The sequence below is a fragment of the Allosalinactinospora lopnorensis genome, assembly GCF_000981225.1.
Taxonomy (GTDB): domain Bacteria; phylum Actinomycetota; class Actinomycetes; order Streptosporangiales; family Streptosporangiaceae; genus Allosalinactinospora; species Allosalinactinospora lopnorensis.
Genome location: NZ_LAJC01000027.1, coordinates 1 through 57671 on the forward strand (window position 1 = coordinate 1; position 57671 = coordinate 57671).

Consider the following 57671-nt stretch of genomic DNA (forward strand, 5'->3'; position numbering starts at 1 on the left):
CCCCGGCCCGGGGCGGCCGCCCGCGTCCCGCCCCGCCGTCGGCGCTCCCGCAGCGGAAGACCCGCGAACACTTTGTTCCCCTCTTGGAAAAGAGCCGGGTCTTTTGCGGACCGGGTGTAGTACGACCTAATGTAGTACTACAATCGGTCGCATCGCGCTGAAGCTCTTATGGCACCGTCATCGACAGCCTTCGCGCGAGGTCCCACGGGTCGGTGAGACGCACCGACGGGACAAGGGACACGAGCCAGGGATCGGAGGCGCCTGGTGAACCGCCTGTACCACGAAAGTGAAGACTGGGTCGAACAGGGCGCGTGCCGCCAGTACGACCCGGAGCTGTTCTTTCCGGTGAGCACCACCGGGCCGGGTCGGCACGACGCCGAACTCGCCAAGGCCATCTGCCGCACCTGCACCGTCCGCCGCGAGTGCCTGCAGTGGGCCCTGCGGGCCGGAGAGGCGCACGGAGTCTGGGGCGGAACCACTCCGGAGGAGCGCCGCTCCATGCGCCGGGAACTGGTCCCCGCCGGCTGACACCGCAGAACGGCGAGCACGGCAGGTACCACGAAACGCTGCCAGGGCCCGGCGAGGCCCTGCAGCGTTTCCCGAGACTTTCGAAGTCACGGCCTCTCCGCTAGGTTCAGGAAACGTGCACGCTCCCAGCCAAGGCCCTCTATGGGGGGCACGCACGGCGCTGCTCGCCGCCGCGTGCACCGGGATCGCATGGAGCGGACACATCGCCTGGGGCGGCTCCGCCGTGTCCAGCGGATCGTTCCTTCTGGCCACCGCGGCCCTGGGGCTGCTCCTCGGCCCGTTCACGCGTTCCCAACGAGGGTTCGGCGAGATCTTCGCCGTTCTCGCCGCCGCGCAGTGCGGGCTGCACATCATCTTCCAGTTCACCGCCGCCCCGGCCCCCTTGACGGCCCACGCCGGCCACGGGCTCCTCGGCTACTCTCCCGGCATGCTCGCCGGCCACCTGTGGGCGGCGCTCCTGGCCGCCGCGCTGCTCGCGCACGGCGAGGCCGCGCTGTGGACGCTTCTGGCGCTCCTCGGCCGCGCCCTACCGCGGCCGGTGCGCGCTCCCCGGCTGGTCGCCGCGGGACCGCCGCGGTTCGCGCCGGAACCGCCGGACCTCCGTCCGGGCCTGCGCATACTGCGCCAAGACCGCCCGCGGGGCCCGCCGGACGCCCGTCCTGTCCCCAGGTAGGCGCGAACGCGCCTGACAGCAACGACGGAGACGTCCGACCGAAAGGGCACAACGCATGACGACCAGACCCGTGGCGTGCCGCTGCGCCGTTCTGATCCCCGCACTGGGCGCTGCTCTCCTGCTGGGACTCGGCTCGGCTCCCGCGGCACTGGCGCACAACTACCTCGTCGAGTCCTCCCCAGAGGACGGCGAAGAACTCGACAGCGCCCCCGAGGAGATCACCCTCACGTTCAACGATGACGCCCTGGAGGGCGGCAACACCATCATCGTCACCGGCCCCAGCGGGGAAACCTACGAGGAGGGCGGCGTCCGGCTCGACGGTGAAACGGCGTCGACCGGACTACGGCCGCTCGACACCGCCGGCGAGTACACGGCCGCCTACCGGATCGTCTCCACCGATGGCCACCCGATCGAGGACGAACTGGCCTTCAGCCTCTCCGAGGACGGTGTCGCCGAGGACCAGGCCGCGGACGAGGAAGAGGACGCTGAGACCACCGGCGATCAGGACACCGCGGACCAGGACGGCACCGCGGACGAAGGGCCCTCTGAGAACACCACCGCCTCCGACCCCATGGCGCGGTTCGGTCCGGTCGCCGGTGTGATCGCGGCCATCGCCATCGCCGCACTGATCATCGTCCTGCTCGTCCGGATGCGCAACCGCCCCGGCCAGGGCGGCGGCAGCGATCAGGCCGACGGACCGTAAACCACCACGAGGATCCCGAGTACCACTCGGGATCCTCGTGGTGGGCCGGGCGCGGGTGGTGTGCGTGGCCCTCAGGCCCGGCGCGCGAGCATGATGCTGACGTTGTCGCGACCGCCGCCTTCCATGGCCGCCTGCCAGAGCGCGTGCACCGCCGCCTCATCGCTGCCCGCCTCAGCGAGGATGCGCTCCATCTCCTCGACGGGCACCAGGTCCGAAAGGCCGTCGCTGCACATCAGCCAGGCCGACGGGTCGGGTTCCGGGTCGCGCCCGACGTGCGGGGTCATCGCCGTGTTGCCGCTTCCCCCCAGGGACTGGGTGATGAAGTTCGTCGTGACGGGTTTTCCGTCCTCCGACGGCGGCAGGGGCGGAGAGTCGTCCTCGGAGAGCTGGCGGAGCCGACTGCCCTCGATCCGGTAGGTGCGGGAGTCGCCCACGTTGAACCAGAAGTTGGCGTCGGGGACGAGCAGCACCCCCGCCACTGTCGTCCCCATCCCGGAGAACTCCGCGTGCTGGGTCGCGTGGTCCTTGATCTCCTCGTCGATGTTCTTCAGAAGGATGTCGACATCGTCAGGGCTCGTGAGCCGGGGACTCATTTCGGCCATGCGATGGACGGCGTGCTCAGAGGCGATCTCACCGGCCGCGTGCCCCCCGAGCCCGTCGGCGACCGCGAGGATCACCGGCTCGCTCAGCGCCAGCACGGAACGCACCGGCATCGTCATGTTCGCACTGGCGACCGTGAGCGCCCCCATAACCACGGCGTCCTCGTTGGCCGGGCGTACAGCGCCCCGGTGCGTGAGGGCCGTGACCGTGACTTCCCCACCAGCGACACCCATACGCCCTACCTCCTGTTCCGTCGGCAAGCTTCTGCCGCGCACTCCCCAGCAACGCCTCTTTGGACGGTAGTCGAGGCGCAGTGATCATGTAACCGTATCGGGATACGGCTGAACGCGGTCAAAATCCGTGTACATCATGACGGAAAACGCCCTGATACGCAGTTCCACGCCGGCCCTTCACGGTCGAACGTCCGTTTCCGGCCGCGGCCACGAAACCGGTTCCGGACGGGGCGCTCCCTGCCCCGGTCAATTCCGTATGTGCAGCGGCTCCGGACCGGCCCGTCCGTCCTCCGCGCCGGGCGCGCCGCTGCGAGAGGCGAGCGCTACATAGGCCGCCGCGATGTCGGCGGGGGAGTCGCCCTTCGCAGGGGACACACCACCGACGCGGACACCGCGCTCCCGCAGCGCTTCGACGAGCGGCCCGGGCAGGTTGGGCACACTCTCCCCGGCCGCCGTGCCGTTGCGGCTCCCACCGTCGGTCGCCGGCAGGATAACCGAGGCCTCACCGGTCATGAACACCCGGGCCGCCTGAGCCAACCAGGTCGTGCTACTCAGCCGGGTGACCTCCCCGGGCCGGTCACCGCTGCAGACGGCGAGCACGTCGATGGCACCGAACTCCAGCGCGGTGTGCGCGACCGCCGCCCGGCAGCCGCCCTCGGTGGCCAGATCGCAGTGGATCGGCAGGGTCCGGGTTCCCAGCGCCGAAAGCAGCCGCGCGGTGGCGAGCAGCGCGTCGTCCCGACCCCGGTGGTCGAGCGGCCACGCGCCCGGGAGACCGGAGCGTCCGGTGGAGTCGGCGACCGCGACGACCGCCCCCTCCTTCGCCAGTGCGACCGACACGGCCCGGCCGAGTCCCGCCCCGTCCACGACACCGCCGACGACGAGGGCGCGCCGCCCGCGGAGCGATCCACTGCCCGTGTAGCCGGGTATCGGGTCCCCGAGCCCCGTTGTGCTTGCACCAGGCGACCGCCAGGGTGGACGCCCGCTCATCACCGACCTCCGTCCGAGGATTGCCTACCCCATCTCAGCTGTCCCCGCCGTCCCTGCCCCGGAGAGGGCACGCCAAACCCATCCAGAACTCGAACCGCGTCACACATCTCACGTTTACGCACGTCACAGCGACCATTGTCGGCTCACGCCGCGGTCTGGCAGAATAAACACCTCATTGGGTGTCTAAGACGCAGACACACCGCCTTTCGCGCGCTCGCGCCCGGCGCCAACCGCCCGGTTCTGCGAAGCGAGCGCCTCCCGTGCTCCAACCGAACGGTCGAAGGTGTGGTCTCGTTGCGTCTGCCCATGTCCCGTTTTCCCGCTTTTCCTCCCCTCCCCTCTGTTCCCCCATGCCCGTCCGGGCTCTTTCAGGCCTGCCCGCCCTTGCCTGAGCGGCCCGAGGGCACGCACGACCGGACACGCCGGGTCCGCCGTCCCATCATGAGGAGTCATACGTGAAGATCGCCTTGGTTGCCGAGCACGCGAGCCCGCTCCCAGCGCACAGAGGGGAGCCGACCTGCGGTGACAGCGTCCATGTCGTCCAACTCGCCCGCCACCTGGCCAGACTCGGACACCGCGTCACCGTCTACTCCCGCTGCAGCGCTCCCGGGCTGCCGAGGCACTACCGCCTGGGGCGCGGGGTCGGTGTCGAACACCTCGCCGCCGGCCCGGAGCGGGTACTGAACGAGAACGAGGTCGCCGGACACACGGGGAGCTTCGCGACAGGCCTTGCGGCGTCTCTCGAGGAATCGGGCGCTCCCGACGTCATCCACACATTCGGCTGGACCAGTGGCCTCGCCGCGCTCTCCGCGGTCCGCACCGGCCACGGGTCGGACACCGCGCCGCCGATCGTGCAGACCTTCCATTCGCTGAACGTGACCGAACAGCGCGCCGGGTTGCCGGAGCGCTCCGACCGGGCCCGTATGGAGACCGCGCTCGCCGGACAGGTCGAGCGCATTGTGGTGACCTCCGCCGACCAGCGCTTCGAACTGGCCCGGTTGGGGGTTCCGCGGCAGCGCGTAAGCGTGGTGCCCTACGGCGTCGACACCGACCACTTCAGCGTCGAGGGAAGCGGCGCGACCGAGCCCTGGACAACGGGGCGTCGCGAGGACCGGCCGCGGATCATCACGGTGACCCGACTCGGCCCGGGGGGCGGCGCCGACGCGCTGATCGAGACGGCGACCCGGCTGCCCGAAGTCGAGTTGCTGATCGTGGCCGGACCCGCGCCGGTGGAGCTCCCGCTCGACGACGACGCGCGGCGCCTGGAACTGCTCGCCAAGGAGGCCGGGGTGAACGACCGCGTCACCCTGACGGGCCCCGTCGACCGCAGGGAACTGCCGCGGCTGCTCCGCTCCGCGGACATCTACGCCTCTGCCGCCTGCTACGACCCGTATGGCGGTGCCGTTCTGGAGGCCATGGCGTGCGGGCTGCCGGTGGTCGCCACAGCGGCCGGCGGTGTCACCGAGGCGATGCTGGACGGCACCACCGGCGTGCTGCTGCGTTCCGCCCGCCCCGAGACGCTCGGGCGCGCGCTGCGCGGTCTGACACTTGAGCCCACGATGCGCAGCGCCTACGGCATCGCCGGGGCCGATCGCGCCCGTTCCAGGTTCACCTGGCAGCGTGTGGCCGCCGAAACCGAGCAGGTCTACCAGCGCGCGCTACCGCGGGAAAAAGAGATGCCCATGGCGGCGGGCGATGGTGCACACTGGTCCGGGTAATCGGAATCAACGCCACGAAACCGCAGAAGTCAGCCCTGGCTGGGCGGGATGCCCGGGGTGATGTTGTTATGACGTCATGCGCGGAGTCCGACGGAACCGGGTCCGAAGGATTCGAACACTACGGTGTGTTCGTCGATTCAACCCGCGACCTGCACGAGATCATCGTTTCCCGGATCCGCGCCGCCCTCGCCGAAGGCGACCACGTCACGGTGGCGGTGAGCCCTCGGCACGAGGAGACGCTGCGGTCCGCGCTCGGCGGCAGGCCGGACACGGACCTCGACTTCACCGACCGCGCCGGGCTCTACGACGCCCCCGGCCGCACACTGGCCGCACTGCACCGCCTGACGCTCGCCCGGCCCATGCGACACGTCACGGTCGTCGGGGAGCCGGTGCTGCCCGACGATCCCCTGGAGCTGCGGGAGTGGCACCGCCTGGACTCGGCGCTGGACTCGGCGCTCGCCGGCACCCGGCTGCGCCTGCTGTGCCTGCACGACACCCGTACGCTCCCGGGGGAAATCCAGCGGATCGTGCGCCGCACCCATCCGATACTGGTGGCGCGCACCGGGGTGTGGAGCAGCCCGGACTACCGCGACCCGGTCGCGTTCAGCGCCCCCGACGCCGATCGCTCACTGCCGCCGCCGAGCGGCGACGTACGGACAGTGGAGGTCCGGTCGGACCTTCTCGCGCTGCGTGAGGAGGTCAGCGGGCTGGCCGCCACCACCGGCCTCCCCCCTCCGCGCATCGGGGACCTGGTGATGGCGGTGAACGAGCTGGCCGCCAACGTCCTGGAGCACGGAGCGGGGAAGGGCACCATCTCCGTGTGGCGGTCCTCCGGGCGGATCGTCTGCGACGTCTTCGACGAGGACGGCAGCCTCACCGACCCGCTCGGCGGCTACCACCCCGCCGACCCGCTCAGCCCTCGCGGCTACGGCCTGTGGATCACCCGCCAGGTCTGCGACTTCATGGAGATCAGCGGCGGCAGGCACGGCTCGCTGATCCGGATGTACTTCCGGTCGGATTGACGCCTGCTCCTAGGCGAGCACGGCCTCCATGGCGTGCCGGGTGTCGTGGTCGATGGTGATCACTTGGTCGATCCCGGCGATCACGAACAGCCGGTAGACAGTGCGCTGCGGGGCGGAGACGGCCAGACCGATCCCGAGGTCGCGGGCCTGCCGGTAGGCCGCGACGAGAACCCCGATGCAGCGGGAGTCGCAGAAGGTCACCTCGGAGAAGTCGATCACGATACCCCGGCAGGGCTTCCCCGTTCTGAGGATCCCGGCAAGCGTCTCGGCGAGATCGGGAGAGGTGACGGCGTCCAGCTCACCCGAGGGCGCGACCACCACGACATCGCCTTCGGTCCGGGTCGGGATATCGGACGCCACGCTCACGCTCCTCGTTCACTACGTCTCCGACGACGTCGAGCCCTGCTCTCCCATTCGCTCGCGCTCCACGCCGCTACCTTAGGCCATTGCCGGAGGTGAAGACAGGCTCCGGCGGAAGCCGTCATCGCACCGATACCCCGCGTGTCCACGGGCCCGGACCGCCTCCGGGGCCGCCTCAGCGCTTCGCGGGGCCGGTGTTCGCGGCGTGCTCCTCCACCAGGCTCCGGGCGACCTCCGCCACCCTCATCCGGTTGCGCTGGGCCACCTCGCGCAACTGCTCGAAGGCCTGAGCGGCATCGCAGCCGCGTGCGTGCATGATGATCCCCTTCGCCTGGTCGATGACGGCCCGCGCGTTCATCGCGCGGCGCATGTGCGCGGCCTCCCGCGCGACATCGGTGTAGCGCCCGGCGCTGTGCAGCGCCATCGCGGCGTGCTCGGCCAGCAGGGCGACCAGAGGGGTCAGCACGGTCTCGTCGAAGGCGTCGGCCCGCCCCGCGTGCACGCCGAACGTCAGGACCGCGCCTTCGAGCTCGCACGGGAACGTCACCGAGGACCGGTCGCCGCACTGCACCGCCATGCTGGTATAGCGAGGCCAGCGGTCCTCGCGGAGGACGTCCCCCACGGTCACCGCGGTCATCTCGCGGACCGCTTCGACCGTTGGCCCTTCGTCCGTCGTGTACTGGTGCTCGAAGGCCATGGCCAGGTCGGAATGCGAGGCGCCGTAGTCCACCACGACCTGGCGGCCCGCGACCTCCGCGGTGCGTTCCTCACCGGGGACGACATCCCGCCAGATCACGACCAGCGCCGCGGAGCACCCCGGCACCCCCCGTGCGGCGGCCATACTCATCTGGTCCAGTGCGCGTTCGGGGGTGCTTCCCTCGGCCTGCCCGTGCGCGCCGATTTCGCGCGCAAGGCGTTCAATCCACATCGGCGCGCCCCCCTGGTCTCCTGCGCCGCGCCCGGCCCTGTTCACGTCTGCCTCGTGCGCGGCGACCTCGCCTCCACGGTAGCCTCCGTCCCGATCATCCAAGCCATGCGTTAGCGTCGGCGACAGGGCGTGGCGTCGCCGTACTCCGCCGCCACGGGCCCAGGGTTGGAAACGTCTGGAGTCATAAGCGTGCCGGAGAACGTCCCCGATCTGCAGCGCGAGGTCACCGAGCTGAGCGACCGGGTCTCAGCGCTGCGCAGCACGCACGCGATGTTCCCGAACGACGCCGCCGGGACGGCCGAGGCCGCGCTCGCCGAGCTCGGGTTCGCCGAGCAGCTGCTGCGCGACTGCAAGGATCGGCTCACGGCCCAGGAGGCGAGCACGCCCCGGCGCTCCGGCCACGACGACGATCGGGCGGTCCTGCGCGCCGTCTTCACCGAACTGAGCATCCCCGTGGTGCTCCTGGACCGCGAGGGCTACATCCGCAGGATCAACGCGATGGGAGCCGAGCGGCTGGGCAGCGCGAGCGGGTACCTCACCGGAAAGCCGTTCTCCAACTTCGTCGACCTGCGCCGGCGTGCGGCCATGCGGTCGTGGCTGGCCGCGGTGCTGCGGGGCGGCGAGCCCGCGTCCTTCGAATCGCGGCTGGCGCAGCGCGGCTGGGCCGAGGACGTGCACCTCACACTGACGCGGCTGGACGTGCCCACCGAGGCCGAACCGCTGATAGTCGTCGTGATGTCCCCGCCGCTGAACAGCGTGCACGACGAGGGCCCCGCCCCATTGGAGTCGGAGGTCGAGGACCAGGTCGTCGTTCTCGCCGCGCGCCGCCTCGACGTGCTGACGCGGATGACCCGCCTGCTGCTGCGCGGCGCCGGCCCCAGCCGCTCCCTCGCGCTGGACGACGCGGCGGAGCTGCTCGCCGACTCCTACGCCGACTGGGTCCTCATGGACGTCTGCGACCTGCCCGGTGACGCCGGCCGGGCGCGGCGCGCGGTCGTCGCCGGTCCCCGGGGGGAGGACCACCGCGGGCTCGTGGAGTCGCTGGACCCGCAGCGCTCGGAGGTCCCGCGCGATGTCCTGGCCAGCGGCAAGTCAGTGCTGCACCAGCTCATCGAGGACGAGCGCATACTCGGCCGGGACCGCGACGGAGCGCCGCTGCTCAGCGCACTCGGCGCGGGGTCGCTGATGTGCGTCCCGTTGCGGGGCAGCCGCGGCGTGCGCGGGGCGCTGACCCTGATCCGGCGCAGCAACCGGGGCGCGTTCAGGCTTGCCGATCTCGGGCTGATCGAGGAGATCGGCGAGCACATCGGGCTCGCGCTGCCGCCCAGACCCGCCGACTGACCACGCTCTCACCCGTGCGGGTGCCCGTACGGTCCCGAAGGGCCGTAGGGACGGTGCTGCGGCGGCCCCGGGTGGGGAGGCGGGTAGGAGTACGGCGGGGCCCACGGCGGCGGAGCCGATGCGCCCGCCCCGTAGGACGGCGGCGGGCCGTACCCCGGGACCGGGCCGGCCGGCGGCCGCCGGGAGAGCAGGAACTCGACCAGGTTGTAGCCGGCGATCGCGACGAGCAGGACCAGCGTCACCCAGAAGCCGTAGCGTGTACCGCCCGCGACCTCGTCGCCGGCCCAGCCGGCGTACTCCTCGACCCGGTCCTCCAGACCGACGAGCACGGTCACCTGGTTGGCCGCGATCAGCGCGGCGGCGGCGCCGGAGGCGATGAGACCGGCCAGGGCACGCGCGAACACCGACTGCAGGATGCTCCCGGCCACCGCCCCGGTGAGGACGGCCAGGATCCCGAGGAGCATCAGGGGGTGCGCGCCGACGCCCTCCTCCTGCGACTTGAAGACGCCCGGAAGGTCGGCCCCGCTCCCGTACACCGCGCTCGAACCGCTGACCGAGGGCGTGCCGTTGACGGCCATGTCCCACCCGCTGGCGTGGACCCGCAGTCCCCAGCCCACTTTCGCAGGAGACCCCGACGAAAGGTAGGAACAGGCAGAGCAGAACGAAGACCAGTCCGGAAGGGCTGATCAGCTTGCGCGGCCACGAGGTGTTCCCGGGCGCGCTCACACCGCTCCCCTCGTGCCGGCGGCCGGCCCCGCGGCCCTGCTGCCCGCCCGGATGCTACTCAGGGCCATGGATGGCCTCGACCAGGGTGGTCAGCCGGGCGACGGAGCGGTCGAGGTCGCGTACCGCCTCGATGGTCTTCTGGTCGCTCTCGCGCTCCTCCGTCACGATCCGGTCGCGCAGCAGTCCGAGGTTGGCGTTGATCTCGGCGGTCCGGCGCGAGAGCTGCCCGGCCACCGAACCGGCGGTGGCCCCGGACTCCGGGTTCAGGTCGCGCTGCAGCATCCGCGACTGGTCCCGCAACCGCTGCTTGGTGTGGTGAAGGTCGACGAACACTTCGACCTTGGACCGCAGCACCCACGGATCGAACGGTTTGGTGAGGTAGTCGATCGCCCGGGAGGCGTACCCGCGGAACACCTGGTGGCGGTCGATTCCCGCGCCCGTCAGGAAGATGATCGGGATGTCCTTCGTCTTCTCCCGCTGCTTGATGTGGGCGGCGGTCTCGAACCCGTCCATCCCCGGCATCATGACGTCGAGCAGGATGACCGCGAAATCCCCTTCCAAGAGGGCCTTCAGCGCCGCCTCGCCCGAGTTCGCGCGCACCAGGTTCTGGTCGAGGGAGGTGAGGATCGCCTCCAGGGCTGTGAGATTCTCGTCGCGGTCGTCCACGAGGAGGATGTTGGCCTTATGGGGCACGTTCATTGCTCCTGCTTGTTATCCGTGTCTTCTCCGGCCGAGTTCTGGTCCAGCCACGCGCGTATCACGTCCAGGAGATGGTCCAGGTCCACCGGTTTGGTGACATAGTCCGACGCGCCCGCTTCCAGGCTACGTTCCCGGTCGCCCTGCATCGCCTTAGCCGTGAGGGAGATGATCGGCAGGTCGGCGAACTGCGGCATCTCCCGAATGGCGAGGGTCGTCGCGTCACCGTCCAGCTCGGGCATCATGATGTCCATCAGTACCAGGGCGATGTCCTCGTTGGCCTCCAGTTTCTCAATACCGGAGTGGCCGTTGTCCGCGTACAGGACCTCCAATCCGTGCGCCTCCAACGCGCTGGTCAGCGCGAACACGTTGCGGATGTCGTCGTCGACGATCAGCACGCGCTTCCCCGCCAGCGCGGCGTCGCGGTCGGGGTCGTCGCGCGTCTCGGGGTCGGCCTGCTCGACGCCCTCGATCGATTCGTCCGCGACCTTGAGGACCGGTACCGGCGCCGGCTCCCCCTGTTCGTCGGCGGCGCCGTCCGCGCCCTCGTCCAGTGCCGCGGTACCGGCCGGGCTCTCCGGGAGCTCCGGACGGATCTCGGTGAGCGGCTCGATGTCCGGCTGGGTCTCCGCGGGCAGCCCCGAGACCGCCTCCAGCGGGTCCTCCAGCCGCTCCGCGGTGCCCTCCGGCAGCCGCACCGGCATCAGCAGGGTGAAGGTGCTGCCCTCGCCGAGCACGCTCTGCACCCGGATCTCCCCGCCGAGCAGCCGGGCGAAGTTCCGGCTGATGGACAACCCGAGGCCGGTGCCGCCGAAGCGCCGGCTGGTTCCGCCGTCGCCCTGGTGGAACGCCTCGAAGATGACCTGCACCTTGTCGTCGGGGATTCCGATCCCGGTATCGGTCACCGAGAACGCGATGACCTCTTCGTTCTCGCCGAACATGTCGAGGTCGGCGTCGTCGAGCGCCCAGGCGGGCTCGATGAGCATCCGCACCTCGCCGGAGCTGGTGAACTTCACCGCGTTGGACAGCAGGTTGCGCAGGATCTGCTGCAGCCGCTGCTCGTCGGTCCACAGGTAGTTCGGGATGTCCGGCGACACCTCGACGGCGAACGCGAGCCCGCGTTCGCCGGTCATCGGGCGGAAGGACGCCTCGACGTAGTCGACGAGCCAGCCGATCGACACGTCGCTCGGCTGCACTTCGGCGCGGCCCGCCTCCACCTTGGACAGGTCCAGGATCTCGTCGATCAACTGCAGCAGGTCACTTCCCGCCTTGTGGATCGTCTGGGCGAACTCCACCTGCTTGGACGTGAGGTTCTGCTCGGAGTTGTCGGCCAGCAGCCGCGCGAGGATGAGCAGGCTGTTGAGCGGAGTCCGCAGCTCGTGCGACATGTTCGCGAGGAACTCCGACTTGTACTTCGAGGAGACCTGCAGCTGGTGCGCCCGGTCCTCCAGCGAGCGCCGGGCCCGTTCGATCTGCCGGTTCTGCAGTTCGATCGCCCGGTTCTGGCTGGCCAACTGGCCGGCCTTGCTGTGCAGTTCGGCGTTCTTGCGCCGCAGTTCCTCCTGCTGGCGCTGCAGCTCGTTGGAGCGCTCCTGCAGTGCGGTCGTGAGCTGCTGGGACTGCACCAGCAGGTACTCGGTCTTGGTGTTCGCCAGGATGGTGTTGATCGTGGTGCCGATCCGCGTCACCAACTGGCGCAGGAAGTTCAGGTGAACCTCGCGGAACTCGCTGTAGGAGGCCAGCTCGATGACACCGAGCACGCGGTCCTCGGAGACGATCGGCAGGATCGCGAGGGTCAGCGGCGGCGCCCCGCCCAGGCCGGACTCGACCTTCACGTAGTCGGGCGGCACATTGTGGATGATCATCTCCTTCTTCTGCGCGATGACTTCGCCGGCCAGCCCGGAACCGGCCCGCACCCGGCGCCGCGGCTCGCTGGGCTGGTAGCCGAAGCCCGCGTAGAGGCGGAAGGTCTCCTCCTCGTCCTTCTCCTCCGGCAGGAAGCACGCGCCGTGCTGGGCTTCCACCAGCGGCGTCACCTCGTTCATGATCAGCCGGGCCAGCTCGTTGAGGTCGCGGTGGCCCTGGATGAGGCCGGAGATGCGGGCGAGGTTGCTCTTCAGCCAGTCCTCGTCGCGCTGGGCGGCCGTGGTCTCGCGCAGGTTGCTGACCATCAGGTTGATGTTGTCCTTCAGCTGCTGCATCTCGCCGCGGGCGTCGACCTGGATGTTCTGGGTCAGATCGCCCCGGGTGACCGCGCTGGCCACCTCGGCGATCGCGCGGACCTGCGTGGTGAGGTTCCCGGCGAGCTCGTTCACGCTGTCGGTGAGCTGCTTCCAGGTGCCGGAGACCCCGTCGACCTTGGCCTGGCCGCCGAGCTGCCCCTCGCTGCCCACCTCGTGGGCCACCCGGGTGACCTGGGTGGCGAACGCCGACAGTTGGTCGACCATCGTGTTGACGGTGTCCTTCAGCTCCAGGATCTCGCCCTGCGCGTCCACCGTGATCTTCTTGGTCAGGTCACCGTTGGCCACGGCCGAGGTCACCTGGGCGATGTTGCGCACCTGGGTGGTCAGGTTGTGCGACATCGAGTTGACGTTCTCGGTGAGGTCCTTCCAGATCCCCGACACGCCCTTGACGTCGGCGCGGCCGCCCAACTGCCCTTCGGTACCGACCTCACGCGCCACCCGCGTGACCTCATCGGCGAACGCCGAGAGCTGGTCCACCATCACGTTGATGGTGTCCTTCAGCTCCAGGATCTCGCCCTTGGCGTTGACCGTCACCTTCTTCGTGAGGTCGCCGCGCGCGACGGCGCGGGTGACGATGGAGATCTGGCGCACCTGGTGGGTGAGGTTGTTGGCCATGGAGTTGACGTTGTCGGTCAGGTCCTTCCACACCCCCGACACGTCGCGGACGTGCGCCTGGCCGCCCAGCTTGCCCTCGGTGCCCACCTCACGCGCCATGCGGGTCACCTCGTCGGCGAAGGACTCCAGCTGGTCCACCATCGTGTTCACGGTGTCCTTGAGCTGCAACATCTCACCCTGCGCGTCCACCGTGATCTTCTTGGTCAGATCGCCCTTGGCGACCGCCGTGGTGACCTGGGAAATGTTGCGGACCTGGTAGGTCAGGCTGTTGGCCATGGAGTTGACGTTGTCGGTCAGGTCCTTCCAGATCCCCGACACGCCCTTGACATTGGCACGGCCGCCCAGCTTGCCCTCGGTGCCCACCTCACGCGCCACCCGCGTGACCTCATCGGCGAAGGAGTCCAGCTGGTCCACCATCGTGTTCACGGTGTCCTTGAGCTGCAACATCTCACCCTGGACATCCACCGTCACCTTGCGGCCCAGGTCGCCGCGCGCGACGGCCGTGGTGACCTGGGAGATGTCGCGCACCTGGTTGGTGAGGTTGTCCGCCATGGAGTTGACGTTGTCGGTCAGGTCCTTCCAGATCCCCGACACGCCCTTGACATTGGCACGGCCGCCCAGCTTGCCCTCGGTGCCCACCTCACGCGCCACCCGCGTGACCTCATCGGCGAAGGAGTCCAGCTGGTCCACCATCCTGTTGACGGTGTCCTTGAGCTGCAACATCTCACCCTGGACATCCACCGTCACCTTGCGGCTCAGGTCACCGCGCGACACCGCGAAGGTCACCTCGGAGATGTCGCGCACCTGCGCGGTGAGCCGGGAGGCCATCTGGTTGACCGACTCGGTGACGTCGCGCCAGGCACCGGAGACCCCCTCGACCCGGGCACTGCCGCCCAGCTTGCCCTCGGTGCCCACCTCACGCGCCACCCGCGTGACCTCGTTGGTGAACCCGTGCATCTGATCGGCCATCCGGTTCACCGACGTGGCCAGGCGGAGCAGGTCGCCCTGGAGGGCGCCGTGCCGGCTGGTGAGGTCGGCCCGCTGGGACAGGTCGCCTCCGGCCACGGAATCGAGGATCTGCGCGACCTCGGTCACGGGCTCGCTGACTTCGTCGAGCAGCTGGTTCAGCGCCTGGACGCTCTTGCTCCACGCCCCTCGGGCCGGACTGACGGAGATCCGCTCGTTGAGCCTTCCCTGGCTGCTCACCACGCCGCCAACGCGCTGCAGTTCGCTGCTGAGCTGCTCGCAGTGGTCCAGGACCTCGTTGAAAACGGTCGCGATCTCACCGTGCTTTCCGCCGTTCGGGGAACTCAGGCGTACACTGAAATCGCCGTCCCTCATGCTGTACAGGGCACTGAGAAGCTCGTCCAGCTGCGCTTCCGATGCCGGTTCTCGGGTCGCTTCGGGCATGGATTCCCCTCCTCCGCAACTCATATGCCGGTGACCCCGTTGACCGGGGTCAGGGGATATACCGCTCCGCTGGGGGTGCGGGGTATCTCGCCCCGGCGGGTCTCCGCTACGACCACCGGAACCGTACTGCAACACGCGGTGGGCGCACCGGGGTACCGCGGTGCGTTGGATCAATCGGCCTGGCTGCTCAAATACACGTACGTTCTGACATCATGTTTGCGTTGTCCCTACTGTGCCCGCGGACGCGGCTGTTGTGACACCGCCGGGCCAGCAGACGACGACTCGATAGGGGGTGTAGGGCCAATCGTAGTAACGCCTTGATCCCGTCTGCCCCGTTCAACGCCGAAGGAAACCGTACGGCTGCACAATGCCACAGGACTCGATGAAGGTCTCCCAGCGGGAGTTCTCCCCCGCTCCCGAGACAGCGGGCGAGGCGCGCGTGTTCGTCCGGGAAACACTGCGGGACTGGGGGATCGAATACCCCTCCGACGACATCATTCTGCTCGTCAGCGAACTGGTGACGAACGCGGTCATCCACGCGGAGAGCACGCTCGAACTGACCGTGCGGCGGCTGTCGGCGGCTGTCGAGGTAATCGTGGCCGACCGCGCGCCGGAGCGCGCCGTCCCCAAGGTCGGGCCCCTGACGGTGGACACGGCACCGCCGGCCGACGACGGGCGCGACGGAGGCCTTGGCCTGGCACTCGCGGCGGCGATCGCCTCCAGTTGGGGCGTCAGCTACAGCAAAGAGGACAAGGCCGTCTGGTTCCGCATCGAGGACGAGAAGGTCGAGGACGAGGACACCGAGCGTCCCGTGCTCTCCCCGCCGGACCCGGTGCGCCCGCACCGCCGCCGCTCCGCGCGCCCCGGCCCGTGGGCGGCGCTGGAGGCCGCGCTGTCGGCCCGGCTGACACTTCCCGAACTGCTCGACCGCACCGTTGAGTACGCGCGGTCCGCGCTGGGCGGCGACGCCGCCTACATCGCACTGGCCACGACCGACGAGACCGAATGGGAGGTCCGCGCGGCCACCGGGCTGACCAACGGTCCCTGGCGCCCGTTCCGCAGCCGGACCGAGGAGACCTTCCCCTCCGCCGCTCCGGAACCGGGCCCCGTCATCAACGACGACCTGATGATCGCGCGGGCGCACCGCGGGCGGCTCGCCGGAGCGGGCATGCGGTCGCTGGTCACCGCGCCGCTCATCGTGGAGGGCCGAATCACCGGACTGATCGGTGTCGCGTCGCGCCGCATCCGGCACTTCGGTACCACCGCGGCCCGGCGGCTACAGGAAGGCGCCGACCGCATCGCCCTACCCATGGAACGCGCCCGACTGGCCGAGGTGGAGCTGGCGCGCCGCGCCTCGCTGAGCTTCCTCGCCGAGGCCAGCGACCTGCTCACCGGCACACTCGACGAGCAGATGACCTCGGCGCTGGCCGCACAGCTGGCGACGTCGCGCCTGGGGAGCTGGTGCGCCGTGCACACCACCACGGAGCTGGGGATCTCCCGGCTGACCCACACCGTGCACCGCAACGAGAACTACAACGACATGCTGCGGACCCTGTTGGGCACGCTGCCGCCTCCCGAGCAGCGCGAGCCGCGCCCGCTGTGGACCCGCGGGCAGCTCCTCTCAGCGGGGCTCGACGACGAGTTGACGCTGGAAATGGCGGAGAGCCCGGCCATCAGCATCCCCCTGGTCGCGCACAGCAGGACACTCGGGCGGCTGACGCTGGGCAAGGACCCCGAAGCGGATTTCACCCGTGAGGACGTGGACGTCGCCGACGACCTCGCCCAGCGCGTCTCCTCGGCGATGGAGAACGCGCGCCTCTACGCCAACCAGACCTCGATGAGCGAGGCACTGCAGCGGAGCCTGCTCCCGGCCAAGGAGAAGGAGCCGACCATCCCGGGCGTGGACCACGCGGTGTTCTACCGCCCGGCCGACGAGCGCACGGTCGTGGGCGGCGACTTCTACGACGTCTTCGCCACCGACGGCCGCTGGTGCTTCGCGATCGGCGACGTGTGCGGCACCGGCCCCGCGGCGGCCGCGGTCACCGGACTGGCCCGGCACACGTTGCGGGCGCTCGCCCGCGAGGGCTACTCCCCCGCTCACATCATGCACCGGCTGAACCTCGCGATCCTGGAGGAGAACACCTCCACGCGCTTTCTGACCATGCTCTACGGGGAGATGACCCCGCTGGGCGCCCCCGGCGAGGGGATGCGCATCCGCCTGGTGTCGGCCGGGCACCCGCTGCCGTTGCGGCTGAACCAGGAGGGGGAGGTGACGACGCTCGGGACCTCCCAGCCGCTCCTGGGGGCGTTCGAGGACGTCGGCTTCTACACCGAAACCGTCGAGGTCTCCCCGGGAGGCGTGCTCCTCGCGGTCACCGACGGTGTCACCGAACGCCGCAGCAACGAGGACATGCTCGGTGACGAGGGGTTGCAGCGCATCTTCTCCGGCTGCTCCGGACTGACCGCCCAGGCCGTCATCGCCCGCATCGACCGGGACCTGGAGGAGTTCGCGCCGGGCGGGCACACCGACGACACGGCCATGCTGGTCCTGCGCTTCCTCTGACCGCCGGCGGGCCGCGGATCCTCCGGACGCGGAGCGCGCTCGGCCCCTACTCTGGGAAGCGCAGGGTCGTCTTCGAAAATGGAGGACTCCCGATGACCCAACCGACGAACGTCCGACTCACTGCTCGCATATGGCCGGAGGAAGGCGGTTTCGTGATCCAGTGCGTCGAGAACGGCGTCACCACCGAGGGCGACACCTATGAACAAGCCCTGCGGAACATCCAGGAAGCGGTGGAACTCTATTACGAAGACGAAGACATCGACTTCTCCCTCATCCACCCCGAAGCGGCCGTCCTTCCCTTCGACATCAAACTCAGCGCATGAGCCCACGGACTCGCAGGATGTCCAGTAAGGAGATCATCAAACTGCTCGAAGCTGAAGGATTCGAGCACGTTTCCACACGGGGTGACCACTACAAAATGCGCAGGGACGGCCGTTCCATCATCGTGCCGCTCGGACGCGATCCGCTGCGCATGGGCACACAGAAATCCATACTCGACGCCGCGGGTATCGACCCGAAGAACCTTCCCTAACGCTCCTCCTCGCCGTCCGCTTCGCGCGAGCGCTCGGCGAGCTCGTCGAAGCGGTTGATCCGCGCCAGCGGCGTACCGGACCGGTAGGCGGCGCGGGCGATGGCGAAGCCGCCGACCGCTGCCGTGATGAGCTGCAGCACGATGGCCACGAGGGTCTTGACGACGGCTGCCGGGTCGGGCATCAGGATCACCGTCCCGGCCAGTGTGAGGACGACGCCGAGGCTCGCCGCCTTGGCGACCGCGTTCATCCGGTTGTAGGCATCGGGCAGCCGGAGCAACCCGATCCCCGCGAGCAGGGTCAGCCCCACTCCCAGCGCGATCAGCACGCCGCCCACGAACGCCCACATGTCAGCTCCTCCTCTCCCCTCCGCCCATGAGCCGCGCGAGCCAGACGGTGGCGATGAAGGCCGTGAGCGTGCCGGCCAGCACGACGTCGAACACCCAGGGGCTGCCGACACGCAGGCCGATCAGCGCCACCGCCCCCACGAACACGAAGAAGCTCAGGTCGGCCGCGACAACCCGGTCGGCCGGGCCGGGCCCGCGGATCATCCGGACGATGGCCATGACGAACACGGCGCCCAGTACCGCCAGGGCCAGATCGAGCAGGATCATCGCGTTCCCCTCTCCTCGGGGCCGCCCGCCCGCCATGCCGGCGGCCCATGGGGGCGCCCCTCGAAACGCAGCACGTCGAGTATCCGGTTCTCCAGCTCGTCGAACTGCTCCCGGAAGGTGTGCGGGTCCCCGGCGTGCGACCCGTGGACGTAGAGCGTGGGCGGGTCACGCTGGATGGCCACGGTGAGGGTCCCGGGAGTGAGCGTGATGAGGTTGGCCATCGTGGCGATCTCCAGGTCGGTCCGGCAGCGCAGCGGCAACTCGGCGATGCCTGGAGCGAGGGCGCTGCCCGGCGTGATGATCTCCCAGGCCACGGTCGCGTTCGCGCTGGCGAGCTCCCACCCGAAAAAGCCGGCGAACGCCACGAACCGTCCCAGCCACCGCACGGAGCCGGTCATCAGCCGCAGGAAACCGTTCATCCCCCCGCCACCTCACGCACGTATTCCCCGGTGTCGACGAGCGCCTCCGCGGCCCGCTCCGACAGGGACAGCAGCAGCTCGCCGCCGATCCCCAGCCCCAGCGAGAACAGCATCAGGACCAGGGGAGGGACGATGAGAGCGGCCCGCACCCGCGGCATCTCGGCATCCGCCACCATCTCCTGCTCGTGGTCGACTTCCCTGATCATGCGGCCCCAGAACACGCCGAGCCAGATCTTGATCACGGACGTCAGCACCACAAGGCCGGCGATGAGCGCCACCGCGGCGGCGACGTACTCCCCCTCGACGACCGCGGCGCGGATGACGAGGAGCTTGGCCACGAAGCCGGAGAACGGCGGAACACCGGCCAGGGAGAACGCCGCCCCGATGAATGCCAGCCCCAGGACCGGCTCGCGCCGGGCCACACCGCCGAGGCGCTCGGGGTGCCGGCTTCCGTAGGTGGCCTCCACGGCTCCGATGGACAGGAAGAGGGAGGCCATAACCACTATGTGGTGCACCATGTAGAACATCCCCGCGGCGATCCCTACCGGACCGAACAGCGCGAGCCCCAGCAGGATATAGCCGATCCCGCTGACCATGTTGAACGTCAGGACCGAGCGCGCGGCGGGCCCGCCGACCGCGCCGAGGGCACCGACGGCCATGGTGGCCGTGAAGACGGCCAGCAGCACAGCGAGGTAGCGCGCGTCCCCGTCGTAGACCAGGGCGTAGATCCGGTAGATGGCGTAGACGGCGACCTTGGTGTGCAGGCCCGAGAACAGCGCAGCGACGACCGGGGACGTGTACGGGTAGGTGTTCGGCAGCCACCCGTGCACCGGGAAGACCGCGGCCTTCACGCAGAAGGCGACCAGCACGATGCCCCCGGCCAGCGCCACGGCCGGGCTCTCCCGGGCCGTTCCGGCGAGGTCGGCGAGGTTGACGGTGCCGGCGAGCCCGTAGACCGCGGCGATCCCGATGAGCAGGACGGTCGAGGCCAGCAGGCTGACCACGATGTAGAGGCGTCCCGCCGGTATCCGCCTTCCGTTGCCGAACACGCTGATCAGCACATAGGACGGCGCCAGCATGACCTCGACGAACACGAACAGGTTGAACAGGTCCGCCGTGAGCAGCGCACCGCAGACCCCGCCGAACAGCACGAGGACCAGTGAGGGGAAGTAGCGGTTCCTCCCCTCGCCCGAGAGGGCCGCGAACACGGCGCACACCAGGGTGACCAGCGCCGTTACCGTCAGCATGAGCGCGCTGAACAGGTCGACCGCGAACGTGATCGCGATACCGTCCGGCCAGGCTCCGACGTTGTGCGCGATGGTGCCTCCGTCGCGCACCGCCACGAGCAGACCCACGTTGTTGGCCAGAAGCGCGGTCAGCACGGCGACGAGCACGGCGCGGCGCGGGAACCCCGGGTGCCGGACCAGGGCGAGTACCGCCGCGGCCAGCAGCGGCACCGCAACGGTCAGCGGAAGAAGCACGCTGTTCACGGCAACCGCTCGGTGTCGTCGTCGCCTTTACCCGCCGCGGCGAGAACGAGCAGGTAGATCGTGATGCCGAAGGTGATGACGATCGCCGTCAGGACGAACGCCTGGGGCAGCGGGTCGGCCATCTGCCCGAGAGCGGCGGTCCCCTCGATGGGCGGCTCCCGGCGCTGCGTTCCCCCGGCCGCCAGGAACAGCAGGTTCGCGGCGTGGCCGAGGAGGACGAACCCGAACGTGATGCGCACGAGCCCGCGTTGCAGGACCAGGAAGACGCCTCCGGCGACGAGGACGCCGATTCCGAGGGCGAGGGTCATTCTCCACCTCCGTTCCGGTACCTCTCGGCGTGTCCCGCCTTTCCGCCCTCCGGCGCCCTTGGTCGGGCCTTGGAGCGCCGGATGACCAGGCCGTCCAGCACGCCCTCGCCGCCGTGGGCCAGGGCGCCCGAGAGCCCGCTCCCCATGCGGCGCAGCGCTGACACGATCACACCGATGACGATGAGGTACACGCCGACGTCGAAGATCAGCGACGTGGTGCCCTTGACGGTCGCCCCGAGGAGTTCCAGCTCGCCGTGGAAGGGGCGCAGGAAGGAGCCGTCGGCGAGGCCGATGAGTCCGGCGGCCACCGCGATCGCGAGTCCCGCGCCGGCCAGTCCGACGGAGGGCCATGCGGCCGACCTGCGGTCCGGAGCCAGCGAGGCGATATAGACCATGGCGAGGCCGGCGCCGCCGACGAGCGCGGCGATGAAGCCTCCGCCCGGCGCGTTGTGCCCCCGGAGCAGCAGGTAGAGGGAGAACGCGATGATAACGGGCACGAGCAGGCGCCCGAAGACGCGGATGACGACGGCGTTGTCGGCCGCGTTCTCGATCGGGCTGCCCCTGGGGAGGAGCTCCCGTTGCAACGCGCTCCGAAGGAGGGGCGTGCTCTCCACGAAAGCGGCGACACCGATGGCCACGGCGGCGAGGACCGTGATCTCCCCCAGCGTGTCCAGAGCCCGGAAGTCGACCAGGATGGTGTTGACCACGTTCGTCCCGCCGGTCGCCTCCTCCGACTCGCTCAGGTAGTAGTCGCGTACCGCGGACGGGCCCCGGCGGCCGGTGAACGCGAAAGCGACGACGGTGGCCCCGGCGCCCGCCAGGAGGGCGATCGCCGCGGACGCTCCCGTCCGCAGCCTCCCGCCCGGCTGGAACAGCGCGGGCAGCCGGCTCAGCGCGAGTACGGCGACGGCAACGGTGAGGAACTCGATCAGCAGTTGGGTCAGCGCCAGGTCGGGCGCGCCGAGCATGAGGAACCACATCGCCACGACGAACCCGATGACCCCGAGCAGGCAGACCGCGGCGATACGGAAACGGGTGGCCGCGATCGCGGCCACCGCCGCAGCGAGGACAGCGACGATGAGCCAGTCCTCGATCCGCGTGGTTCCCGGGGCGCGCGGCGCCAGCGGCACCCCCCACCAGAGGCCGACCGCCGCGAGAGCGAGCAGCACCAGAACGATGGGCAGCATCTGGACGCTTGGGGCCAGGCTTCGCGTGGGGGCGCCGACCCAGCCGCCGAACCGGATCACCGCGCTGTAGCAGCGCTCGAAGACGCTCACACCGCTGAAAGGCAGCCGCCGGCGCTGCAGCCAGCGGTCCACCGGCGCGCGGGCACGGAACAGCAGCAGCCCGAGCACGACGGTCAGCGCCGACATCGCCAGCTCCGCTGAGAAGCCCGGCCACAGTTCGAGGTGCGGGTCGCCCGACATGAACCGGGTGTCCAGGATGATCTGCTCGACGAGGAGGCTCAGAGTCGACACCGCGATACCCAGCACGATCCCGAGCACAGCGGCGACCGCGGCGGGGGTCCGGAACGGCCATGACGGTTCGACCAGCCGGCGCTGCACTGTGGTGCCGCCGAACGCGCCGTGCAGGAGGCGGAACCCGTAGGCGAAGGTGAGGACCGCGGCGAACACCGCGACCGCTCCGAGCAGCCAGCCGAGCCATTCGGGTCCGGGGAAGTCGACGAAGGCGGCGTAGATCTTCTCCTTGCTGACGAACCCGAGCGCCGGGGGGATGCCGGCCAGCGACATCGCGGCCAGCCCCGTGAGTGTGGCGGTGACCGGCATGACCCGCCACAGTCCGTCGAGCCTGCGCACGTCCCGGCTGCCCGCCTCGCGGTCGATGATCCCCACCAGCATGAACAGGGTCGCCTTGAACAGGGCGTGCGCCAGCGTGTGCAGGGCCGCCGCCCCTAGGGCCTCCGGTGTTCCGATCCCCACGAGCGCGGTGAGGAACCCGAGCTGGCTGACGGTCGAGTACGCCAGCAGCGCTTTGAGGTCGTGCTGTTTCAGCGCGAGCAGCGCGCCGACCACCGCGGTCGCCAGGCCCGTCCCGACGAGCAGCGCCGTCCAGAGCGCCCCTTCCGCGAACTCCGGGGAGAAGCGCATGAGCAGGTAGATCCCGGCCTTCACCATCGTGGCGGCGTGCAGGTAGGCGCTCACGGGGGTACTGGCCGCCATCGCGTCGGGCAGCCAGAAGTGGAAGGGGATCTGCGCGGACTTGGTGAAGGCGGCGAAGACGAGCAGCAGCAGCACGACCGTCGTGAACGCGGGGTCGGCCGCCCAGTCGAACTCGCGCAGGATCACGCTGAGGCGGGTCGTTCCGGCGGCGACGGCGAGCAGGAGCACAGCGCCGAGCAGACCGAGCCCACCCATCGCGGTGACCAGTAACGCCCGTTTCGCGGGCTGGGCGGCGGCCAGTCCGGCGTTCCCGATGAGGAAGAACGAGCAGACGCTGGTGAGCTCCCAGAAGACGAACAGCAGCACGAGGTCGTCGGCCAGCACCAGGCCCAGCATCGACGCCGCGAACAGGGTGAGCAGCAGGTAGACGGTGCCGTGGCGGGCGCCATGGCCGAAGTACCGCGTGCAGTACGCCATGATCAGGGCGCCCACGCCCAGGATCAGCAGCGCGAACAGCAGTGACAGGCCGTCGAGGCGGAGCGCGAACGCGACGTCGATGGACGGGAGCCACGGCCACGTGAAGGCGACCGGCTGGTTCGCCAGAACCCGCGGTGCCGGCCACGCGATGGCGCTTCCCAGGACCAGGAAGATCACCGCGAGGGGCCAGCCCGCGTTCCGGCCCAGGAACCGCTCGAAGAGCGGCGCCGCCGCCGCGGACACGACCAGTGCGCCCAGCACGAGGACCAGTACCACCCGGCGCCCCCCTAAGCTCCGGCGCACCACTCGTGTGCGGCTCGCGCCCTCCTTCACCTCCGGGCCCGACAGCGGCCCCGGAAGGCCGGTCTGCGTGTCGTCGGAATTCCGTTCTGTAACTTCCGGGTCTTCGGGGGTGTCCCGGCGCGCGGGCGTCGGCTAGGGGGCGTCAGGCGGCCGGGGAGCACCGAAGCGGAGTCCCCCTCGCCGATGCGGAGCGACAGGTCCGGTCAGGAGCCGAAGGAGGGGCCGTGGGGCGGAAACGGCCGTGCCGGACACACCGATATCCACGGCAAACGACCCCCCAACGTCTTCCGGGCCCCTGCCCCCATCCCCGGACGGCGACGTAAGAACGTGCTACCCCGGGTACCCCGTGTACCAAACAAGAGGCGTCCCGCGGACGGTTCCGCCTGGTCGTCGCACTCCCCTGGACGCACGAGGCGCCGTGGTCGCGCGCGCTGCGGCCGCTAGAGCCATCCCATCTCCCTCGCCGTGCGGATGGCGGTCAGTCGGTTGTCGGCGCCGGTCTTGGTCATGGCACTGGACAGGTAGTTGCGCACGGTCCCTTCGCTGAGGTGCAGCGCCCGGGCGATCCCGGCGACGGACTCCCCTTCGGCCGCGGCACGCAGAACCTCGGCTTCGCGGCTGGTCAGAGGGCTGTCGCCGGCGGCCATCGCCGCGGCGGCGAGGTCGGTGTCGATGTAGCGGCCGCCCTCGTACACCTTGCGGATCGCGCCTGCGAGCTGCTCCACCGGGGCGTCCTTGGCCAGGAAGCCGCGGGCGCCCGCGGTGATCGCCCGGCGCAGGTATCCCGGCCGGCCGAAGCTGGTCAGGATGAGCACACCGCAGTCCGGCGCCGCCTCCTTCAGCCGTCCCGCCACGTCCAGGCCGCCGGCGGCGGGCATCTCGATGTCCAGGACAGCGATGTCGGCCGCGTGCGCGGTGACCGCGTCGAGCACCTCGTCGCCCCGCCCTACCTCGGCGACGACCTCCAGGTCGTCCTCCAGGCCGAGCAGCGCGGCGATCGCGCCGCGCACCAGCTGCTCGTCGTCGGCCAGCACAATGCGGATCACGCGGTCACATCCTCCCGGTCCCGCCCCGGCTCGGTGGCCGGCTCCCGTGCGGCCTCCTGGGACGCGAGGGGCAGCACGGCCCGCACCAGGAACCCGTCCCGGCCGCTCGGGCCCGCTGTCACGGAGCCGCCGGCCGCGGCGGCGCGTTCGGCGAGTCCGGTGAGACCGTTCCCGAAACGCACCGCGGCCTCCCCGGCGCCGCGCACCCCGTCGTTGAGCACCTCGACGACCACCGCGCGCTCCTGCCGTTCCAGGGCGATGGCGCAGCGCGCGGCGGAGCTGTGCCGCAGCACGTTGGTGGCGGCCTCGCGCACCAGCCAGGCGGCGAGCGCGCGCAGCTCGGCGGGAAGGTCCACCGCCCCGCCGGTCACCTCGCACCGGACGCCTGCAGCGGAGAGAACAGCGCGCACGCTGGCGATCTCGGCGTCCAGGTCCACCTCCCGGTACCCGCTGACAGCGGTCCGGAGCTCGCGCAGCGCGTCCCTGGCGAGCCGCTGCACGGCCGTCATCTCCCGCGCGGCCCTTTGCGGGTCCCGGTCGGCGAGCCGGGCCGCGAGCTCGCTCTTCACCGCCATTCCGGACAGGCTGTGTCCGAGCAGGTCGTGCATGTCCCGGGCGAAGCGCAGGCGCTCCTCGCTGACGGCGAGCCGGGCCTGGGCCTCCCGGGCTGCGGTGGCTTCGGTGATGATGTCCCAGAGCACGATCACGGAGGCGTAGCTGGCCCACATTACGGCCCATGTCACGAGGGCGATGGCGGTGAGACCGAGCGCGAAGAGGATCCCCTGCCCCACCTCACCCGGCCAGCCCAGGACCACGGACGGGGGAACGGAGGCCAGGAGCATGATCAGCAGGTAACCGGCCCTGCGCCGCCTGCTCCCGGTCACGCACACGCCGGAGCCCCACGCCAGCACGACCCCGAGCGTCCAGTTATTCCCGGCCAGGGTGAGCGCCGCGCCACCGAGCGCGACGACGGACAGCAGGACGTCGCGGTCCAGTGTCGTATCGGGCCGGTCGACCCTCGTGCGGACGATGCGCAGCAGGAAGTACGCCAGTACCGCGCTGCACAGGATGCCCGCGATGCTCAGCACAGCATCGAGCGGGTGCGGCGCCCGCCAGGCCAGCGGCACCAGGTCCTCGTCCTCGCTGGCCGCCCCCAAAGCGGCCAGCGCCGCGGCGACGCACATGAAGGGCACCATCGCGACCGTTGCGAGGACCAACCGGCGGGCGAGGACCAGCCGCCGCCCGAACCGGTCCGCTCCCTCCGCGGGCACAGAAGCGGATGCCGCCACCGTCACTCCCCTCATCGCCCGGGGTCCAACCCTAACCAGATCGAGGGGCGGCCGCCGGTCCCCGTCCCGGCCGGCGCCCGCCCCGCACCGCCGGAAGCGCGTGCCCGTGCCTTCCGGCGGTGGTCCATGCTCGACACGAGCGCTCACTGCTCCTGGCGCGGGTCCCAGCGGAAGTACCGGAGCAGGTAGACCGAGAGCGCCAGCCAGGCCAGCAGGAGGCCCACCGAGGGAAACGCCGCCGTCCACAGGGCCGGCCCGGTGATCGCGCTCGCCTCGTCCACGCCGTTGACCAGGTCGTAGCCCAGGTAGCCGGAGCGGATCATCTCGACGGCGGGTGCCAGCGGAAGCAGGCCGAGAGCGGCGGCGAGCCGGTCCGGCATCATCTCCAGCGGCACCATGAGCCACTGGCCCCGTAGAGAATCAGGAACGGGAACATCGCCATCAGCTGGGCGCTCTCAGCGTTGCGGGTCAACCGGGTGAAAGCGGCGCCCAGCAGCGACATCAGCACGGTGGTCAGCACCAGGGGCAACGCCACCATGGCCGGATCGGCCGGCCACACGCCGTAGCGCCAGGCGAGGACCCCGCCGATAACGGCCGTCAGCAGGAGCACCACGGCGAGCACCGACAGCGTGGACGCGCCGAACAGCGCGAACGGCGTCACCCCGCTGGCCCGGAAGCGCTTCAGTACCAGCTGCTCGCGCCGCGCCGCGTAGACGTTGGAGATGTGCCAGAGCCCGATGGCCATCGCGACCAGCGCGGGGGTTCCCGTGATGTAATACGGCGCGGCGTCGACCCCGGGGAGCGTCTCCTCGCCCTCCGACGCGACCCCGATGAGCACGAAGACCAGCGGGAAGACCGCGATGTAGAGGGCCATCCGGTACCGGTAGAAGAGGGTGAGTTCGGTACGTGTCAGCCGCAGCAGCTGCCGGTACGGGCTGACGGGCGCGCGGGCGGCGCGGGGCCGCTCTGTTGTCTGCTGAACCGTCGGACTGGCCATGGTCGGCTCCTTGGTCGGATCCTTGCGCGGACGGGCGGGGGCGGTCCGGGCTCAACGGCCGGCGAGACCGGCCGCGGCCGCCCCCGAGGCCGCGGAGAGGAAGACGTCCTCAAGCGAGGCGCTGCGCAGTTCCAGCCGCTCCAGGGTGACCCCGTTCCGTTCCGCCCACGGGAGCAGGCACGCCGCGGCCCGATGGGCCCGTCCGGCCGTGTCGTCGCCGGTGACGACGTAGCTGACCCACGGCTCGCCCCCGCGCACGTCCATCGAGGCCGCCGCGTCCGGTAGGGCCGGGAGCTCCTCGAACCGGAACCGGTCGGGCATCCGGAACCCGATGCGGTCGCCCCACCCCCGCAGAACCTCGTCGATCCGGCCCGCCACCCGGATCTCACCAGTGTGCATGATCGCGATCCGGTCGGCGAGCCGTTCGGCCTCCTCCAGATAGTGCGTGGTCAGCAGAATGGCGACCCCGTCCGCGACCAGCTCCTCGATGGTCCGCCAGGCCGCGCGCCGGGCTTCGGGGTCCATCCCGGTGGTGGGCTCGTCCAGGAACAGCACCTCCGGCTGGGAGAGCACCGCCAGCCCGAGGTCGAGGCGGCGTTTCTGCCCGCCCGAGAGCTGCCGGACGGCCACCGCGGCCCGGTCGGTGAGGCCGGTGAGCTCCAGTACCGAGTCGCGGTCGAGAGGATCGGCGGCGAGGTCGCGGGACAGGTCGATCGTCTCGGCGACGGTCAGCTCGCCGAACAGCCCGCTGTGCTGCAGCACCGCGTCCACGCGCTCGCGCAGCGCGGCGGGTTGGCCATAGGGGTCGGTACCGAAGACCCGGACCGTGCCCGAGGTGGGGCGGCGGAAGCCTCCAGGGTCTCGACGGTGGTGGTCTTGCCCGCGCCGTTGGTGCCCAGCAGCGCGAACAGCTCCCCGGGCGCGACGTCGAGGGAGACGCCCCTGACCGCCTCGAAGTCGCCGTAACTCTGCCGCAGGTCGCGAACGCTGATCGCGGCCTCGGCGGCGGCCGCGCTGGAGGAGGTCTGCTGTGCCGTTCCCATGCCAGAAGTCTGGCGGGCAGCGGGTTTTCCGGTGTAGATCCCGATGTCACCGCCCGGCCGTGACGTCCGGGACCGGCGCGGCATGACAGATGTCATCCCGCCCGGCCGCTCGCGGGTGTTCGCATGGAGCGGCCCCCGCGGGAGTCTCCTGCCGGCTCTGCGTGGTGCCGGACTTCGCCGTGCTTCAGCGTCCTCACGGTTCGCGCCCCGGCTACTAAAAGGCAGAGCAGGGGAACAACAACAGTGTCATGCAACCGACCGCCCCGAAGAGAAAGACCCCCACATGACCCCCCAGAACAATCCCGCCTTGTTGGAATCGCCGGATGGTGAGTCCCACGCCGAGTTCGCGCGGGTCAGTGACGCCTTCCCGTTGGACCCGACCACGGCCGTCTTCAACGCCAGCGCCGAGCCGCCCTCCGGCTCGGGAACGCGCCCGTGGGGCCTGCGGTTCGCCGTAACCCCTCCGCTCCGCCGTGAGGTCAGCGACGCCGTCGATCGGTGGGTCTATGACCCGGTGAGCCAACAGGGCATCGACCGGCTGACTGGTGCCCCGTCGCTGGGCAAACGCTCCAGCGGCACCAAGGAGACCACCGGCGAGCCGGACGGCAACAAGCCCACCCCTGAAGAGGTGACCTACGACTGATGGCGTCGTCACCGCTGCGTGAGGCGGTGCTGGTCCTCACCGACACCGAGGACGGCACCGCCGACCCCGTTATCCACGAACTGAATGAGCGCGGTGTCCCGGTGGCACGGATGGACACCGGCGACTTCCCCCTCTCCATGACCATGGAAGCCGAGTTCGACACCCCGCGCTGGCGGGGCTCGATCCATGATGCGTTCCGTGGCGTTGATCTGGAATCGGTACGTAGTGTCTACTACCGCCGTCCGGGGCAGTTCACGCTTGCTGAGGGCATGTCGGGGCCGGAACAGCGCTGGGCCTACCGTGAGGCCCGCATGGGGTTCGGTGGTGTGCTGCTGAGCTCGGACTGCCTGTGGGTCAACGACCCGCGCGCGATGACCTCGGCAGAGTACAAACCCGCCCAGCTTGCCACAGCGGCCGGATCCGGGCTTACCGTTCCGCGTACGATCATCACCAACGTCCCCGATCACGCCGCCGATTGGGTGGCCAGTGTGGAAGGTCCCGTGGTGTACAAGCCGCTCGGTGGAGCGTTGCACACCGAGGATGGTCGAACCAAGATCATTTACGCCACGCCGGTTGAGGCCCTGCAGGATCTACGCGATCCCGCGCTCTCCCTGACGGCGCACTGTTTTCAGCAGTGGATAGCCAAGGACTACGAGGCCCGGGTGACCATCGTCGGGAGCGAGATGTTCGCGGTAGCGATCCATGCGCAGTCACAGGCGGCATACCAGGATTGGCGCAGCGATTACGGCGCCCACCGGTATGAGGTCATCGGCATCCCCGGCGAGGTGCGCGCGGGTCTGCAACGCTATATGCGAGCCTTCGGCCTGACCTTCGGAGCGGCCGACTTCGCTGTCTCTCCTGACGGGACATGGACCCTGCTGGAGATCAACCCCAACGGCGAGTGGGGCTGGCTCGCTCACCACTGCGCGCTTCCCATCGCCGAAACCATCGCCGACCTGCTGGAGAAGGGGCACCCGTGAGCCGTCCTGTTCACCCGCCGTCTTCGGATCTCACCGACCTTCTCATCGCCAACGACTCGCTGCACGCCGACGACCCGCTCACCGATGCGTTCCGGCATGTGGATCGCGGGGCGCTCGTCCCGGCCTTCGCCGTCTACGAGCACACGCCCCATGGCACGCGCTACCGGCTCATACGCCGCGACGACCCCGAGCAGTACGACGAATGGGCCTCGCGGGTCTATGCCGACGAAACACCGATCATCGAGATCAAAGGCGAACCGGTGATCGACGCCTTGCCCGCGGGCACCGGCAAAGGGCGCTGGACCAGTTCCTCCACCATGCCTGGCCTGATGGTCCAGATGCTCACCGAGCTGGATCTCACCGAGGATGTCCGTGTGCTGGAAATCGGTGTGGGCTCAGGCTATAACGCCGCGCTTTTGTGCGAACGTCTCGGCTCAGACCAGGTGACCAGTATCGACATCTCATCCCGCCTCGTCTCCGACGCCGCCGAACGCCTGAACGCGCTCGGCTACCGCCCGGTACTGGCCACCTTTGACGGCCACCAGGCTATCCCGACAACGCCCCATACGACCGCATCATCGCCACGGCCGCCTTCACCCACATCCCCCCGAATGGATCACCCAGGTCAGGCCGGGCGGGGTGATCCTGACCAACATCGCGGGCGGCGCCGGAGGGGCGATGCTCAAACTCCACGTAGGCGCAGACGGCACCGCCCAAGGCCGGTTCCTTCCGCAGCGGGCGGGTTTCATGCCCGCCCGTACCCGCAGTCCCCGGCACCGGGCCACCGTCGATGACGAGGGCAAGGAGAGCACGACCACGATCAACCCCGCTACCGTGCAGGAGTTGGAGTTCGCGTTTCTGGCCCAACTCGCCACCATCGACGCCGACACCGTGGGCAAGACCGCAGACGACGGCACCGACTTCCTGTTCATGGAAGCCGCGGACGGGTCATGGGCCGAGATCGACATGGAACCCGTGGACGACCGGTACCGGGTGAGCGAAGGGGGGCCGCGCCGGCTGTGGGCCGCCGTTGAGGACGCTCACCACTGGTGGACAGCCAATGGTCGGCCCGGCTGGAGCGCCTTCGGCGCCACCGTCACCCCCGAGCACCAATATGTCTGGTACGGCTCACCGGCCAGCGGAAAAGGTGGCCCCTGCCCATATAACTCCTGGGAAATCTACTCCCCGGCGACGAACACGGCCCCCGCGACACGGTCTTGGCGTATGCCCGGCCGCCCGCGGGTGTTCGCATGGAGCGGCCCCCGCCGGGGACGGATCGCGGCGGGGGCCGGGGCGGCGCACCCTCCGGGTTCTGGGGAGGAGGGGAAGGCGCGCGGGGTTGGGGCGCGGTGGCGGTGGCCCTGGTGGGCTGTCTTCCGCGCGGGGTGTCTACAGCGGGCAGGGGTGGGAGATCGGGTGGATGGCGGCGAAGCGGCATCCCGAGGCCGGGCACTGCCAGTTGGCGGTGACCGGTTCGACCACCGGGGAGGAGCCGCCGTCGAGGCGGTCGCGGATCTCGATGGCGGTCCGGCGGACCGGCCCCAGCCAGCAGAGATGGTCGCCGGTGGCGGCGATCAGCTGCTCGACGAGGTTTCTCAGCGCCGCGTGCTCTTGTCGGGCCAGGTCCGTCATTGCCGCGCCTTTCGGGAGTCGCGTAGCGCGTAAACGTCGCCGGCGCGGTAGATCCGCCATCCGGTCTGGGGGTTGCGCAGGCAGCGGATCCGCCCCTGGCGGGCCCAGGCCCGCAGGGTAGAGGGGCGATGCCCAGGATCTCGGCGGCCTCCTGGGTTCGGACGTAGAGGCCGGGATCGATGTCGCTCACCGGGGCACCCCCGCACGTTCCAGGCACAGCAGGTAGGGGCGAACCCGCGCACTCCGGCGCGGTGTCAGGATGGACAACGTCATCAGCTCCTTGGGATAGCTGGTGGCCACGCCCCGGGGCCGAGTCAGCGGTCGCCGGGGTCTTGTCGTGTTCGGAGGTTCCAGACTGCCGGGGGTGAACAGTCACCTGCCATAGAGGACACACTTTTGCGTTCTGCTGTGGATTTCGCGTCCAACTGTGTCCGCGTTATGGAACGCTGTTCCTCATGAGCGATAAACGGGATCCGAAATGGGGTCAGTGGGGGGCGGCGCTAAAGCAATTACGCGAGCAATCTGGGAGAACGCAACGTGAACTCGGCAAGAGTTCTCTCATGGGCAAATCAACGATCAGTTCGTTCGAGTTGGGAACACGGTCCCCACGACTCCACCATGCAGAAGCACTCGACACTGCGCTGTCCACAGGTGGCACCCTTGCCCGGATGTGGCAGGAAATTGCCAACCAGCGCTACGTTCCCGAGTGGTTCAAGGACGCGCTACAGCTAGAGCGCCGCGCAATCGAGATCAGGCAACACCAGCCGCTTGTGATGCCTGGTCCGCTTCAGACCGAGGACTACGCACGGACACTGATCAAGGAGGGAAGTACACGCGCGGACGCTGAAGAGATCGAGCGGATGGTACGGACGTACGGGGCGACTGCCCAGCCTCCTCCGGGAGGGCAAGGTAGAGCTGATCTCATTCGTGATACGGGAGTCCGTTTTCACCGATGTTGTAGGCGATGCGAAGATTATGAAGAAACAGCTAGAACACATCGCCCGACTTGCGGAGGAGGATGCCGCACAGGTTCAGGTGTTGCCAGCAAGCGTGCGAACGGGCATCAAGGCATACCTTCCGTTTCAGGTACTTACTCTAGGTATCGCACAGCTTGTGGCCGTCGTTGAACACCATGAAGGAGGGATGGTGATCGACGAACCTGAGGTGGTACGCCGAATGGCGACCCAGTTCGGACGACTCCAGGCAGAAGCTCTGTCGCCCTCGGAATCCCTCAAGCTGATGTGCAAGATCATGGAGGATCGCTATGGAGACGTGGCGCAAGTCCAGTTATAGCCATACGAACGGCGAGTGCCTAGAGATCGCGGAGTCACCGGAGTCGGTGAAAGTCCGCGACACCCAGAACCGCACCGTCGGGCACCTGTCGTTCCCTCCCGCCGAATGGTCCGCCTTCCTCACGGACATCCGGAACAACGACCTGTAGACCTCAACACGGCGCCCCCGACCCGCAGACCGGGGGCGCTCGCATGAGTGCCGTAGCGCCCGCATCACTCAGAACCGCTCCGGCACGCGGTGTCCGAGATCGTCGAAGTTGGTCTCGTCGGTGAGCGGCGCCTTGGAGCGGTAGGCGGCGCGGCCGATCGCGTAGCCGCCGACAGGCGAACTCAGCAGTTGCAGCGCGATCGCCAGCACCAGCTTCCAGGCGGTGTCCCACCCCGGCATCAGCAGGAAGGAGCCGACGAGGGTCAGGATCACTCCCAGGGTGGCCGCCTTGGTGACGGCGTTCATCCGGGAGTAGACGTCCGCGAGCCGCAGCAGTCCGACCCCGGCCACCACGATGAAGCCCGCGCCGATCGTGATCGTGATTCCCGCGATGACGGCCAGCACATCTATACCGCCCACCATTACCGCCTCACTCGCCAGGGCCGCGTCATGCATCGCCGCTCTCCTCCTTTCGGCTGATCAGCCTGGCCATCCAGATCGTCCCGACGAAGCCGGTCAGGGTGGCGATCAGCACCACGTCGAACGCGGCGGGCATGTCCGTCCGGGCACCGAAGAGGGCTGCCAGCGCGATGAAGCAGAAGAACCCCAGGTCGGCGGCTGTCGCCCGGTCGGCCGAGGTGGGGCCGATGAACATCCGGACCGCGACCATGACCATGACGAGGCCGATCGCGATCAGCGGGATATCGATCAGGGTCACCGGTCACCTCCCGTGGGCGCCGCGTGCTCGCCCGCTTCCACAACGGGCGGGACCTCCCCGTCCACGCGGACGGCGCGGAGCATCTTCGTCTCGAACTTGCGGAGCCCTTCGAGGGCCTTGTGCCGGTCCCTGGCGTACATGCAGTGGATGTACAGCGTCGGGGGTGAGGACTCGGCGGCGAGCGTCAGAGTCCCGGGGGTCAGCGTGATCACGTTGCTCATCACGGTCATCTCGAACTCCGTCCGGCAACGCAGCGGGAACCTGACGATGCCCGGTGAGAACCGGCTGTGCGGGGAGATGACGTCCCAGGCGACGTCGATACAGGCCACCGAAAGCTCCATCGCGAAGTAGCCGGCGAAGGAGACGGCCCGCCCGGCCCAGGAAACGTACTGCCGGATCCGGGAGATCATCGCCCGATCACCGCCTCTATGTAGCTGGACGTATCGGTCAGACCGGCCGCGGCCTGCTGGGTCAGGTTCAACAGCCCTTCGGCCCCCAGGCCGATCCCCAGCGAGACGAGGGTCAGGACGAGGGCCGGCGCGGCGAGCGCCGGGCTCACATGGGTCAACGGGCTGGTCGCCTTGGCGTGCGTTCTGCGTTTCTGCAGCACGGCACCGCCCTCGCCGTTGCCCGCCACCACGGCGTCGGTATCCGCGGCACCGGTCACGGCGGCGGTACCGGTGGTGTCATCGGGCTCGCGCCGCACCGGCCCCCAGAACACGCTGTTCCAGACCCGGCCCATCGAGAGCAGGGTCAGCAGGCTCGCCGCGAGGATGATGAACGCCGCGAAGTAGGCGGACTCCGCGAAGGATGCCTGCAGCAGCACGAACTTGCCCGCGAACCCGGAGAACGGCGGCATGCCGATCAGGGAGAGCGCGGCGCCCACGAAGGCGAACGCGAGGAGCGGTTCTCTTCCTGCGAGCCCGCCCAGCTCGTCGAGCCGCTGGGTGCCGTACCGGACCTCCACCGCGCCGGCGGACAGGAACAGCGAGGTCTTCACGACCATGTGGTGCAGCAGGTAGAAGATGCCCGCCGCCAGGCCCAGGGGACCGAACAGGGCGACGCCCAGCAGGATGTAGCCGATACCGCTGACCATGTTGAAGGCGAGCACCGAGCGGATCGTGTCCTCGCCGACCGCGCTCATCGCCCCGAACGCCATCGTGAGGCACATGAACAGCACCGCGAAGCCCAGGAACCGCTCGTCGCCGTCGTAGACCAGGGCGTAGAGCCGGTAGATCGCGTAGATGCCCACCTTGGTGTGCAGCCCCGAGAAGATCGCCGCGATCGCGGGCGAGGTCTCGGGGTAGGTCCGCGGCAGCCATCCGTGCACCGGCACCACACCGGACTTCATGGCGAGGGCGACGAGCACCACCCCCATGGCGACCGCCACCGCCGTGGACTCCTTCGCGGCCCCGGCCAGCTCGGCGAAGTTGACCGTTCCGATCACGCCGTACACGAACGCGACCCCGAACAGGAAGACCGCCGAGGCCAGCAGGTTGTAGGTGATGTAGATCCGGCCCGCCTTCAACCGGTTCTCGCCGCCGAACATGCTGATCAGCACGTAGGAGGGGAGCAGCATCACCTCGATGCAGACGAACAGGTTGAACAGGTCGCCCGTCAGCAGGGCCCCGGCGACGCCGCCGTACAGCGCCAGCACGAAGGGAGCGAAGTAGTGCTGCTCGTCCTCTCCGGCCACGATGCCGAAGGCGACGCAGACGAGGGTGAGCAGCGCCGTGGCGGTCACCATCAGCGCGCTGAACATGTCGGCGACGAACGGGATCGCGATACCGCCGGGCCAGAGCCCGATATCCGCGACGAGCACGGTACCGCCGTTCGTGGCGGCCACCAGGACGACGCCGTAGGCCAGAACGGCGCCGACCGTGCCGACCAGTACGGCGCGCCGTGCCCAGATCGGCCGGTGCACGACCATCAGTATCGCGCTCGCCAGGAGTGGGGCGGCGAAGACGAGGGGCAGGGCGGTGGCGATCACGTGGTCTCCTCGGTGTCGTCGCCGGATCCGGAGCCGGCCAGCGCGACGAGATAGACGGTCACACCGAACGTGATGACGATGGCGGTGAGGACGAATGCCTGCGGGAGCGGGTCGGCCGCCGCCTGGACGGCGGCGATCTGGTCGATGAGGGCCGCTTCGCGGCGGTACAGCCCGCCCGCGGCCAGGAGCACCACGTTGGCGGCGTGGCCGAGGAGGATCACTCCGAACGCCATGCGGATCAGGCCCCGTTGCAGGACGAGGTAGACGCCTCCTGCCACGAGGACTCCGGCGAGGATCGCGGCCGTCACAGCTCACCTTCCTCGGAGTCGCGGCCGCCGCTTCCCACGGCGACCATGGGGTACTGGGTGTCGTCGGCTGGTCGGGACGCGGCGCCGGGCGGCGCCGCGTCGTCCTCCAGGAGTTCGGCTATGGCCAACCGGTGCAGTGCGGCGACCACGGCGCCGACCACGATCAGGTACACCCCCACGTCGAACACGACAGCGGACGAGATGTAGGTGAAGCCGAGCTCGATCGGGAACGGCGTGAGGAAGCCTCCTCCCACCAGGTATCCCAGCAGGCCGGTGACCACCGCCAGAGCGAGCCCGCCGGCGATGACCGGAACGTAGGGGATCCTGCGTACGAGCGACCGGCGGGGATCCGGTGCGGCGGCGTGCGCCAGGCACAGCCCCGCACCGGCGACGAGAGCGCCGATGAACCCGCCGCCGTGGGCGTTGTGCCCGCGGAAGAGCATGTAGAGGGAGAGCAGCACGATGGCCGGGGCCATGATCCGCCCCACCGTGCGGACGACGATCGTGTTGTCCACGGGATCGTCCTCGGGGCGGGTACCGCCGGTGAGCTCGATGGCGGCGGACCCCGTCAGGCTGGTGGTCCTCAGGAGCGCCAGAATCCCCAGCGCGGCGAGGCCGACGACGGTGACCTCGCCGAGGGTGTCGAGGGCGCGGAAGTCGACCAGGATCGTGTTGACCACGTTGATACCGCCGGTCTCCTCCTTGGAGTTGGCCATCAGCCACCTGCTGACCTCGGAGAGTTCGCGGCGGTTCGTCAGGAGGAGGGTCCCGCCGGCCGCCAGCGCGCCGGCCCCGACCGCGAGCACGGCCGCCAGGCTCCTCCGCAGCGTGCCCGTCGAGTGGAACCGGCTCGGCAGCCGGCGCAGCACGAGGACCAGGACGACGACGGTCAGAACCTCGACGACCAGTTGGGTAAGCGCGACGTCGACGGCACCCAGCAGCAGGAACCAGAGCCCCATGAGAGCGCCGACCACGCCGAGGAGGACGACAGCGGAGATCCTCGTGCGGACCACGACGGCCGCGAGGACCGCGACGGCGACGCACCCGACGACGATCCAGTCCGTCGGACGGACGAGCAGCTCCTGCAGGGGGCCGACCGGGGTTCCCCACCAGAGTGCCGCCGCCGACAGCACCCCCAGCAGGACGATCGCCGGCGGGAGGTGCGCCGCCGGGGAGAAGGTGCGCGTGAGGCCGCCGGCTCTGCTGCCGGCGGCGACGAAGCCGGCCATGGCCCGGTCGAACACGCCGTCGCCGGTGAACGGGGTACGCACGCGATCGAGAAGCGCGCCGGCCTGCTCCCGGCGGAGGTGGAGCAGGATGCCCAGCGCGATCGCCACCACGGACATCCCCAGGTCGACGCTGAGTCCCGGGATGAGGTGGATCTCGACGCCGGCGCCGGGGAACCCGGTGTCGGCCGTGATCCGCTCGGCGAACGGGGCCAGGGTCACCACCCCGACACCGAGGAGCGCTCCGGCCGCCCCGGTGATCGCCGGCGCGAGCAGGAACGGCGCCGGCGCCTCGCGCACATCCGTGCGCTCCGAGAGCGGGCCGCCGAACACCCCGAACCAGAACCGCGCGCAGTAGCCGAAGGTCAGAACGGCCGCCACAACGGCGAGGAGGCCGAGGAGGGGGCCCGCCCAGACCGGACCGTCGGCGTCGACGAAACCGGCGAACATCTTCTCCTTGCTGTAGAAGCCCAGGAGTGGCGGGACGCCCGCGGCGGACAGCGCCGCCAGTGCCGTGATCACGGCGCTGGCCGGCATGAGCCTGCGCAGCCCGCCGAGCCGGTGCAGGTCCCGGGTTCCGGTCTGGTTGTCGACGACCCCGACCATCATGAACAGGCTCGCCTTGAACAGCGCGTGGGCCAGGGTGTGGACCGCGGCCGCGGCGAGGGCGTAGGAGGTGCCGACCCCGATGATCGCCACGAGGTAGCCGAGCTGGCTGACCGTCGACATCGCGGCGAGCGACTTGAGGTCGGTCTGCTTCAGCGCGAGCGCGGCCCCGTAGATCGCGGTCGCCAGCCCGACAAGGACCAGGACACCGTTCCACAGCGGCATGTCGTGGAAGACCGGGCTGAACCGCATCAGCAGGTAGATGCCCGCCTTCACCATGGCCGCGGCGTGCAGGTAGGCGCTGACCGGGGTGCTGGCCGCCATCGCTCCCGGCAGCCAGAAGTGGAACGGCACCTGCCCCGACTTGGTGATCGCCGCGATGATCACCAGGACGGCGACCAGCGGACCGGTCCAGCCCTCGGTCCAGCCGGGATCAGCAAGGATCGTACTGAGCTGCGTGGTCCCGGTCTGCACCGACAGCAGCGCCACCGCGGCCAACAGCGCCAGGCCGCCGCCCGCGGTGACGACCAGTGCGCGTCTGGCCGGCTCGACCGCCTTGTCGCCCGCCCCGCCGATGAGGAAGAACGAGCAGATGCTGGTGAGCTCCCAGAAGACGAACAGCAGCAACAGGTCGTCGGCGAGCACCAGGCCGAGCATGGCCACGGCGAAGATCCCCATCAGGGTGTAGAACCTGCTCTGCGAGCTCTTGGCGTCGAAGTAGCGGGCGCAGTACGCCATGATGAGGGCGCCGATGCCGAGCACCAGCACGGTGAAGAGCAGTCCGAGCCCGTCGAGACGCAGCCGGAAGGCCGCGTCGATCGACGGGATCCACGCCCAGGAGAACTCCACCGCCTGCCCGGCCAGGACGGCCGGTGCCTGCGTGGCCGTGAGGGCGGTGAGCGCCGCGAACGCGGCCGCCAGCGGCCACCCGGCGGCCCGGCCCAGCCGACTGGCGAGCAACGGGGCGACGGCAGTGGTCGCGGCCAGCCCAATGAACACGGTCACGAGGACCACTCGTCGACCACCTTTCGGATCGGGGTGAACAACACGGCGCCCGTGTTCACGGCTCGAACTTCCCCACGGCTGTCCCTCCTGCGGTAAGCTCCGGGGCGGTATCCGGTCGGGATCGGCGGCATCCGCGCATCCAAATGGCGGCGTGTGGGTACGCGAGGGCGATCGGGGTTCTTCTACGGCGAGACCTGCACCCGGGGCCCTGGCCGGCACTCCGGTGGCTCTTCAGAGCAGGCCGCATGTCCTGGGCAGCAGAACTCCGGGGTCACTCCGCGGCTCGCCGCCGAGGATGACCCCCGTTCGAGGGAGTGTCATACCGCCGGCACCACGGCGGTCCAGATCGACTGCACGCGGGTGGTGCCCGCCCTCGCCCGCGACAAGAAGGCCGACCGCTGCGGTCGGCCTGACACGGGGGGGTCGGAGAGAAAGGGGCACGTCGAGGGCCGCGCGACACAGGCGCGCGGGGCGGCGTTGTGGAGAGCGGCGGCCTTAGGCGCACACGCTCCGTGGAGTCCGGTAACGCTGCTCACCTCGTCCTCCGTCGTCCTCGCCTGCAGGCGACCGAATGGCGGAGCGGCGGGGGTGCCACTCTTCTCCCAACCGCAACGAACCAACCTACTCGCAGGCAGCGTACCGTATGCGGTCACCGATCTCCGTGGGGGGTCCTTGTCGCGGACCCGGGCCACGCTGCCGGTACACCGGCCTCGGCGTTGAGAACGAGACGCCCGGAGCCGGGGGCGGCCGGCGTTCCCCGGTGTCTCGTGGTGCGGCCTCATGCCGCGCAGCTCGCCGGATACCCGGCTGTGAACTCCGGCCCCGCGTGCCGGCACCGATCGCCCTTGGCCGCACACGGTGGAGGGCACCCTGCCGGGAGGCGCGGGCCGGAACGGTCGGGAGGGGAGAACGCAGGTCCCGCTCAGAGGCGGGTCCCGCCGTCACTCCCACTCGATGGTGCCCGGAGGCTTGCTGGTGACGTCGAGCGTGACGCGGTTGATCTCCCGCACCTCGTTGGTGATGCGGTTGGAGATCGTGGCCAGCACCTCGTAGGGGACGCGGGACCAATCGGCGGTCATGGCGTCCTCGCTGCTCACCGGGCGCAGCACCACGGGGTGGCCGTAGGTGCGGCCGTCGCCCTGCACCCCCACCGAGCGCACCCCGGCCAAGAGCACGACCGGCACTGCCAGATGTCGCGGTCGAGCCCGGCGCGCGACAGCTCCTCGCGGGCGATCGCGTCGGCCTCACGCAGGATGTCGAGGCGCTCCCGGGTGATGTCGCCGATGACACGGATGGCCAGGCCCGGACCGGGGAACGGCTGGCGCCACACCATGTCGACGGGCAGGCCGAGCTCCTCGCCGACCCGGCGGACCTCGTCCTTGAACAGTTCCCGCAGCGGTTCGATCAGCGTGAATCGGAGGTCGTCGGGAAGGCCGCCCACGTTGTGGTGCGACTTGATGTTGGCGGTCCCCGTTCCGCCGCCGGACTCCACGACGTCCGGGTAGAGCGTGCCCTGGACCAGGAAGGCCACCTCTTCGTCCGCGGCGCCGCCTTCGGCGACGACCTCGCGGGCGGCCTGCTCGAAGACCCGGATGAACTCGCGGCCGATGATCTTGCGCTTCTCCTCGGGATCGTGCACCCCGGCCAGTGCGTCGAGGAAGCGCTCCTGGGCGTCGACCACCTTCAGCGCGGCGCCCGTCGCCGCCACGTAGTCCTTCTCGACCTGTTCGGCCTCGCCCTTGCGGAGCAGCCCGTGGTCGACGAAGACACAGGTGAGCTGGTCGCCCACGGCGCGCTGGACCAGGGCGCCGGCGACCGCGGAGTCGACCCCGCCGCTCAGTCCGCAGATGACGCGCTTGCTGCCCACCTCGGAGCGGATCCGCTCGACCTGCTCGTCGACGATGTTCACCATCGTCCAGGTCGGACGGCACCCGGCGCCCTCGTACAGGAAGTGCCGCATGACCGCCTGGCCGTGCTCGGTGTGCAGTACCTCGGGGTGGAACTGCACACCGAAGAGCCCGCGCCCGGGGTCCTCGATCGCGGCGACCGGCGCCCCCGCGGTGCCGCCGATGGTGCGGAAGCCCTCGGGGGCCTCGGTGACCGAGTCGCCGTGCGACATCCACACCGTCTGGCTGGAGGGCAGCCCGGCGAACAGCACGGTGTCGGTGCCGACGTCCACCCGGGTCCGGCCGAACTCGCTGAGGCCGGTCTTGGCGACCGTTCCGCCCAGGGCCCGCACCATCGCCTGGAAGCCGTAGCAGATGCCGAACGTCGGAACACCCGTCTCGAACAGCCCGCGCGGGGGCTGCGGCGCGCCGTCGGCGTAGACCGATGACGGGCCGCCGGAGAGGATGATGGCCTTGGGGTTCTTCGCGAGCATCTCCTCGACCGGCATGGTCGAGGGGACGATCTCGCTGTAGACGTGGCATTCGCGCACCCGCCGCGCGATCAGCTGCGCGTACTGCGCGCCGAAGTCGACGACGAGGACGGTGTCGAACGTGCTGTCGGCAGCACCGGCAAGGGACACGTAACGGCCTTCCCGCGGGTGGGTCTGGATCCCTCCAGTTTAGGGCGTGCCCGGCGCCCTCCTTCCCCACTCCGGATACCGCCCGGCCACCGGCGGCCCCGCGCCACGTCTCACGAGCCCGCAGACCGCCCCTCGCTCACCGGAACGGGTTCTCGATCCGGACACCGCCGTAGTCGGCACCGTGCGTCAGGTCCTCGGTCAGCAGCCGATCACACGCCCCTCGCTTGGCGGCCGCGACCATCAGCGCGTCCCAATGGGAGAGCTGCCACCGCCGCCCGATATGGATGGCAGAGTCGACGAGAGCAGTATCGATCGGCACGCACCCGAGCGAACCCATCGACCTGACCATCGCAGCAGCCTCGTCAACGGGGAGGGGAGTCTTGAGCTTCCGCGTCACAACGACGAAAAATTCGTTCATCACCTGCGGCGACACGGTCACACCCGGAGTGGTGGTGAGGACCTGCTGCGCACACCGCTGCTTACCCCCGCCAGCCCGGTCCACTGCGTAGATGAAGACGTTGGTGTCGACGAAGGCGCTACCGCTCATACAACTCGTCTCGTGTCCAGGTACGCCCCTCAGGCCCGCTCGACGCCTGGCTGCGCTCCGCTATCGCCAGGATCTCCTCGATCGCACGAGCGTCTTCGGCGGCCGCGAAACCTTCCAAGTACCGGCGCATGACCGCGTTCACCGTTGTGTGCTGCTCCAACGCCCGGATACGCGCCCGGCGCAGCACCTCGTCGTCGATGCTGAGAGTCACGTTGGCCATCTCCACCTCCTAGCACGGTTTCAGTGTAACACTGATCCCGTGTCAGCCATGAGGCCGCCATCACCGCGCCCGCGCTTACGAGCCGGTGCGCGCTACCGGATGCGGAGGCGCTTCATCAGCCGCCCGCCTAGGGTGAACAGCCTGGCCAGGGTCTCGCCGTCCATGCCCGGTGTGCCGCCCAGGCCGACGTAGTGCTGGCTGGCGATGGTCTGCGCCTCGGTGTAGCGCAGCAGGCCCTCGGGGCCGTGCCGCCGGCCCAGCCCGGAGCACTTCATCCCGCCCATGGGCGCACCGTAGCTGGCCCAGGCCGCGCCGTACCCCTCGTTGATGTTGACCGTCCCGGCCCGGATGCGCTCGGCGATCCGCCGTCCGCGGGCGGCGTTCCGGGTCCAGACGCTGGCGTTGAGCCCGTAGCCGGTGTCGTTGCAGCGCGCGATGACCTCGTCATCGTCGCTGAACCGGTAGACCGACACCACCGGGCCGAACGTCTCGTCAGCGCAGGCCGCCATGGTGGGGGCGACCTCGGCCATGACGGTCGGCTCGTAGAACAACGGGCCGATGTCGGGGCGCGCCCGCCCGCCGGCCAGGATCGCCGCCCCCTTCTCGCGTGCATCCTCGACATGCGCGCCGACCCGGTCGAGCTGCCGCCGGTAGGTCAGGGAGCCCATGTCGGCGGAGAAGTCGTACTTCGCGTTGAGCGCCATGTCGCGCACCGCGGCGGCGAACTTCGGCACGAAGTCGTCGTAGACGGCGTCGTGCACGTAGACGCGTTCCATGGCGATGCAGAGCTGGCCCGCGTTGCTGAAGCAGGCGCGCAGGGCGCCCTCCACCGTCCAGTCGATGGCGGCGTCCTCGCAGACGATCATCGGATTCTTGCCGCCGAGCTCGGCGGAGCAGCCGATGAGCCGTTCGGACGCGCGTCGGGCGATCCCGGCCCCGGCCGCGGAGGATCCAGTGAACGCGACGTAGTCGGCCCGGTCGACTAGGGGGTCCCCGATCTCCGACGGTTCACCGATGACCGGCGCCCACAGGTCCTCGGGCAGGCCCGCCTCCACCGCCACGTCGATGGCCCACAGCGCGCTGAGGGCGGTCTGGGTGTCGGGCTTGGCGACGACGGCGTTCCCCGCGATGAGAGCGGGCACGGCGTCGCCGACAGGCAGCGCCAGCGGATAGTTCCACGGTGTGATCACACTGACGGCGCCCTTGGCCTGCCGGTGCACGTAGGTGCGCGTGGCCACCGGAACGGCGCCCGGAGTGCGGCGGCGGCGCAGCAGGCGGGGCGCCTGCCGGGCGTAGTACAGCGTGCCCGCCGCCGCGTCGTAGACCTCTTCGAAGGCGTGCCGGCGGGCTTTGCCCGTCTCCCACTGGATGATGTCCAGGATCTCGCTTTGGCGGTCCAGCACCAGGTCGTGGAAGCGCAGGAACGGTTCGGCGCGCTCGCGCGCGGACCGCTCCGCCCACGCCCGCTGCGCGGCGCGGGCGCGTCCGAACGCCGCGACGACGTCCGCGGCGGCGCAATCGGGCAGTTCGGCGAGGGGGTCACCGGTGAAGGGGGCGGTGGTCGTCACAGTGCGACCGGAGGAGGTGCCGGCCACGCGCCGCGTAAGCCGGTCGATCATCGCGGAGTCCAGCGCCGGGGCTTCTGCGGAGCTCGTCGTGACTTTTCCCATGCGCTGACCTTAGATCCGCACCCCCACCCGTGGCTACCTATGAGTAACCACGGACCCGCCCGGATCCGGAGCGGCCCTGCGCCAGGCGTTTTCCTCTGGACAACCAGGGCGGGAATCGGATTACATATCATGAGTAGTTGAATTCCAACGGCCACCCCTGTCGTCAGTTGCCACTGGAGGCCGCGATGGCGCAGACCGAAGCCACGACGACCGTCGCCATCGCGGGTGGCGGTCCCGCCGGGATCATGCTGGGGCTGCTGCTCGCCCGGGCCGGCGTGGACGTCACCGTCTGCGAGAAGCACGCTGATTTCCTGCGCGACTTCCGCGGCGACACGGTCCACCCCTCGACACTGCAGCTCCTCTACGAGCTCGGCCTGAGCGAGGAGTTCGACCGCCTCCCGCACCGCAAGGTCCGCGAGATCGGCTTCGCCGCCCGCCAGGGCCGGCTGTTCGGCACCGACCTGTCCACACTTCCCGGGCGCTACCAGTACATCGCGCTGACCCCGCAGTGGAACTTCCTCAACCTTCTCACCGAGCACGCCAAGACCTACCCCGGCTTCCACCTGCTGATGGAGTCGGAGGTGACCGGGGTCATCCGCATAGGCGACCGCGCACACGGGGTGCGCTACCGCGACGCCAACGGCGAGCACGAACTGCGCAGCGCCCTCACCGTCGCCGCCGACGGCCGCCAATCGGTGCTGCGGAAGGCGGCCGGCCTGCACCCGACCGAACTCGGGGTTCCGATGGACGTCCTGTGGATGCGGCTGTCCCGCGCGCCCTCCGACCCTGAGGGGCTGCTGGCGCGGGTCGGCCCGGGCCGCATGGTCATCGGGATCGACCGCGGCGACTACTGGCAGCTCGGCTACCTGGTGGCCAAGGGAAGCTACGCCGAGGCGCGCTCCGCCGGCCTGAGCGCCCTGCGGGACTCGATCGCCGAGCTGGAGCCTTTCCTCGGCGACCGGGTCGGGGAACTGAGCAGCTGGGACGACATCGCGATGCTGAACGTCGGCCTGAACCGGCTTCCCCGCTGGTACCGGCACGGTCTGCTGTGCATCGGCGACGCGGCGCACACGATGAGCCCGATCGGCGGCGTCGGCATCAACCTGGCGATCCAGGACGGTGTCGCGACCGCGAACCTGCTGTACGAAACCCTGCTGGAGCGGCGGTCGGCCGGAAGTCCGCACCCCGTCGAACCGCGGCTGCTCGCCCGGGTGGAGCGGCGCCGGCTCCCTCCGACTGTCGGGACCCAGGCGCTGCAGGGGCTGCTGCAACGGCAGGTGCTCACCCGGGTACTGCGCGGCGAGTCCCCCCGGACTCCTCCCGCGTTCCTCGGCGACCTCCCCGCCCGGATGGTCCGGCGCGTCTTCCTGCTGGGCCTGCTTCCCGAGCACGTGCGCACCCCGAGCGCCGCGCCCTCGCGATGAAGCTTCAAGCCCTGCCGCGGTTCAGCCGGCGCGGAAGCCGTCAGGGTTGCCGGACTGCCAGCGCCAGGCGTCGGCACACGCCTCGATGACACTCCTGGTGGCCTTCCAGCCGAGGTCGCGCCCAGCCGCCGATGGGTCGGCGTAGCAGGTCGCGATGTCGCCGGGCCGCCGCCCCACGACCTCGTAGGGCACCGGGCGCCCGGTCGCCGACTCGAAGGCCCGGATCGCCTGCAGCACTGAGGTGCCCTCGCCGGTACCGAGGTTGTAGGTCCGGTGCCCGGGGGTGTCGGCAAGGTGCTCAAGGGCGGCGACGTGCCCCCGTGCGAGGTCCAGCACGTGCAGGTAGTCGCGCACGCCCGTGCCGTCGGGGGTGGGGTAGTCGGCGCCGAAGACCCGCAGCCGTTCCCGTCGGCCGGCGGCGACCTGCGCGATATAGGGGAACAGGTTGTTGGGGGTGCCTTGCGGGTCCTCCCCGATGAGCCGCTGGGGTGGGCACCGATCGGGTTGAAGTACCGCAGGGAGATGATCCGCCATGCCGGATCCGCCGAGACGAGATCGCGCAGGATCTGCTCGGCGAAGAGCTTGGTGGCGCCGTAGGGGTTGGTCACCGCGAGCGGCATGTCCTCGGTGATGGGGACCGTGGCGGGATCGCCGTACACGGTCGCCGAGGAGCTGAACACCATCCGCCGCACGCCGTGCGCCGCCATGGCCTCGCACAGCGACAGCAGCGCGCCGAGATTGTTGCGGTAGTAGCGCAACGGCTGCTCGGTGGACTCACCGACGGCTTTCAGACCGGCGCAGTGGATGACGGCGTCGATCTCGTGGTCGCCGAATATCCGCCTCACTGTGCCCGGATCCGCGCAGTCCCCCACGAGGAACGGCAGGGTACGGCCGGTGATGCGCTCTACACGGCGAACAGCCTCCCGGTGGCTGTTGCTCAGGTCGTCCAGCAGCACGACCTCATGGCCCGCCTCGACGAGCTCGACGGCGATGTGGGTGCCGATATATCCGGCACCGCCGGTCAGGAGTATGTTCATGCAGCGCATCCAGGGTCCTGGTGAAGCCCGCGGGCACGCGGGCACACCCAGGATAGGCGGGGGAACGTGCGGTTATGCGGACAACTTAGCCGGGCACCGGGCGACCGGTTCGCCTGGCGTCCGGCCGTTTCCGGACACGAGGGTGCGGTGGGTGCGCCGAAGGGGGCGCGCTGAGCCGTGCCGCCGCCACCCCGCCGCGACGGAGGGGCGGTGCGGCCTCTGGCCCCGTCCGGGTGAACCGGCGATAGGCGGAATCCCGCCCGTGGCGCGGAATTTCCGCATTTCCCCTTCCCGTGTTATCAACATCACGCCGAGAAGTGATCCGAGCCACTTTCCATTTCGAAGCGAATCCGGTCGGATCGGGCTTCGCGAAACCCCGACCCACCCCCGCACCTCGATATTCCGAAGTGCGCCGGCTTCACGAAGCCCGATCCCCGAAGTGCGTTACGTCACACGACCGCGTTCACAATCCGGCGGTACACGCTCGACGGCGGCGATGGGATCATCACGATTTTCCCGTCACGCACCTCGGCCCGCCAGCCTTCGGGAACGTCGATCCTCTCCCACGCACGCAGCAACTGCTCGCGGGAAAGCTCCTCGGTCAGAACATCGTTGGCCATAACGGGCCCTCCGCCCTGTTCAGCGATTGCAACTCCGCACCGCCCCCTCCTCCGAGGAGAACTCGGCGAGAAACGGTATACCGTATCCGCCAATTTCAGACTATGTGCTGAACAGCCGCAGCAGAACAGAAATCCCCCAATGTTGCCAGGCTCACCTTTCCCCGTTGCCGCCGTCACTTTCCGGTTCCGCCCCGGACCGCGCCGGCGCGGTCCGGGGATCCGCGCCCGGCCGCTTGCGAGGGCTACGGCCCTCCTGCTCCGCGCCGGAGCAGGACGCACGCCGTACCGTGGAACCGACCGGGCCGCCGCCCCGGTCGTGAAACGCGTGTACGGGCTCCCGGACGGAACGAGACATGCTCAGCGATCTGGACACACTCTTCGAAGGCCGGCGCGTCATGGCCATCCTGCGCGGGATGCCGCAACGCGAGACGGTGGACCTGGCTACCCGCGCCTGGGACCTCGGAATCACCTGTGTCGAAGTTCCCGCGCAGACACCTGAGGCGCTCGCGGTACTGCGCGCCGTGGTCCAGGCCGGAGCCGACCGCGGGCACTGGGTGGGCGCGGGCACGGTCATCACCCCGACACAGGTGGACGCGGTCGCGGACGCCGGAGCCGCGTTCACCGTCGCACCCGGGTTCGATCCCGCGGTCCTGACGGCCTCCCTGGCCCAAGGCTGCCCCACCTGCCCGGTGTGGCCACGCCCAGCGAGGCGCAGCAGGCGGTGCGGCACGGGCTGACCTGGCTGAAAGCGTTCCCCGCAACGGCCCTCGGAGTGGACTGGTTCAGCGCGGTACGCGGCCCCTTCCCGGAGGTGAAGCTGGTGGCCACCGGAGGAGTGAACGCGCACAACGCCCGCGACTACTTCGCCGCGGGCGCCCGGGTGGCCGCCGTGGGGTCGGCGCTGTCCGACCCCGGGCAGATCGAACTGCTGGGCCGGATCCTGCACGGCGACCCGGACGGCACGGCGGCCGCGAGTGGCGCCGGGGACGCGGTCAGTCCGCAGTGATCCCGGCTTCGGGGACGATATCGGGCGCCCCGTGCTGGACGGCGTCAGCCTCGTAGTCGGTGTCCTGCTCCTGAGCAGCGCGTTCGACCTCGATCCGCTTGCGGTAGTACTCCACCTCGCGCTTGACCTGCTCCTCGTCCCAGTCGAGCCCCTCCGCCATGAGGTCGGCCGCCTCCTGCGAGGCGACGATGCCGCGGTCCCACGTCTCGATCGAGACGCGGGTGCGCCGGGAGAGCACGTCATCCAGGTGGCGCGCTCCCTCGGAGCGGACCGCGTACACCACTTCGGCGCGCAGGTAGTCGTCGGCTCCGGTAAGCGGCTCCTTGAGGTCGGGGCGCTCCTTTATCAGCGCGAGCACCTCGCTGATCAGCGATCCGTACCGTTTGAGCAGGTGCGCGACGCGCGCGACGTGCAGACCGGACTCCCGGGCGAGCCTGCGCCGCTGGTTCCACAGGGCCGCGAAGCCGTCGGCGCCCACGAGCGGGACCCTGTCGGTCACGGACTCCGGAATGCCCCCGCCGAGGCCGTGCGCCACGGCGTCCACGGCGTCCTTGGCCATGATCCGGTAGGTGGTGTACTTGCCCCCGGCGATCAGCACCAGGCCCGGAACCGGGTGGGCGACAGTGTGCTCCCGGGACAACTTGGAGGTCTCATCGGACTCCCCCGACAGCAGCGGGCGCAGGCCCGCGTACACGCCCTCCACGTCGTCGCGGCTGAGCGGTACCCGCAGCACCTGGTTCAGACGGTCCAGCACGTAGTCGATGTCGGCCCGGCTCGCCGCCGGGTGCGCCTTGTCGAGGTTCCACGCGGTGTCGGTGGTGCCGATGATCCAGTGCCGCCCCCACGGGATCACGAACAGCACGCTCTTCTCAGTACGCAGGATCATCCCCGAGGACGCGTGGATCCGGTCCCGCGGAACGACGAGGTGGATCCCCTTGGACGCGTTGACTCGGATCTGGCCGCGTCCGCCCACCATCTCCTGGATGTCGTCGGTCCACACCCCCGCGGCGTTCACGACCTGCTTCGCCCGCACGTCGACCTCGGTGTCGTTCTCCAGGTCGCGCACCCGGGCCCCGGTCACGTGCTCGCCCTCCCGCAGGAAACCCACGGCCTGGGCCCGGGAGGCGATCCGGGCTCCGTAGGTGGCGGCGGTACGCAGCACGGCGACGACGTAGCGCGCGTCGTCGACCTGGGCGTCCCAGTACTGCACGGAGCCCGCCAGCGCATCGCGGCGCAGCGCCGGGAAGACGCGCAGCGTGCCGGTCCTGGTGAGGTGGCGGTGCGCGGGAAGGGTCCGGGTGGTGGTCAGGGAGAACGAGAACAGGTCATACAGCGTGACCCCCGCTCCGATATAGCCGCGCTCCCAGCGCTTCTGGAACGGGAACACGAACGGGACCGGCCGCACCAGGTGCGGAGCCAGCCGACCGAGCAGCAGTCCCCGTTCGGTCAGCGCCTCGCGGACCAGCCCGAAATCCAGTTGCTCCAGGTAGCGAAGTCCACCGTGGATCAGCTTGCTGGATCTGCTGGACGTGCCCGAGGCGAAGTCCCGGGCTTCGATCAGGCCTACGGAGAGCCCCCGCGACACCGCGTCCAACGCCACGCCGGCACCCACGATCCCACCGCCCACCACCAGGACGTCCAGCTCCTCGCCGGCCATGTTCCGCAGGGCTTCGGCTCGCTCGTCCGGACCAATGCGCGCTGCCGTCATCTCACGCCTTTCCTCGACGGGTCCCTAAAAGGCGACTACCCGTTGTGGCCCACGATCACCAGGCTAACTCGACCTCACTGTCGGTGACCGGTTGCGACCGGCGGCGCGTCCGGCCGGACGGTGCGGCGTGCGTCCCAGCGCTCAACCGGCGCCGGCGACATACTCGTTGGCGCGGGCGAGGACGTCCTCGGCGTAGCTCCGCGACTCGTTGTAGGTCAGGATCGCCGCCCACCAGTCATCGTCGTCCGTCATGTCGCGGCCGTCGGCGCAAAGGTAGCGCGCGGTGGTGAGGGCGGCGTCGTCGATATGGTGCGGATCGGGCTCGCCGCCGGTGGCGCTGGCGCCCCACTGCTCCCACGTGCCGGGGATGAACTGCATGGGCCCCACGGCGCGGTCCCACACCGGATCGCCGTCGAGTTCTCCGTTGTCGGTGTCGGGGACGGCGGCGGTGCCATTGTTCCCGTCGAGCGGAATACCGATGATGTCCTCGGTCGTACGGCCGTCCGAACCGATCTCGCCGCCGGTGAAAGCGCCGTGGTGGGACTCCACCTCCCCGATCCCGGCCAGTGTCGGCCAGGAGATCAGGCAGTCCGGCTCCTCTTCCATGATCCGCAGTTGCGCCGCGGCGTAGCCCTGCAGCGCGCGGTGCGGTATCCCGGTGTCCGCGGCGATCCGGTCCAGCCATTCCGGGCTGGGCCGCGCGTACGCCTCCCGCCGGCTCTCCGGGGAGGGGCGGTTGTCGGGCCGGGGTTCGCCCTCCGCCGCCTCGTCCTGCTCCTCCGCGGGCACGGTGTCGACCACACCCCCGTTGTCCAGGGGGCCCGGCGGGAGCTGCGGGGGCGCCGCCGAGTCCTGCGTACCGGCCACCAGCCCGGCGACGCCGCCGGCCAGGGCGATGGTGGCGAGCACCGCCGCCGCGGCCGTCAGAGCGAGTTTCCGGGTCGAAGGAGGGGCGCCGCCTCCGGTCGGCGCGTCTCGCTCGGTAACGGCAGGGGGGCTCACGGACACCTCATTCGGGTAGGGGCACGGTTCGGTCGAACAACCTACTGCCCGCCGCGGCACCGGACCAGTTCCGGAAAAAATGAGGGCGCCCCCTGCCGACCAGAAGGACGCCCGAAATCATTTTGCCTGGTGGAACCGCTAACGGTGCGGGTTCACCACGACCTCGACCCGCTGGAACTCCTTCAGATCGCTGTAGCCGGCCGTGGCCATGGTGCGTCGCAGCGCCCCCATCAGGTTCATCGTGCCGTCGCTGGTGGAGGCCGGTCCGTGCAGGATCGACGCCAGATCGCCGATGGTCCCCACATACACCCGCTCGCCGCGCGGGAGCTCATGGTGATGTGCCTCACTTCCCCAGTGGTAGCCGCGGCCGGGGGCCTCGGCGGCACGCGCCAGCGGCGATCCGACCATGACGGCGTCGGCTCCGCAGGCCAGGGCCTTGGCGATGTCCCCACTGCTGGTCATCCCGCCATCGGCGATCAGGTGCACGTACCGGCCGCCGGACTCGTCGAGGTAGTCCCGGCGGGCCGCCGCGACGTCGCCGATCGCGCTGGCCATCGGCACGGCCACCCCCAGCACGGAGCGGGTGGTGTGCCCGGAACCGCCGCCGAACCCGACCAGCACGCCGGCGGCACCGGTGCGCATCAGGTGCAGCGCCGCGGTGTAGGTGGCGCACCCGCCGACGACGACCGGGACGTCCAGGTCGTAGATGAACTGCTTGAGGTTCAGCGGTTCGGCCCGGCCGGAGACGTGCTCGGCCGACACCGTGGTGCCGCGGATGACGAAGATGTCCGCACCCGCGTCGATGACCGCCTTGTGGTACTGCGCGGTGCGCTGCGGTGAGAGCGCCGCGGCGGTGACGATGCCGGCCTTGCGGATCTCCTCGATGCGCCGGCCGATCAGCTCCTCCTTGATCGGCGCGGAGTAGATGTCCTGCAGCCGCTGGGTCGCGGCCTCGTCGTCGAGCTCGTTGATCTCGGCCAGCAGCGGCTCGGGATCCTCGTAGCGGGTCCAGAGCCCTTCCAGGTCGAGCACGCCCAGGCCGCCCTGCTCACCGATCGCGACAACGGCCCTCGGCGAGGCGACACTGTCCATCGGGCTGACGACCAGCGGCGTCTCGAACCGGTAGGCGTCGATCTGCCACGTGATCGATACTTCCTCGGGATCGCGGGTGCGCCGGGCCGGCACGATCCCGATCTCGTCGAGCTCGTAGGCGCGGCGCCCGTTCTTCCCCAGCCCGATCTCCACCTGTGCCAACGCTTCGGTCCCCTCTTAGCTCTTTCGGCGGCACGACCGCCGGTTGCTACCGCCGCGGTGAGTTTACCGCCGCAGGTGGACGCTACCTTCGGCCGTGGTGGTTCGGAGCCTCCACCGTCATCTGCGGCACCTCCCAGGGGGACGGCCCCCTTCGACCCCCGCCTTACCGCCGCCCGTGGTAGTTCGGAGCCTCCACCGTCATCTGGATGTCGTGGGGGTGGCTCTCCTTGAGGCCCGCCGAGGTGATCTGGATGAGTCGGCCGTACGCGCGCAGGTCGGCGACGGTGCGCGCGCCCGCGTACCACATCGACTGCCGCAGCCCCCCGACGAGCTGGTGGGCCACCGCCTCCAGCGGACCCCGATAGCACCTGGCCCTCCACGCCTTCGGGGATGAGCTTCTCCTCGGTGGTGACCTCGGCCTGGGAGTAGCGGTCCTTCGAGAAGGAGCGGCCCCGCATGGCGCCCAGCGAGCCCATCCCCCGGTAGGTCTTGTACTGCTTGCCGTTGATGAAGATCAGGTCGCCCGGGCTCTCCTCGACGCCCGCGAGCAGGCTGCCCAACATCACGACGCCGGCGCCGGCGACGACGGCCTTCCCGATGTCGCCGGAGTACTGCAGCCCGCCATCGGCGATGATCGGGACGCCCGCCGGGCCCGCCGCCTTGCTCGCCTCCATGACCGCCGTGACCTGGGGTGCGCCCACCCCCGCGACAACGCGCGTGGTGCAGATGGAGCCCGGGCCGATTCCGACCTTGACGGCGTCGGCGCCCGCGTCGATCAGCAGTTGCGCGCCTGCGCTGGTGGCGATGTTCCCGGCGATGACGTCGGCACGGGAGTTGGCCTTGAGCTTGGCGACCATCTCGGCGACTCCGGCGGAGTGCCCGTGCGCGGTGTCGACGACGATGAAGTCGGTCCCCGCTTCCACCAGCGCCTTGGCCCGCTGCTCGGCGTCCGGCCCGACACCGACCGCGGCACCGACCACGAGCCGGCCGTCGGCGTCCTTGGTGGCGTCGGGAAACTGCTCGCTCTTGATGAAGTCCTTGACGGTGATCAGCCCGCGCAGTCGGTCCTGGCCGTCCACCAGCGGCAGCTTCTCGACCTTGTGCTCGCGCAGCAGCCGGAACGCTTCCTCGCGGTCCACCCCGACCGGAGCTGTGACCAGCGGCATCGGTGTCATGACGTCGCTGACGCGCCGCCCGCGGTCGTTCTCGAAGCGCATGTCGCGGTTGGTCACGATTCCGGCCAGGCGCCCATCGGCGTACACGACGGGCGCGCCGGAGATGCGGTAGTGGGCGCTGAGCTCCTCGACGTCGGCGAGGGTGTCGTCGGGGCTGCAGGTGACCGGGTCGGTGACCATCCCCGCTTCGGAACGCTTCACCAGGTCGGCCTGGGCCGCCTGGTCGTCGATGGAGAGGTTGCGGTGCAGCACGCCCGCACCGCCTTGGCGGGCCATGGCAACGGCCATACGGGCCTCGGTGACGGTGTCCATCGCCGCGGACAGGAGCGGGATACGCAGGTTGATGCCGCGCGAGAGCCGGGTGCCGGTATCGGCGTCGCCGGGCTGCAGGTCCGAGTAGCCCGGCAGCAGCAAGACGTCGTCGTAGGTGAGTCCTGGCGGCAGGACCTTGTCGTCGTCCCGCCGGTGTTCCTGCGTCATGGAGACCTTCCAACCACTCGCGCGTATGGTTCCATCCTAGGAGGTTGACCGGCGGCGATACCCGTGAACACAGAACACCGCAGGTCGGCGCGAGCGCACGTGGCCGGGCTCACAGCGGGCGCCGCGGCAGGGTGCGGCGCGGCCGCGGGCAGCAGCGGACCGCGAGGGGCGCACGCGGACACCGAAGCATACCCGGCGCCCCGGAAACCGCTGCCGTTCAGCGCGTGACCGCGGGCTCCGGACACGGGAGGTCGCCGACGATCGCCCACGCGGGCGGGAACAGAAGGGTGACGTCGCCCTGGCCGTAGAGGTCGTAGTGGATCCGGACGCCGTCGCGTTCCAGCGCCGTCTCCTGGAACCGCTGCCGCACCCCATCACCCCCCGGGTGCCTCTCTTCCAGGCTGCCGATCCCCGAAGGACCGAGGGAGCGGACCGGCTCCAGGCCCCACCAGCGGATTTCCCGCGGAATCGGACGATCCGCACACCGGCGCCGGTGTGCGCGGCACGGAAGCACGCCTCCTCACGCCAAGGACACGCCGGACTTCCGCATCAGTGCGGAAAGCGGCAGTAGTGCCGGTACCGGACCCGGGACGGGCAGCGGATGCCGCGGGGACCGGGACTGGGGGAGCAATGCCGCGTCCGGCTAGAAGAGGCGGTTCGCCACGGCCACTTCCCGAAGCCGAGCAAGAGCTCGGTGCTGGGCAACCCGAACCGCTCCGGCCGACATTCCCAGTACATGTCCCGTCTCATCAGCTGTTAGACCCGCAATCACGCGCATGACGAGCAGCCTTCGCTGCTGCTCGGGAAGTTCACTCAGCAACGCCCGCGCCCGCTCCGCCTCGACGGTACGCACCGCGGCCTCCTCGGGGCCCGGACCGTCGTCGGGGCGGTCCGGCACGGTACCGGTCGGCATGTCCGCGCGGGTGCCCCCGCGCAGGGTGTCGGCCACTTTGTGGGCCGCGATCCCGAACACGAAGGCCGCGAACGGCCGCCCCATGTCGCGGTAGCGCGGTAGCGCGGCGAGCAGGGCGATGCAGACCTCCTGCGCAACGTCATCGGAGTAGTGCACGTACCCGGAGACGCGGGCCAGGCGGGCCCGGCAGTAACGGACGACCATGGGACGGACTTCACGGATGAGCGAGTCCACCGCTCCATGATCGCCCTGAACCGCGAGCGAGGTCAGGTGATTCAGTTCTGTGTCGTCCGCTCTGCGTCGGGCACCAGGTCGTTCCGCGAGCGTGCCCCCCGCGACGCGTAGATCCGTCACGTATCGAATGATGCCCCCACACGCAGACCTACACGTCACGAACCCCGGCAACAGAATGATCACATTTGGCGGAAAAGCCGGACAAAAGCATGCGCGCCCCAGGCAATCCCAGGGCACGCATGATAATGCAGATCCGGTTCTGTTACACGGATGACGGCGCTATCTCAGTGGCCGTGACCGTGACCGTGGCCCGCGGACTCCTCCTCTTCCTCCTCGGGCTTGTCCACGACGAGCACCTCGGTCGTGAGCAGCATTCCGGCGATGGAAGCGGCGTTCTCCACAGCGGAGCGGGTGACCTTGACCGGGTCGATGATGCCCTGCGCCATCAGGTCCCCGTACTCCCCGGTGTTGGCGTTGTAGCCCTGGCCCGGCTCCAGCTCGGCGATCCTGTAGGTGACGACGTAGCCCTGGACCCCGGTGTTCTCCGCGATCCAGCGGGCCGGCTCGACCAGCGCGCGGCGCACGATCGCCGCACCCGTGGCCTCGTCGCCCTTCAGCGAGAGCGTGTCGAGCGCCGATGCCGCGTGCACCAGCGAGGCGCCGCCGCCGGCGATGATGCCCTCTTCGATCGCGGCGCGGGTGGCCGAGATCGCGTCCTCCAGACGGTGCTTCTTCTCCTTGAGCTCCACCTCGGTGGCCGCGCCGACGCGCAGGACGGAGACACCACCGGCCAGCTTGGCCAGCCGCTCCTGCAGTTTCTCACGGTCCCAGTCGGAGTCGCTGGCCTCGATCTCCTTGCGGATCTGGTTGATCCGGTCGTCGACGTCGGACTGCGCGCCGGCGCCGTTGACGATCGTGGTGTCGTCCTTGGTGATCGTGATGCGCCGGGCGCTGCCCAGGACGTCGAGCTCGGCGTTCTCCAGGGTGAGGCCGACCTCCTCGGCGATGACCTGGCCGCCGGTGAGGGTGGCGATGTCCTGCAGCATCGCCTTGCGGCGCTCACCGAAGCCGGGCGCCTTGACCGCGGCGACGTTGAGCGCGCCGCGCATCTTGTTCAGCACCAGGGCGCCCAGGGCGTCGCCCTCGACATCCTCGGCGATGATGAGCAGCGGCTTCTTGGTCTCGACGATCTTCTCCAGGAGCGGCAGCAGCTCGTTGAGGCTGGAGATCTTGCCTGGTGGATCAGGATGTGCGCGTTCTCCAGCACCGCCTCCTGGCGGTCGCTGTCGGTCACGAAGTAGGGCGAGACATAGCCCTTGTCGAACTGCAGTCCCTCGGTGAAGTCGAGGTCCAGGCCGAAGGTCGGGGCCTCCTCGACGGTGATGACGCCGTCCTTGCCGACCTTGTCGAACGCCTCGGCGATCATGTCGCCGATCTGCGCGTCCTGCGCCGAGTTGGTGGCGACGTAGGCGATGTCCTCGCGCTCCTCGATCTCGCGGGCGCGCTCCTGCAGCACCTCGGAGACCTTCTGCGCGGCGATGTTGATGCCGCTCTTCAGCGCCATCGGCGAGGCGCCCGCGGCGACGCTGCGCAGCCCTTCGTGCACGAGGGCCTGGGCCAGCACGGTGGCGGTGGTGGTGCCGTCACCGGCGGCGTCGTTGGTCTTGGTGGCGACCTCCTTGACGAGCTGGGCCCCAAGGTCCTCGTAGGGGTCGTCCAGCTCGATCTCACGCGCGACGGTCACGCCGTCGTTGGTGATGGTCGGAGCACCGAACTTCTTGTCAATGACGACGTTGCGGCCGCGCGGGCCGAGCGTCACCTTGACGGCGTCGGCGAGGCGGTCGACGCCCCGCTCGAGGGCGCGCCGGGCGTCGTCCTCGAATTCCAGGATCTTCGGCATTGCTCTCTAAGTCCTCAATCCGTGCAAGTACCCATGCGGTACGTCGGAGAACGAAAACCGCCCCACCCGGCATCGCGCCGGCCGGGGCGGAGTGTCATGTCGATGACGTCGGAAAGCGCCGGGACCTTACTTCTCGATGACCGCGAGCAGGTCGCGGGCGGAGAGAACGAGGTATTCCTCGTTGTTGTACTTGACCTCGGTGCCGCCGTACTTGCTGTACAGAACGACGTCGCCGACCTTCACGTCGAGGGCGACACGCTTGCCGTTGTCGTCCAGGCGCCCCGGGCCTACGGCCAGGACCTCGCCCTCCTGCGGCTTCTCCTTGGCTGTGTCTGGGATGACCAGGCCGGACGCCGTGGTCTGCTCGGCTTCGAGGGTCCTGACGATGACGCGGTCGTCAAGCGGCTTCAGCACGGTCTTGGTGGCGGTCGACACGGTTGTGACCTCCCCCTTCGGGTTCGATGATTCGAAACGGCATGCTTGTAAAGGGGCGACCACGGCGGCCTGCCGTCGCGGGTGCCAGACCGGCCTCGTCGCGATTAGCACTCTACCTTTGAGAGTGCCAATATGGAACATTAGTCGCGGCCATCCGGCTCGTCAAACAACAGGTCACGGGGGAGAACATTGCCGACCAGCGAACCTGTGGCGGTTCTGCGCGCGCTGCTCACCCCTCCGGGGCAACGGCTGCTCGAAGCGATCGACCCGGCCGAACTGGAGAACGACCCGCTCAAGACCGCCACCCGGCTCCGCCGCACCTCCGGGACCAGCGGAGGCACCCTCGACGTCGCCCACTCCGAACTCGTGCAGGCCGCCCTCACCCAGGCACGGCTACGCGGGCGCGCGCGGGAGAAGTTCGGCGGGCTCGCCGACCGGATGTACTTCACCTCCCAGGGGCTTGAGCAGGCCACGCGCCGCCCGGTCGCGGAGTACCGGGCCCAGAGGTTCGCTTCGGCCCTGGGCGCGGACGCACGCGTCGCCGACCTGTGCTGCGGGATCGGAGCGGACCTGACGAGCCTGGCCGAGGCGGGGCCGGCGGTCGAAGGCGTCGACGCCGATCCGCTCACCGCCGCCGTCGCCTCCGCCAACATCGACGCCCGGGGGCTCTCCCCGCGGGCACGGGCGCGCGTGGCCGACGCCGCCGAGGTCGATCCCGGCGACTACGACGCGGTGCTCTGCGACCCGGCCCGCCGCGGCAGCAAGGGCCGGGTGTTCGACCCGAACGCCTACTCCCCGCCGTGGGCGACCGTCATGGAGCTGGCGCACAGGGCACCCGCGGCATGCGTGAAGGCCGCACCGGGGATCCCGCACGATCTGGTTCCCGGCGGCGCGGGCGCGGAGTGGATATCGGTGAACGGCGACGTGAAGGAGGCCGCGTTGTGGTTCGGTGCGCTGGACGACGCGCCGCGCCGGGCTACGCTGCT

Annotated in this window: 50 protein-coding genes and 7 pseudogenes (1 of these 57 running past the window's edge); 18 read left to right on the plus strand and 39 right to left on the minus strand. The window is 69.9% G+C overall.

The window, feature by feature from the left end; genetic code table 11:
• Positions 1 to 264: 264 nt before the first annotated feature.
• The 3 genes from VS93_RS11815 to VS93_RS31540 all read left to right on the plus strand — a co-directional run bounded on the left by VS93_RS11815 (position 265) and on the right by VS93_RS31540 (position 1904).
• The gene (locus VS93_RS11815) at positions 265 to 528 is read left to right on the plus strand and encodes a WhiB family transcriptional regulator (RefSeq protein WP_046470007.1); all 264 of its coding nucleotides are present in this window, start codon (positions 265 to 267) and stop codon (positions 526 to 528) included.
• A 115-nt stretch (positions 529 to 643) separates the two neighbouring features.
• Positions 644 to 1201: a hypothetical protein gene (locus VS93_RS31535; RefSeq protein WP_046470008.1), complete on the plus strand. Its 558-nt coding sequence runs from the start codon at positions 644 to 646 to the stop codon at positions 1199 to 1201.
• A gap of 55 nt (positions 1202 to 1256) precedes the next feature.
• Positions 1257 to 1904, plus strand: a complete 648-nt coding sequence (locus tag VS93_RS31540) for a copper resistance CopC family protein (protein ID WP_046470009.1) — start codon at positions 1257 to 1259, stop codon at positions 1902 to 1904.
• Between the two features lie 71 nt (positions 1905 to 1975).
• Here VS93_RS31540 and VS93_RS11830 read toward each other — a convergent pair whose 3' ends face one another.
• Together VS93_RS11830 and VS93_RS11835 are read right to left on the minus strand one after the other, a co-directional pair.
• A complete protein-coding gene (locus tag VS93_RS11830; RefSeq protein ID WP_046470010.1) occupies positions 1976 to 2737 on the minus strand; it encodes a PP2C family protein-serine/threonine phosphatase in 762 nt (253 codons plus the stop codon).
• A gap of 246 nt (positions 2738 to 2983) precedes the next feature.
• Positions 2984 to 3727, minus strand: a complete 744-nt coding sequence (locus VS93_RS11835) for an SDR family NAD(P)-dependent oxidoreductase (RefSeq protein WP_046470011.1) — start codon at positions 3725 to 3727, stop codon at positions 2984 to 2986.
• A 455-nt stretch (positions 3728 to 4182) separates the two neighbouring features.
• Between VS93_RS11835 and VS93_RS11840 the strand changes: the two genes are divergently transcribed.
• Both VS93_RS11840 and VS93_RS11845 read left to right on the plus strand, forming a co-directional pair.
• Positions 4183 to 5445 (plus strand): glycosyltransferase, encoded by a 1263-nt coding sequence (locus tag VS93_RS11840; RefSeq protein ID WP_046470012.1) that lies wholly within the window; start codon positions 4183 to 4185, stop codon positions 5443 to 5445.
• A gap of 68 nt (positions 5446 to 5513) precedes the next feature.
• Complete coding sequence (locus VS93_RS11845; RefSeq protein WP_046470013.1) at positions 5514 to 6467, plus strand: sensor histidine kinase; 954 nt, start codon at positions 5514 to 5516, stop codon at positions 6465 to 6467.
• A gap of 9 nt (positions 6468 to 6476) precedes the next feature.
• Here the strand turns inward: VS93_RS11845 and VS93_RS11850 are convergent, their stop codons facing one another.
• Together VS93_RS11850 and VS93_RS11855 are read right to left on the minus strand one after the other, a co-directional pair.
• Positions 6477 to 6827: an STAS domain-containing protein gene (locus tag VS93_RS11850; protein WP_046470014.1), complete on the minus strand. Its 351-nt coding sequence runs from the start codon at positions 6825 to 6827 to the stop codon at positions 6477 to 6479.
• 175 nt (positions 6828 to 7002) lie between these two features.
• On the minus strand, positions 7003 to 7755 hold the full coding sequence (locus tag VS93_RS11855; protein WP_046470015.1) for a GAF and ANTAR domain-containing protein: 753 nt from the start codon (positions 7753 to 7755) through the stop codon (positions 7003 to 7005).
• 189 nt (positions 7756 to 7944) lie between these two features.
• On the opposite strand from VS93_RS11855, the gene VS93_RS11860 reads away from it, so the two are divergent.
• A complete protein-coding gene (locus tag VS93_RS11860) occupies positions 7945 to 9096 on the plus strand; it encodes a GAF domain-containing protein (RefSeq protein WP_046470016.1) in 1152 nt (383 codons plus the stop codon).
• 8 nt (positions 9097 to 9104) lie between these two features.
• Here the strand turns inward: VS93_RS11860 and VS93_RS11865 are convergent, their stop codons facing one another.
• The 3 genes from VS93_RS11865 to VS93_RS11875 all read right to left on the minus strand — a co-directional run bounded on the left by VS93_RS11865 (position 9105) and on the right by VS93_RS11875 (position 14786).
• The gene (locus VS93_RS11865; RefSeq protein WP_156184792.1) at positions 9105 to 9674 is read right to left on the minus strand and encodes a hypothetical protein; all 570 of its coding nucleotides are present in this window, start codon (positions 9672 to 9674) and stop codon (positions 9105 to 9107) included.
• Between the two features lie 202 nt (positions 9675 to 9876).
• Entirely contained in the window at positions 9877 to 10515 is a 639-nt protein-coding gene (locus VS93_RS11870; RefSeq protein ID WP_173434302.1) for a response regulator, read from the minus strand.
• Positions 10516 to 10517: 2 nt separating this feature from the next.
• Positions 10518 to 14786, minus strand: a complete 4269-nt coding sequence (locus VS93_RS11875) for a HAMP domain-containing protein (protein ID WP_046470019.1) — start codon at positions 14784 to 14786, stop codon at positions 10518 to 10520.
• Between the two features lie 382 nt (positions 14787 to 15168).
• On the opposite strand from VS93_RS11875, the gene VS93_RS11880 reads away from it, so the two are divergent.
• From VS93_RS11880 to VS93_RS11890, 3 genes are all read left to right on the plus strand, one after another.
• Complete coding sequence (locus VS93_RS11880) at positions 15169 to 17349, plus strand: SpoIIE family protein phosphatase (protein WP_046470020.1); 2181 nt, start codon at positions 15169 to 15171, stop codon at positions 17347 to 17349.
• Between the two features lie 92 nt (positions 17350 to 17441).
• Entirely contained in the window at positions 17442 to 17672 is a 231-nt protein-coding gene (locus VS93_RS11885) for a type II toxin-antitoxin system HicB family antitoxin (protein ID WP_046470021.1), read from the plus strand.
• Between the two features lie 17 nt (positions 17673 to 17689).
• On the plus strand, positions 17690 to 17881 hold the full coding sequence (locus VS93_RS11890; protein WP_052745703.1) for a type II toxin-antitoxin system HicA family toxin: 192 nt from the start codon (positions 17690 to 17692) through the stop codon (positions 17879 to 17881).
• On the opposite strand, the gene mnhG (VS93_RS11895) is transcribed toward VS93_RS11890, so the two are convergent.
• From mnhG (VS93_RS11895) to VS93_RS11940, 11 genes and pseudogenes are all read right to left on the minus strand, one after another.
• On the minus strand, positions 17878 to 18228 hold the full coding sequence (gene mnhG / locus VS93_RS11895) for a monovalent cation/H(+) antiporter subunit G (RefSeq protein WP_046470023.1): 351 nt from the start codon (positions 18226 to 18228) through the stop codon (positions 17878 to 17880). The genes VS93_RS11890 and mnhG (VS93_RS11895) overlap by 4 nt on opposite strands.
• A gap of 1 nt (position 18229) precedes the next feature.
• Positions 18230 to 18493, minus strand: coding sequence for a monovalent cation/H+ antiporter complex subunit F (locus tag VS93_RS11900; RefSeq protein ID WP_046470024.1), 264 nt, complete (start codon positions 18491 to 18493; stop codon positions 18230 to 18232).
• Positions 18490 to 18912: a Na+/H+ antiporter subunit E gene (locus VS93_RS11905; RefSeq protein ID WP_236700498.1), complete on the minus strand. Its 423-nt coding sequence runs from the start codon at positions 18910 to 18912 to the stop codon at positions 18490 to 18492. Before VS93_RS11905 ends, VS93_RS11900 begins: the two co-directional genes overlap by 4 nt.
• Positions 18909 to 20402, minus strand: coding sequence for a monovalent cation/H+ antiporter subunit D family protein (locus VS93_RS11910; RefSeq protein WP_046470025.1), 1494 nt, complete (start codon positions 20400 to 20402; stop codon positions 18909 to 18911). The genes VS93_RS11905 and VS93_RS11910 overlap by 4 nt, the downstream gene beginning before the upstream one ends.
• A complete protein-coding gene (locus tag VS93_RS11915; protein WP_046470026.1) occupies positions 20399 to 20710 on the minus strand; it encodes a sodium:proton antiporter in 312 nt (103 codons plus the stop codon). The genes VS93_RS11910 and VS93_RS11915 overlap by 4 nt, the downstream gene beginning before the upstream one ends.
• Positions 20707 to 23583 (minus strand): hydrogen gas-evolving membrane-bound hydrogenase subunit E, encoded by a 2877-nt coding sequence (mbhE, locus tag VS93_RS11920; protein WP_052745704.1) that lies wholly within the window; start codon positions 23581 to 23583, stop codon positions 20707 to 20709. The genes VS93_RS11915 and mbhE (VS93_RS11920) overlap by 4 nt, the downstream gene beginning before the upstream one ends.
• 467 nt (positions 23584 to 24050) lie before the next feature.
• A complete protein-coding gene (locus VS93_RS11925) occupies positions 24051 to 24656 on the minus strand; it encodes a response regulator transcription factor (protein ID WP_046470027.1) in 606 nt (201 codons plus the stop codon).
• Positions 24653 to 25945, minus strand: coding sequence for a sensor histidine kinase (locus VS93_RS11930; protein WP_236700499.1), 1293 nt, complete (start codon positions 25943 to 25945; stop codon positions 24653 to 24655). The genes VS93_RS11925 and VS93_RS11930 overlap by 4 nt, the downstream gene beginning before the upstream one ends.
• A 143-nt stretch (positions 25946 to 26088) precedes the next feature.
• Positions 26089 to 26343: a hypothetical protein gene (locus VS93_RS31545; protein ID WP_052745706.1), complete on the minus strand. Its 255-nt coding sequence runs from the start codon at positions 26341 to 26343 to the stop codon at positions 26089 to 26091.
• A complete protein-coding gene (locus VS93_RS11935) occupies positions 26325 to 26942 on the minus strand; it encodes an ABC transporter permease (RefSeq protein WP_052745707.1) in 618 nt (205 codons plus the stop codon). Before VS93_RS11935 ends, VS93_RS31545 begins: the two co-directional genes overlap by 19 nt.
• 51 nt (positions 26943 to 26993) lie before the next feature.
• Positions 26994 to 28081 (minus strand): annotated as a pseudogene (locus VS93_RS11940) (ABC transporter ATP-binding protein).
• A 187-nt stretch (positions 28082 to 28268) separates the two neighbouring features.
• Between VS93_RS11940 and VS93_RS11945 the strand changes: the two are divergent.
• The 3 genes from VS93_RS11945 to VS93_RS11955 are packed head-to-tail and all read left to right on the plus strand — an operon-like array spanning position 28269 to position 30402.
• A complete protein-coding gene (locus tag VS93_RS11945; protein ID WP_046470029.1) occupies positions 28269 to 28628 on the plus strand; it encodes a putative ATP-grasp-modified RiPP in 360 nt (119 codons plus the stop codon).
• Positions 28628 to 29608, plus strand: coding sequence for an ATP-grasp ribosomal peptide maturase (gene tgmB / locus VS93_RS11950; RefSeq protein WP_046470030.1), 981 nt, complete (start codon positions 28628 to 28630; stop codon positions 29606 to 29608). Before VS93_RS11945 ends, tgmB begins: the two co-directional genes overlap by 1 nt.
• Positions 29605 to 30402 (plus strand): methyltransferase domain-containing protein, encoded by a 798-nt coding sequence (locus VS93_RS11955; protein ID WP_236700500.1) that lies wholly within the window; start codon positions 29605 to 29607, stop codon positions 30400 to 30402. Before tgmB ends, VS93_RS11955 begins: the two co-directional genes overlap by 4 nt.
• Before the next feature lie 595 nt (positions 30403 to 30997).
• Here the strand turns inward: VS93_RS11955 and VS93_RS30395 are convergent.
• The gene (locus VS93_RS30395) at positions 30998 to 31240 is read right to left on the minus strand and encodes a hypothetical protein (protein ID WP_201776618.1); all 243 of its coding nucleotides are present in this window, start codon (positions 31238 to 31240) and stop codon (positions 30998 to 31000) included.
• Positions 31241 to 31695: 455 nt separating this feature from the next.
• Here VS93_RS30395 and VS93_RS33375 point away from each other — a divergent pair.
• The 3 genes and pseudogenes from VS93_RS33375 to VS93_RS28085 form a co-directional block, all read left to right on the plus strand.
• A pseudogene (locus tag VS93_RS33375) lies at positions 31696 to 32097 on the plus strand (Scr1 family TA system antitoxin-like transcriptional regulator); the annotation flags it as partial.
• A 25-nt stretch (positions 32098 to 32122) separates the two neighbouring features.
• A complete protein-coding gene (locus VS93_RS28080; protein ID WP_269082846.1) occupies positions 32123 to 32533 on the plus strand; it encodes a Scr1 family TA system antitoxin-like transcriptional regulator in 411 nt (136 codons plus the stop codon).
• Complete coding sequence (locus VS93_RS28085) at positions 32505 to 32681, plus strand: DUF397 domain-containing protein (protein WP_082126829.1); 177 nt, start codon at positions 32505 to 32507, stop codon at positions 32679 to 32681. Before VS93_RS28080 ends, VS93_RS28085 begins: the two co-directional genes overlap by 29 nt.
• Positions 32682 to 32749: 68 nt before the next feature.
• Here the strand turns inward: VS93_RS28085 and mnhG (VS93_RS11960) are convergent, their stop codons facing one another.
• From mnhG (VS93_RS11960) to VS93_RS12005, 10 genes and pseudogenes are all read right to left on the minus strand, one after another.
• A complete protein-coding gene (mnhG, locus tag VS93_RS11960; protein WP_201776616.1) occupies positions 32750 to 33136 on the minus strand; it encodes a monovalent cation/H(+) antiporter subunit G in 387 nt (128 codons plus the stop codon).
• Complete coding sequence (locus VS93_RS11965; RefSeq protein WP_046470031.1) at positions 33129 to 33398, minus strand: monovalent cation/H+ antiporter complex subunit F; 270 nt, start codon at positions 33396 to 33398, stop codon at positions 33129 to 33131. The genes mnhG (VS93_RS11960) and VS93_RS11965 overlap by 8 nt, the downstream gene beginning before the upstream one ends.
• Entirely contained in the window at positions 33395 to 33808 is a 414-nt protein-coding gene (locus VS93_RS11970; RefSeq protein WP_046470032.1) for a Na+/H+ antiporter subunit E, read from the minus strand. Before VS93_RS11970 ends, VS93_RS11965 begins: the two co-directional genes overlap by 4 nt.
• Complete coding sequence (locus tag VS93_RS11975; RefSeq protein WP_046470033.1) at positions 33805 to 35388, minus strand: monovalent cation/H+ antiporter subunit D family protein; 1584 nt, start codon at positions 35386 to 35388, stop codon at positions 33805 to 33807. Before VS93_RS11975 ends, VS93_RS11970 begins: the two co-directional genes overlap by 4 nt.
• A complete protein-coding gene (locus VS93_RS11980) occupies positions 35385 to 35696 on the minus strand; it encodes a sodium:proton antiporter (RefSeq protein WP_046470034.1) in 312 nt (103 codons plus the stop codon). Before VS93_RS11980 ends, VS93_RS11975 begins: the two co-directional genes overlap by 4 nt.
• Entirely contained in the window at positions 35693 to 38533 is a 2841-nt protein-coding gene (gene mbhE, locus VS93_RS11985) for a hydrogen gas-evolving membrane-bound hydrogenase subunit E (RefSeq protein ID WP_201776617.1), read from the minus strand. Before mbhE (VS93_RS11985) ends, VS93_RS11980 begins: the two co-directional genes overlap by 4 nt.
• Before the next feature lie 941 nt (positions 38534 to 39474).
• Positions 39475 to 41060, minus strand: a pseudogene (gene guaA / locus VS93_RS11990) (glutamine-hydrolyzing GMP synthase).
• A 136-nt stretch (positions 41061 to 41196) separates the two neighbouring features.
• A complete protein-coding gene (locus VS93_RS11995; RefSeq protein WP_046470036.1) occupies positions 41197 to 41607 on the minus strand; it encodes a PIN domain-containing protein in 411 nt (136 codons plus the stop codon).
• A complete protein-coding gene (locus tag VS93_RS12000) occupies positions 41597 to 41827 on the minus strand; it encodes a hypothetical protein (RefSeq protein ID WP_046470037.1) in 231 nt (76 codons plus the stop codon). Before VS93_RS12000 ends, VS93_RS11995 begins: the two co-directional genes overlap by 11 nt.
• Before the next feature lie 92 nt (positions 41828 to 41919).
• Positions 41920 to 43497, minus strand: coding sequence for a succinic semialdehyde dehydrogenase (locus tag VS93_RS12005; protein WP_046470038.1), 1578 nt, complete (start codon positions 43495 to 43497; stop codon positions 41920 to 41922).
• A 185-nt stretch (positions 43498 to 43682) separates the two neighbouring features.
• Between VS93_RS12005 and VS93_RS12010 the strand changes: the two genes are divergently transcribed.
• A complete protein-coding gene (locus VS93_RS12010; RefSeq protein WP_046470039.1) occupies positions 43683 to 44921 on the plus strand; it encodes an FAD-dependent oxidoreductase in 1239 nt (412 codons plus the stop codon).
• Positions 44922 to 44942: 21 nt separating this feature from the next.
• Here the strand turns inward: VS93_RS12010 and galE are convergent.
• A pseudogene (galE, locus tag VS93_RS12015) lies at positions 44943 to 45958 on the minus strand (UDP-glucose 4-epimerase GalE).
• Between the two features lie 449 nt (positions 45959 to 46407).
• Positions 46408 to 46578, minus strand: a complete 171-nt coding sequence (locus tag VS93_RS29105; RefSeq protein WP_156184794.1) for a hypothetical protein — start codon at positions 46576 to 46578, stop codon at positions 46408 to 46410.
• Between the two features lie 413 nt (positions 46579 to 46991).
• On the opposite strand from VS93_RS29105, the pseudogene VS93_RS12020 reads away from it, so the two are divergent.
• Positions 46992 to 47584 (plus strand): annotated as a pseudogene (locus tag VS93_RS12020) (bifunctional 4-hydroxy-2-oxoglutarate aldolase/2-dehydro-3-deoxy-phosphogluconate aldolase).
• Here the strand turns inward: VS93_RS12020 and VS93_RS12025 are convergent.
• The 8 genes and pseudogenes from VS93_RS12025 to groES form a co-directional block, all read right to left on the minus strand.
• Positions 47571 to 49292: a glycerol-3-phosphate dehydrogenase/oxidase gene (locus VS93_RS12025; RefSeq protein ID WP_046470040.1), complete on the minus strand. Its 1722-nt coding sequence runs from the start codon at positions 49290 to 49292 to the stop codon at positions 47571 to 47573. The pseudogene VS93_RS12020 and the gene VS93_RS12025 overlap by 14 nt on opposite strands.
• A gap of 141 nt (positions 49293 to 49433) precedes the next feature.
• Entirely contained in the window at positions 49434 to 50294 is an 861-nt protein-coding gene (locus tag VS93_RS12030; protein ID WP_156184795.1) for a lysozyme family protein, read from the minus strand.
• A 138-nt stretch (positions 50295 to 50432) separates the two neighbouring features.
• A complete protein-coding gene (locus tag VS93_RS12035; protein ID WP_046470042.1) occupies positions 50433 to 51539 on the minus strand; it encodes a GuaB3 family IMP dehydrogenase-related protein in 1107 nt (368 codons plus the stop codon).
• Positions 51540 to 51711: 172 nt separating this feature from the next.
• Positions 51712 to 53203: pseudogene (gene guaB / locus VS93_RS12040) on the minus strand (IMP dehydrogenase).
• A 217-nt stretch (positions 53204 to 53420) separates the two neighbouring features.
• Entirely contained in the window at positions 53421 to 53573 is a 153-nt protein-coding gene (locus VS93_RS29110) for a hypothetical protein (protein WP_156184796.1), read from the minus strand.
• 273 nt (positions 53574 to 53846) lie between these two features.
• Positions 53847 to 54470 (minus strand): sigma-70 family RNA polymerase sigma factor, encoded by a 624-nt coding sequence (locus tag VS93_RS12045; protein ID WP_046470043.1) that lies wholly within the window; start codon positions 54468 to 54470, stop codon positions 53847 to 53849.
• 164 nt (positions 54471 to 54634) lie between these two features.
• A pseudogene (groL, locus tag VS93_RS12050) lies at positions 54635 to 56250 on the minus strand (chaperonin GroEL).
• A 126-nt stretch (positions 56251 to 56376) separates the two neighbouring features.
• Complete coding sequence (gene groES / locus VS93_RS12055) at positions 56377 to 56685, minus strand: co-chaperone GroES (RefSeq protein ID WP_046470044.1); 309 nt, start codon at positions 56683 to 56685, stop codon at positions 56377 to 56379.
• Between the two features lie 189 nt (positions 56686 to 56874).
• On the opposite strand from groES, the gene VS93_RS12060 reads away from it, so the two are divergent.
• Positions 56875 to 57671, plus strand: partial view of a class I SAM-dependent methyltransferase gene (locus VS93_RS12060; protein WP_046470045.1) — the 5' portion only. 448 nt of this gene lie beyond the right edge of the window; the window shows 797 of its 1245 coding nt (coding positions 1–797); the start codon lies at positions 56875 to 56877; its stop codon lies beyond the right edge, outside the window.

What these genes read in the sequence shown, in the direction of transcription:
- VS93_RS31540 (WP_046470009.1), top strand. Translation starts at nt 1,257, where the DNA reads ATGACGACCAGACCCGTGGCGTGCCGCTGCGCCGTTCTGATCCCCGCA.
- VS93_RS11830 (WP_046470010.1), bottom strand. Translation starts at nt 2,737, where the DNA reads ATGGGTGTCGCTGGTGGGGAAGTCACGGTCACGGCCCTCACGCACCGG.
- VS93_RS11835 (WP_046470011.1), bottom strand. Translation starts at nt 3,727, where the DNA reads ATGAGCGGGCGTCCACCCTGGCGGTCGCCTGGTGCAAGCACAACGGGG.
- VS93_RS11845 (WP_046470013.1), top strand. Translation starts at nt 5,514, where the DNA reads ATGACGTCATGCGCGGAGTCCGACGGAACCGGGTCCGAAGGATTCGAA.
- VS93_RS11855 (WP_046470015.1), bottom strand. Translation starts at nt 7,755, where the DNA reads ATGTGGATTGAACGCCTTGCGCGCGAAATCGGCGCGCACGGGCAGGCC.
- VS93_RS11865 (WP_156184792.1), bottom strand. Translation starts at nt 9,674, where the DNA reads ATGGCCGTCAACGGCACGCCCTCGGTCAGCGGTTCGAGCGCGGTGTAC.
- VS93_RS11875 (WP_046470019.1), bottom strand. Translation starts at nt 14,786, where the DNA reads ATGCCCGAAGCGACCCGAGAACCGGCATCGGAAGCGCAGCTGGACGAG.
- VS93_RS11880 (WP_046470020.1), top strand. Translation starts at nt 15,169, where the DNA reads ATGAAGGTCTCCCAGCGGGAGTTCTCCCCCGCTCCCGAGACAGCGGGC.
- VS93_RS11885 (WP_046470021.1), top strand. Translation starts at nt 17,442, where the DNA reads ATGACCCAACCGACGAACGTCCGACTCACTGCTCGCATATGGCCGGAG.
- VS93_RS11890 (WP_052745703.1), top strand. Translation starts at nt 17,690, where the DNA reads ATGTCCAGTAAGGAGATCATCAAACTGCTCGAAGCTGAAGGATTCGAG.
- mnhG (WP_046470023.1), bottom strand. Translation starts at nt 18,228, where the DNA reads ATGTGGGCGTTCGTGGGCGGCGTGCTGATCGCGCTGGGAGTGGGGCTG.
- VS93_RS11900 (WP_046470024.1), bottom strand. Translation starts at nt 18,493, where the DNA reads ATGATCCTGCTCGATCTGGCCCTGGCGGTACTGGGCGCCGTGTTCGTC.
- VS93_RS11905 (WP_236700498.1), bottom strand. Translation starts at nt 18,912, where the DNA reads ATGAACGGTTTCCTGCGGCTGATGACCGGCTCCGTGCGGTGGCTGGGA.
- VS93_RS11915 (WP_046470026.1), bottom strand. Translation starts at nt 20,710, where the DNA reads ATGACCCTCGCCCTCGGAATCGGCGTCCTCGTCGCCGGAGGCGTCTTC.
- VS93_RS31545 (WP_052745706.1), bottom strand. Translation starts at nt 26,343, where the DNA reads ATGGTGCCGCTGGAGATGATGCCGGACCGGCTCGCCGCCGCTCTCGGC.
- VS93_RS11935 (WP_052745707.1), bottom strand. Translation starts at nt 26,942, where the DNA reads ATGGCCAGTCCGACGGTTCAGCAGACAACAGAGCGGCCCCGCGCCGCC.
- VS93_RS11945 (WP_046470029.1), top strand. Translation starts at nt 28,269, where the DNA reads ATGACCCCCCAGAACAATCCCGCCTTGTTGGAATCGCCGGATGGTGAG.
- tgmB (WP_046470030.1), top strand. Translation starts at nt 28,628, where the DNA reads ATGGCGTCGTCACCGCTGCGTGAGGCGGTGCTGGTCCTCACCGACACC.
- VS93_RS30395 (WP_201776618.1), bottom strand. Translation starts at nt 31,240, where the DNA reads ATGACGGACCTGGCCCGACAAGAGCACGCGGCGCTGAGAAACCTCGTC.
- VS93_RS28085 (WP_082126829.1), top strand. Translation starts at nt 32,505, where the DNA reads ATGGAGACGTGGCGCAAGTCCAGTTATAGCCATACGAACGGCGAGTGC.
- mnhG (WP_201776616.1), bottom strand. Translation starts at nt 33,136, where the DNA reads ATGCATGACGCGGCCCTGGCGAGTGAGGCGGTAATGGTGGGCGGTATA.
- VS93_RS11970 (WP_046470032.1), bottom strand. Translation starts at nt 33,808, where the DNA reads ATGATCTCCCGGATCCGGCAGTACGTTTCCTGGGCCGGGCGGGCCGTC.
- VS93_RS11995 (WP_046470036.1), bottom strand. Translation starts at nt 41,607, where the DNA reads ATGAGCGGTAGCGCCTTCGTCGACACCAACGTCTTCATCTACGCAGTG.
- VS93_RS12000 (WP_046470037.1), bottom strand. Translation starts at nt 41,827, where the DNA reads ATGGCCAACGTGACTCTCAGCATCGACGACGAGGTGCTGCGCCGGGCG.
- VS93_RS12005 (WP_046470038.1), bottom strand. Translation starts at nt 43,497, where the DNA reads ATGGGAAAAGTCACGACGAGCTCCGCAGAAGCCCCGGCGCTGGACTCC.
- VS93_RS12010 (WP_046470039.1), top strand. Translation starts at nt 43,683, where the DNA reads ATGGCGCAGACCGAAGCCACGACGACCGTCGCCATCGCGGGTGGCGGT.
- VS93_RS29105 (WP_156184794.1), bottom strand. Translation starts at nt 46,578, where the DNA reads ATGGCCAACGATGTTCTGACCGAGGAGCTTTCCCGCGAGCAGTTGCTG.
- VS93_RS12025 (WP_046470040.1), bottom strand. Translation starts at nt 49,292, where the DNA reads ATGACGGCAGCGCGCATTGGTCCGGACGAGCGAGCCGAAGCCCTGCGG.